We start from the raw sequence: 57671 nt of genomic DNA on the forward strand, positions 1-57671 counted from the left end.
TCGGCGGGCCTGCAGGACTATCAAAGTTGTCACCGCGCCCGCCTGGATCACCTTCACCCCAAGCGGCGCAGGTCGCACAGGTCCGCCGGACCGTGACCCGGCCCCACCCGAAAAAGCCCGGCAAGAACAAGAAAACCATCGAGATCGTCTACGTGATCACGTCGGCTGACCACCACGCCGCACCCCCGGACGTCCTCGCCGGATGGCTCCAAAACCATTGGCGCGTTGAAAATCAAGCCCACTGGGTACGTGGTGTCGATTTCGACGAGGACCGATCCCGCGTCCGTACCGGAGGCGGCCCTCAGACCATGGCCAGTCTCCGCAACACCGCCATCAGCCTCCTCAGACTGATCGGCACCACCAACATTGCCGCTGGCCTACGCCACCACGCCAACGACCAGCAACGCCCACTCAACCTGGCCTGACCTCATGAAACCGGACTTTGCCTCACCCCTGGGGCCGTGCTGGGCGTGGTCTACGGGTGCGGGTTGCAGCTTGGCGATCATGCGGAATGCCGGAATCTGCGTCTAGGTGTTCTCGGTGAGAATGATGTGGACGTCGACGCCGCGCCAGGTCTTGGGTGGCGTTCCGACTTCCTACGTAAGCCGTCTGTGTTCAACGGATGGCTTTGAGCACAGCCTCTGGTTCAGGACTTGCAGGCCAAACGAGGAGGAGGAACTCTTCCTGTATCTCATTGTCCTTCGGCGATGTCCGGGCCTCATGGCGTCCTCGTGCGTGGGCACGAACGCGGTACTGCCCTTCGGGCAAGGTGGGGAAAATGTCGTCACCGCGCGCCTCTTCGAGAGTGCCAATGCCGAAAATGTCATCGTCTTCGACGTTCAATGAAACTTCTGCAACGTCTTCCCATTCATCAAGGTCTTGATGATCTGGGGCGTGATCCCGAATGTCCACGGTCAGAGCAATCTTACTGCTCGTACCTCCCGTCAGCAGAATGGCGAAGTCGCCGGGTACGGCCGGTACCCCCGGTTCTTCAAGGGCCTCGATGAGTCCGTTCCCCTGGCCGGGGACCCAGCCTTCTGTATCGAAGTACTCGCTACCTTTGAGGTGAAACTGGCCATACGAGACGTAGGTCGATCCTGATGTAATTGTCATCAGTCCTCCAACTGCCGTGTGTAGTAGTCCGGCAAATGTAGTGCCAGCGTTAATCGCAGGGCCGGCGCCTGGCGGAATGACACCAGACGCCAGCCCCGTTGCCCGCGATTCCTAGGCGGCGACCCAGAAGGCATCTCCGCGCAGAACGCTGTTCTTGGAAAAGAACTCGCGCCACCGTACGTGCACCCTCACTGCCTCGGTTACTCCTGTGGCGCAAGAGGATGGAAAAGGCTCAGTACCTTGACCGCCGCGGCTACCGTTAGGAGTAGGTCGGTAGGAATCCACTTGTCCGGGCAAGGCAAACAATTCGCCAAACAGAGAAGATCCACATCGGCCGATCACCTGATCCGCATGCTGTCCGCTCTTTTGGGTTTAGATACGTCGACAGACTGTTGCAGTGCTGACAGTCACAGATACTGGCGTGTTGAGACGCGACCTTTTTCTACTCGTAGCCGCAGGGAGCATCAGCGTCGTTGCTGGAGTTGGCGTTGCCGCTCGGCCTGCTGTCGGCGTCGCTGTCGGTATAAGCCTTCCGCTACTGGCTTTACTCGTCATGAAGCCAGGTGCGCGCCTAGCCGCGGTCACTATCGGTGCACTGGTCGTTTTCCAATCAGATAGCTCGTCCGGAAAGTTTGGGTACGTTGCCCTCGCGGTTCTCTGCTGCGCCCTATCTCTGGTGAGCCTTGCACGGTCCAACGATCCAGTCATCCAGTGCTTTCGGCTGATGATCCCAGGGTCGATCTTAGTCCTTGCCGCTATTGGATTATCCGGCTTCGTTGCTATCAGCGGTGGAATCCCGGCGCAGACCTGGGCCAAAGAGGTCTTAAGCTATGTCCTACTGGCTACGCTACCGGCCGTCGGTATTGACGCCGGAAGAACAATTCTCCCACGTACGCTGAACCGATACATCGCCATCCTCGGCGTCGTGTGTGCCATTGGATTCGCTGTGGACTGGCTTGACCGCCGCGGCGTTTCCGGGCTCTCTTTCGGGCGGTTCATTCTCGCCACCACGGTCTTGCCAGCCCTCTGTTTCGCGTACGCTCTTGCCTCCGCCGATCGTGGTTATCGAGCCTTCTGGTGGTTGATCGTCGCCGCACTCGTCGCCGCGATCCTGCTCGTCACCGGCACTCGCTCGAATCTGGTCCTCGTCTTTGGACTTGTCGGCGTAATCGGCCTGCGAAGGGGATCGGGCATCCATCCGGTGCGTCTGGTGATGTACATAGCCGGCATGACCGTAGCCCTGGCTACCCTAGTGCCATTCTTGGCCAGTCACCTGATTAGTGATCCGGCGTTCCTGGATGGCCGGATTACCCAGGCAATGGCCGTTGCCCACGGTGAAGCCTCGTCGGACCAGAGCTATCTCGCCCGTCAGCACTCCTACGAGGTCGCTCACACTGCTTGGCAGGAGCACCCATGGCTAGGTGTCGGGCCGGGCGGAATTCTTGGATCGGATGCACCCTGGCTAGTCCTGGCCAAGTTCGGTCTAATCGGTGCCATGGCGTTGAGTATGTTCGGCGCTTGCCTGTGCGTCTCGATTCGCCGTGCACGACAGATTTCTGGGCCTCAGCCAATTTATGCTGCATCCCGTGGATGGGCTCTTATCCTTATTGCCCTAACCCCATTCGGGCCCTGGACGGAAGACAAGGGCATCAGTCTTGCCGTGGCTCTGCTCGTCACGGCGGTGGTCGCGCAAGCGACAAGCGATGATCGAGTACTACCTTCCGAACGAGCAGCTATTGCATGCCAGAACGGAAATGCAACGTGAACCGCCACAAGCAGGACGCTTCCTGCCGACGAACAACACTGTTCGGCGGCAGGAAGCGACTACTGAGCCTCGCTGTCAAACTCGCCAGCCTTCACCCCGGTAAGGAAGGCACGCCATTCAGCAGGGGAGAACAAGAGTGTTCCAGCATCGTGGTTCTTGGTGTCACGGACCTGAACCATGCTGCCCTGGCGACGGACCTCGACGCACTGTCCCTGCACATCCGATGCGCTGGCCTTATGCCACTGCGTTTCGCTCACGAGCCCACTCCTTAATAGGTACCGCCTTGGTAGTCAACAGCTTAGCGTTGCTGATGAAGCGCTGGACTACCTTGGGATCTTCGATGAACCGGCCGCCGTCGAGCGATTCGATGTAAACGATGTCCGGCGCCTCGGCTTCGCTAAACTGGAGAAGAGTGTAGGGACCCCGCATCGATGGATGGCCGCCGTCCCCGAATCTCAGACAAGAGACGCTAATGTTGGGACGCTGGTTGAGGTTCTGTAGATGGCAGATCTGCTTGCCCAACGTGGATTCGCCACCAATCTGGAAGCTGACGGCGGCCTCGCTCAGAATCAATTTCAACTGCGCGGGCTCGGGGCCACCCAGAACCGCGGCCTCACGTTCGGCGCGAAGTTTCACCGACTCCTCAAGCTCTTCATGGGTCGTGTGCTGGGTCTGTTCAATGACCGCACGATGGTAACCCTCGGTTTGGACCAAACCGTGAATCAGCTCGCCGCCGCACACCGTGATGCGGGATGCGGCCTGTTCTAGCTCGACGTACAAGCCAAACCTGAAGTCGCTCACCGTCGAGCTGAAATTTTCCCACCAGCCTGACTCGCCTGCTCTCATCGCCCAATCTACCCACTGCGAACGAGTTTTGATGTCCACCCGATAAATGTCGGCTAGTGCTTGGACCTCGGCCCATTTGAAGGGGCCTTGACCAGTCTCCAGCCTCCAAAGCTTCTGCCTACTGCCAAATATCCGGGTGTTGACGATGTCGGTCATGGTCATACCAGCCGACTTTCGTGCAGATGCAAGGGCGCGGCCCAAAGTCCGCTTCAGCATTTCGCTCATAGCCAAGAGTGTCTCAGTCCAATAGTTATAGCTCAACGGGTCGATTCCGCAACGTACGTTTTGCAGACTGGTACCTGCCGCAACCGTGACCGATCCAGGCGTTTGTTGAATCGACAATGGTTGCACGGATCGGTGCAGTGGTATAGGTCGCTGGAATCATGATCTTTCGGCGGCGTCGGCATACCGTTGGCTCACCTGGCTTGTAAAGCAAATCTTTTAACGGGTTGTCGCAATGCTTTAGTGACACAGTTGGATGAAAATCTAGTTTCGTCGAAAAGGCTGCGAACGGCCGGTCTGCTGCATAGGAACCGAGCTCCTGGCCTGCTGTGTAGCAAGCTGCCAGTCGCTAAAGCAACCGGCAGAGTTGACCTCATCATATTAGTGTTGCCACTATGGTCGTATAATGCGTTTTACAACCTTGCCCGTGCCCCCACCAAAAACAGGCGCCATATGCGAATTAATGTGCACGCCCTAACGAGCGTTATCGGATAACTTGCCAACTGCGGCATCGGCTACTTGGTGGCGTTCTTTTCCGCATTCGCATTCATCCTGGCCAGATTCTAAGCATGGAATACGAGCTTCCGCCTTGGCGGGTGACCTGGCTGCGATTGTCGGGTACGGTGCTGGCAGCGGTTTGGCCCTTGGCCTGCTGCAGTACAACCTTCGCGCAGGTATCAAGGGCGCCTGGTACTTCTTAGCTTTGTCAGTCGTGCTACATCTGCTGCTAAGCCTGGGTCAGCGACCAAAGATGAGAAGTAGACAATCCATAGGAAGATTCCGTAATCACCGGACCCGTACTCTTCGGCTTATGGGAAATCGCTACTGGCTTTCGACGTCCTGCTTTGTCAGTAAGGTGCTCAATCCCGGACAAGGTAGATCAGCGATCAGTTACGTTTCCCTGAAGAATCGCTTGTGTCAATGATTCTCGCCAGTCCCGTATAGGGGCCAGCCCTGTCTTTTCCCAGCTATCAAGTGCAAGGACTGAAAAAGCTGGGCGTGGGGCTGGCCGTTTGAACGCGGCCGATGTTGTCGGTCGTACACGTGATGAGCTGGCTCCACGAAGATCGAAAACTGCGGATGCCAGTCCGTGCCAGGTTGTTTGGTTTGAAGCGCAAGCGTGGTAAATCCCTGCGGGAGCGCCTGCCTCGACAATTTCGACGATTCGCTGAGCGACATCACGAGTCCAGGTTGGCTGACCGTGCTGATCATCGACGACATCCACGAATTCCCGTGTGGCTTCAAGCTTGGCCATCGTGCGGACGAACGACGGACCGTGCTCGCCATAGAGCCAGGCGGTCCTGAGAATCCAGTGGTGATAGGGGAGCTCGGCTCGAACGGCCCACTCACCAGCGGCCTTGGAACGTCCATACGCTGTGCGTGGGGCGGCTGGAGCGTCCGCAGCGTACGGTTCGGTGCTGTCACCGGAGAAGACGTAGTCTGTGGATATGTGAACTAGGTGGGCACCACTTGTCGCGCAGGCGCGTGCCAGATTCTGTGGGCCAACGGCGTTGACAGCAAAGGCTGTCGCCTCATCTGACTCAGCGTCGTCCACAGCGGTGTAGGCGGCGCAGTTGACCACCACGTCGCCCGCTGAAAGAGAACTGAGCGCAGCGCTGACAGCGTGGGAATCGGTAATGTCGAGCGCGTCACGGTCGAGTGGCAGAAACGGCCTGCCTTCAAGGGCCGTCTGGACGTCGCGGCCCAGCATGCCGGAAGCACCGGTTACGAACCAGGTTCGGCTTTCGGCCATGGCAGTAGCTCCTTCGTTACTTATGCAGGGCGGCATGGTCGGTGGATTCCGGCATCGTGATCACGTGCTGGGCGGGCTGGCCGAGGAGACCGCGGAGGTACCCGCCATAACCGGACTTTTCTAGAGGCTTGATCAGAAGTTTCAGTCGTTCGTCGTCGATCCAGCCGTTACGGTAGGCGACTTCTTCGATGCAGCCGATCTTCTGACCCTGCCGGGCCTCAATGACCTGGACGAACTGACCAGCGTCCATCATCGAGTCGACCGTGCCAGTGTCCAGCCAGGCGGTCCCGCGCTCGAGCACGGTGACGGTCAGCTCACCGCGTTGGAGGTAGTAGTCGTTGATCGCGGTGATCTCTAGCTCTCCGCGGGAACTCGGTTTGATACTGCCGGCGATGGAGACGACGTCGTTGTCGTAGAAGTAGAGGCCAGGGACGGCGTAGTTGCTCTTGGGTGCTTGAGGCTTCTCCTCGATGGAGAGGGCCTTGCCTTGATCATCGAATTCGACCACGCCGTAGGCGCGGGGATTGGAGACCTGGTAAGCGAAGATGTGGCCCCCGCGGACGGCGACGTTTTCGCGAAGTGCAGTCCCCAGACCGACGCCGTGGAAGATGTTGTCTCCGAGTACCAACGCGACCGGTTCGTCGCCGATGAATTCGGCACCGATCAGGAACGCCTGTGCGAGACCTTCCGGGCGAGGCTGAACGGCATACTCCAGACGCATCCCCAGTCGAATGCCATTGCCCAGCAACCGCTTGAACGGCTCGTGATCGTCCGGTGTGGTGATGATCAATACTTCCCGGATTCCTGCCATCATCAGCGTGGAGAGCGGGTAGTAGATCATCGGCTTGTCGTAGATCGGCATCAGCTGCTTGCTGATGCCCTGCGTGATCGGGTACAGCCTGGTCCCGGATCCTCCGGCGAGGATGATTCCGCGCATCGGCCTTACGACCGAACTGACGGGCGGTGGGCTGTCAGGTCAACGTGGTCGGCTGCTGCTCGTAGAGAGTCCATGTAGCGGCGGCACTCATCGTAGTCGGGAAGGAGTGCCGCCTCCTTGGCCTGCATCAGAGTCGGCGCTTCGCGGTCCTTGTCCGAAAGAAGGAGCGGAACATCCTCCGGCCAGGTGATTTCGAGTGCTGGATCGATCGGGTTGATGCCGCGTTCACCGGTCGGGTTGTAGACCGTGCTGCAGAGGTACATCACCGTGGCGTCTTCAGTCAGCGCGACGAAAGAGTGCGCGAGGCCCTCTCCGACGTAGAGAGCGGCGCGCTCGACATCATCCAAACGCATGGCGTCCCACTGGCCGAAAGTAGGGGAGCCCAAGCGGATGTCGACAACAACATCAAGAATCGCACCACGCACACAGGTCACATACTTTGCCTGGCCAGGTGGGACATTGGCGTAGTGGAGTCCGCGAAGTGTCCCGCGTCGAGATACCGAGCAGTTGGCCTGAGCGAGCTCGAACCGATGGCCGATGATGTCCGTCAGGGCTTCGTGGCGGTACCACTCCATGAAAACGCCACGAGAGTCTTCGAACTGTCGCGGATGAAGCGCGTAGGCGTCTGGGATCGCCAGTTCTGTCACCTTCATGCGACGAACTCCTGACGCCCTGCCGTGTACCGTACGTAGTAGCGCATGCGCTGAGGGTATCGAAGTGGATGCTACGTCGTTGTGGCCTCCTGAAAGATCGCACGTTGTATTGAGAGTTGCGCGCATGGCGGTCGTTGGCACGGTGGGCCGCTAGTGTCGATGGTTTCCCGGGGAGCAATGGCGATCCCACTCGACTCGTGAAAGGAAAAGCCTGGTGCGCATTCTCGTGACTGGTGGGGCGGGGTTCATTGGGTCGCACTTCGTTCGATCCGTTCTGGCCGGTGCGTATGCAGATCTGTCGGGATCGACAGTGACTGTTCTGGACAAGCTCACTTACGCCGGAAATCCGGCAAACCTGGAATCTGTCACAAGTGCACCAGGTTTCACTTTGGTCGTGGGTGACATCCTGGATCGTCGTCTGGTCGACGAGTTGATGGCATCTACCGACCTTGTCGTGCACTTCGCTGCTGAGTCCCATGTCGATCGTTCCATCACAGGAGCCGCGGACTTTGTCGTGACGAATGTCGTGGGAACCCAGACGCTGCTTGACTCGGCGCATCAGGCAGGGTCCGCCGACATCCGCTTCGTGCATGTATCGACAGATGAGGTCTACGGCTCCATCTCCTCTGGGTCCTGGAGCGAGTCTCAGCCGCTGGAACCAAATTCGCCATATAGCGCCAGCAAGGCAGGGAGCGACCTCATCGCTCGCTCGTACGCGCGGACCCATGGCCTGGATGTCCTGATCACGCGGTGCTCGAACAACTATGGCCCTTACCAGTTCCCTGAAAAGGTCATCCCACTGTTCGTCACCAACCTGATCGATGGGCAGAAAGTTCCGCTCTACGGCGACGGGCTCAATGTTCGTGATTGGCTGCATGTCGATGACCACTGTCGAGGGATCGGGATGGTCGCCGCCCGCGGGCGCACGGGTGAGATCTACAACATCGGTGGTGGCACCGAGCTGGCCAACCGAGAATTGACGCAGCTCCTCCTGAACGCCTGTGGTGCCGACTGGGATCAGGTGGAGCGGGTGCCTGATCGTAAGGGTCACGACAAGCGTTACTCCGTGGATATTTCTAAGATCACTGCAGAGCTTGGGTATCAGCCGGCCGTGAGCTTCGAGGCGGGCCTGATGGAAACGGTCCAGTGGTATCGCGATCACCGGGACTGGTGGGAGGCTTCGAAAGCTCAGTCCCTGCTGACAGCGAACTGAGGCGGCTCAATCGTGAACATTAATTCTGCAGCGGAAATTTCGATCAGCGAGTCAACATCTCGCGACTCTCTACTTCAGCAGGTGAGCAGTGACCAGGGTGGCCAGCGGGGAAAGCTCAAGAGGGCCATCGTCCTGACCGCGACACTCAAGCCCGCGGAGACGGTGTACAAGCTCAAGCGCTCTGATCTGGATGTCCGTCGATCGGACTACCTGACGTCAGTGGAGCGCTGGTGCCAGAACAGCCTCAAAGCCTGGGACGATGCCTATCTGATTGACAACTCTCCCGATCTCAGCCCGCAACAGTGGAGTGAGTTCAGCGATCAGGTCGATCAGCGGTCGAACGGTCAGATCACAGCACTGCACGTGGACGTACAGCCAGACCTCAAAGCGACTCTCCTGCAGAAGGGGAGGGAGGAAGCCAAACTCCTCGACGCCGCATCAGTCGCCCTCCGACAGCGCGGTGTCACCTACTTCGGCAAGGTGACCGGCCGCCTGTTCGTAGCTAATGTCAATCAAGCGGTCCCGCCGGACAGGAACCAGGGAATCAGCGCGGCCATCTCGAATCGGCTTCACATGAGCGACACCCGGTTCTTCGCTATGCCCGTGGAAGAGTGGCTGGCCCACTACATGGGCATGGAAGCGGACGTTGATGAGCCTAACGGCATCATGCTCGAACACGTTTTTGCAAGGCGCACCATGACGGCGATCGGTGCGGGCAGTACGTTTGTCAGTATGCCGAGGCTTCCCCGGTTTATCGGATCGTCCGGTTCGATGGATATCGACTATGGCTCGTTGGCCGGCAGAGTGAAACGCTCGATGCACGAACTGATCCGACTCCCATATATGCGCTACTCCGTGACCCTGTGACTGGACAGACAATACAGATTGTCCGTCAGATGAAGGCGGTCACGAAGTCAGGTGTTGCTGGGGATACGGTCTTCATCCTCTTGGCCTCAGTGGTTTCGCAGGCAGCTGCCGCAGGCTCCTACTTGCTATTGGCCCGGTCCGTTGGGCCTGAGGATTTCGGTAGCGCCATTGCTATCTCCGGCTTAGTCCTCAGCCTGGTGGGACTGGCGGAGTTCGGTACGAGTAACCTCGTGACACGAGAGATCGCCGCCCAGAAAATCACTCTGGCGGATGCCTTCCACGGCGTGCTTAGTCGATCCTTGGTCATGACGGGTGCTGGAGCTGGTCTGGCCATTGTTCTGGATCTCATCGAACAGGTGACCGGGGCCGAGGCTTTCATGGTTGCCATTCTCGTTGCGGGGATGAGTCTTTCGACTGGGCTACAGGGCATCATGCGGGGGCGGCGCCGCGTTCGGCTGGCCTCCTGGCTTGGTGCTTCTGACAAACTAGTCGGACTAGCCATCGTTGGTGCGACGCTTCTGACCGGACAGCGAACCGCTGTGCTCACGCTGTTAGCCGCACTCAGTGTCGGACCGTGGCTGGTGTCTGCCTACATCGGAGTAGCTCTGCTCTCGGAGTCGGGAACGCGCCGGTTGCGTTGGGTCCACCCTTATCGCGGATCACTGGGTTTCGGTCTGACCTCCTCGGTGACAAGCGTCCAGACCGTTGATGCCACGGCCATCGCCTGGCTGGCAGGACCAGCCGCAGCTGGTCAGTTCGGTGCAGTATCAAAGTGGGTTGCGCCCTTCAATCTGGTTGTTGCTGCTCTGTCACAGGCCGCACTGCCGCGGTTAGCCGCAGCACGAACGACTTCTCTTGCGTTGAGGGAACTGACTCACGGGCTATGGGCACCGGCACTGTCGTGTATCGCTGCCCTCATCACGGCAATCGCCAGCCCGTGGGTCGTCGAACTCCTCCTGGGATCTGCTTTCGCCGGCTCGGCGTCGGTCCTCAGCCTGGTGGCGCTGGCAACGATCCCGGCAGGAGCAAGTCAGATTGCACTGACGCTCTTGCAAGCGCGTGGTGCTGAAGGGCGGGCCGCCCGAAACATCGTGGCGGCGGTCGTCCTGCAACTGGCCGCGATCTGTGTAGGAAGTGTTCTTTTTGGAGCGGTCGGAAGTGGAGCAGCCATCCTCGTCACACAGACCATGCTCGCCGGGTTGCTGATCCGAGAGGTACGTACGCTCCTGCGATCCGAGCGGCAGGTTCCGCCGAGGATGCACGAGTCCGTCCGATGAGCTTAAGAGCGCGTTCCGGTAGCTCAACAAAATCTGAGGGTTCTGGGCGCCGCAAGATCTGGCGAATCCTGGAGCCGAACTCTTCTGGGCACCGGTTCTGGTATGTAGCCCTTCTGCTGGAACAGATTTCAGCTTCTGGTCCGGCGGTGGGCAGCGGCATCTTGGTGACGCGACCTCGGGCGATCCAGCAACCGGCTTGGGACGAGCACCTTGCGGGCCGTACGATCGACGGATCGTGGCGGCTTCTGACAACTGAACAGAGCCATCGCGAGATGCTGAAGGAAGCTTCTCTGGCCGGTGACGAACTGGTCATTCCTGATGCCGATGGTTGGCTACCAGCCCTAGTGGCTCTTCGTGTCTTCGATCGCCGAAAAGTCTCTGGTTCGCTCTTACTGATGCGTCCGTCACCGGATGCGAGTTGGCAATCGAAGGCCCGGCATTCATTCAAGCGTCTGCTACTCGCGCTTCTCGGCGCCTTGCATCCGGAACTGCGGGTCTACCGGCTGGTGGCGGTCAAGCAGCGGGACAACGATGTGGAAGACCCCGTGCAGTTCGACCCGGCAAACATCTCTCGTGAGGACTGGCTCACGCAGAACGGTTTGGACGTCGAGCGCAGGTGGGTCGTGGTGCTGGGGGAGGCTAGCGAACGCAAGTGTATCGACCTCCTGGCGATGGCAATGGGGCGTTCAGATGTCGGGCAGGCAGGTTGGGGGCTCGTGGTCTTGGGGAAGCCGGCCACCGAAAAGATCAGGTCTGAGCTCATGGGCTTATCCGCATCGCACCCTGAGCGGGTTGTCTTCCGGCCAGGGTTCCTGACCGACCAGGAATTCGACACATGGGTCGCCTGTGCGGATGTCGTGCCAGTGCTTCACCGTAACGAAGGTTCTAGCGGAGTTCTGCTCAAGTGCTGGGCAGCAGGGACTTTCACGATCGTCGGCGGAGCCCGAAGCGTCGTAGAGGCATCATCATCGCTCGATATGAATTGCCTGACGATTGAGAATCTCACTGTCGATGAAGTAGCAGCTCCATTCTTCGACCGTGACCTGCTGCCGGGCGGAGAATCCCGAGGAGGATGGGAAGAACGGTCGCAGAATTTTTCCCGGACATTGCTCGGAACGACGGTACAGCGTATGCATCGACATGGGTCTGAAATCCGGCCACAGCAGGGAGAACCGCGATGACCGACACTCGTGCAGGAACGGCAGCCAGAGGCTCGATCTTTCTTGTCCGAGGGGCATTTAGGCCGGGATCGGACGCAGTCTCCCGTTCCATGCTGGAACTTGCTCTGGCTATCCAGCGGGCTGGACAGGACGTCAAGATCATCTCATGGACAGGGCCTGGCCAGTTCGGCATGCTCGACCTCGCCGGTCCAGGAACGGTGGTACCTCTTGGGCCCGGGTCGGACAGCGGCCGCTACACCAGCATGGACCGGGCTACCTTCCTAGTTAAGGCTGCGCTGTATCTCTGGAACAACGCCCAGCGTGGTGACAGCGTAGTAACGCTGGAGGACCCGACAGCCCTAGGGCTTGCCGCGGTGCCCGTCCGCTGGCGCCGGAAGGTTAAGCACTACACGTATCTGATGGATCTGCAATCCATCCAGTATCTTTCGCTCCACCATGGTGGACTTCGGTCCGCCGTGATCAATCGAATCCGTCGCGAACTTGACCGGTTCACCTGGCGCAGTTCGGACGCGGTCGTCGTTCTCGGCGAGTGTATGAAAACTATTGTTCAGAGCGTTGAATCATGTGCTCGCGTCGAGGTCATCCCGATCTGGCAAGACAGCTCCCGTATCCATCCGGTGGAAGCAGGAGGGATCCGTCAAGCGCTCGGAACTGGTGACAAGCTGGTGGTCATGTACCACGGACATGCGACCTACCGACAGCCCATGAACCTGATTCTCGCCGCGGCAGAGGAGTTACGTGCCGACTCAGGGATCACCTTCAGTGTTGTAGGCAACGGGCCGTCGGTCGACTGGCTCAAGCAGTCTGCTGCGGAACGCAAGCTGACCAATATCGATGTCCAGGCGAGTGTCGATAAGTTTGACTTTTTGACAGTACTATCGTCTGCAGACGTGCATCTGGCCATCTTGGACGAACGCGCGACTGGGACGTGTGTCCCGTCCAAGACATATACGGCCATGGCCGTGGGAAAGCCGTGCCTTTACCTTGGCGCAGAATACGGTCAGGCTGCCATGGATGTCACGGCCGCACGGTCTGGCTACGTCGTCGCTACTGATGATTTGCGGGGATTCGTCGCCTGCCTCCATGAGCTGTCGAATAACGAGGCCGATCGTCTTCAGATGGGGCAGCGTGGGCTTGAGTACTTCACTAGAGAACGGGATCTGGCCGTGATTGGTGAGAAGTGGATGGATCTCCTTGTCAGCGTCTAGCTACGTAATAGAAGCGAATGTCAGCAGACGAGAGACATATTCGCCTGGCGGGGTCTTCGCCGGCGTCGGACTGTTCCTCGTCATCGGTGTGCTTGCTCCCGCCGCGATCACTTCATGGACGGATTCCTCAACCGGCCCTTGGAAATGGTTCCTTGCTCTCAGCGTGCTGGCGGCCCTTCGGTATTCTGTGCTGGTTGCGGTGGGTGCCCCGAGGCTTTACGAGCTGACTTTTTGGCTTTTCGTATATCTTTTCCTGGGGCTGGCGCCCATGGTGCAGATCAGGATGAACGCGTACCCAGAAACGACCCCGGGAATGCTGACCCAGATTGGTGGTCGGAGCGCTGCGGTCATCGTTATTGGGGTGCTGGCATTTATGGTTGGAGCGTTGGTTTCGCGGCCTTCGGGTGAAACCGGTGCTTCGCGTGTGCGTATAGTTGACGCAAACGCTGCGATGAAGCTCTCTTTCTTCTCGCTCGTGTACACGCTGTGGTACATCCACGCCGTCGGACCGGCCCTCTTTTCCGATAGAAGCACGTATTCGGTTGCGAGGAGTCTGCTGTGGCCGAATCCGGCTGTCGGGTCGATAGTTAGCGCCTTGGCAACGACTCCGCTTCTCGTGAGTACCGCTGCTCTCCTCATCGTTTATAAACGTGAGCCAAAAGGTTCGCTCAAACTTTTGATTGCTGCGCAGATCGTGACCCTCATGTTAGTCGTCAACCCTGTCAGCGGTGCGCGGATCGCCTTTGGATCGGTTTTGCTCAGTTTGATTGCGATGCTTGGCGGATTCGGCACCAGCAAACGCTTTAGAATCAGCGCGATAACAGTGCTTATCGGGATGTCTCTGATCTTTCCGTATGCTGACTACTTCAGGCACGGTGCTGAGGGGCAATCGGCCTTCGGTAAAGGAAATCCTATTGAGGCGATGACGAAGGGCGACTTCGACGGATACGCTCAGGTGACTAATAGCGTCAACTATGTGGACAATCACGGAGTGACTTATGGAAATCAAGCCCTTGGAGTTGTCCTCTTCTGGGTGCCGCGGAGCATCTGGCCAGAAAAGGCTGATGACACTGGGGTAGTCTTAGCCGCTGACCGTGGTTATGGCTTCAAGAATCTTTCTGCTCCGCTGTGGTCAGAGCTGTACATCAACGGCAAGTGGGCCGCGCTTGCTCTGGGCATGGCGCTCTTGGGGTGGGTGCTGAAGCGCCAAGATAACTTGCGTGTTCGATTGCCCGAAGTCGGGGTCGCCGGAACAATTTTGCCCTTCACCATGCTGATCATCCTGCGGGGCTCGCTACTTCAGGCTATCGCGAGTTTTGCTGCGGTGATCCTGTTCTCGTTGTTCGTCACCCGCAGCGTTCTGGACGTCCAACCTGGGGCTCGGGACCAGTCCCAGCAACTACCGTCCCCACGCTGAAGCCGTCGCGCCACTAACATTCCGTGAGGGGAGGCTGGGTGAACCAGCCTCCCCGGCAGGTGTTACTGGGCGGCGCCTCGGGTGCTGACGAGTGCCTGCGTCCGGCGGACAGCCGCTCCCGTGAGATCCCACAAAAGCCTCTTGGGATCTCTGCGTGGAATCCCGAAGTGAGCTGCTGCGGTGTCTCGCCAGGCGGGGTGTTCTGATCCCCAGAACCAGGATTGTGGGTCTCGGGAAGCCGGCAGCATCCGGGCCAGTCCCCGGTGCTTCTCGGCGGGCAGGTGCCACAGGGGGAGTGTCAGGTCGCCGGGCAGCACGGTGCGGTGCGTCGGCGCGGTCCAGATCCGCCGGATGTACGGCGATGCCTGCTCGACGCGGGTGTAGCGCAGGGCGAAGTTCATGAGTTGCTCCTCGGTGACGAACCGAGGGAGGTTCTTCGTCCACTGGTCCAGACTGAACTGCCAGGCTTCTTCGACCCGCGGTGCGATGGCATCCCAGGTCGAGGACGTAAATCCGTAGAGTTCGCCGCCGTAGTGTCGCGGTGCCTGCGTGTGCGCCAGGTCGAGTTGGCGGTGCAGTTCGCCGGCCGTGACGGCCGAGAGCCCCTGGCATACGTAGTCGAGGTCGTACTCGGTGTCGTAGGCGAGGAAGCCGTCTGTCGGAATGGCTTCGGCGACAGGCTTCAGGCTTCCGGTGCAGATGACGTCGGGATCGAGCAGGAGGATCCGGTCTTCTGCTGCCGGGTAGGCCGCGGCCAGACAGGCGAGCGCGTCGATGGAGAACAATGACGCATTGAACGAATGGAAAAAGCCGGCCGGAGGCTGGTGGTTGAACTGGGTCAGCAGGACTCGGGCATCGAGCTCGGCCAGCCGCCGTTCCATCTCTTCGCCCGGTGACGTGGTGGTTACCAGCACGACGGTGAGTTCTGGATTCCAGCGACGCAGCGAGGAGAAGCACAGATCGATCAGGCCATGAAAGGTCCTGAGGGAATCATCATTCGCTGAGCGGAGATTGGGGCTGTCCGAGGCCGGAGCCGGGGTGAACGCGATGGCTGCGACGGTGCTCATCGGACTGGAGCCACCTGTTCGACGGCCTTCATGACGACGGCGGCGAGCTCATGTGGAGTGTGGCGGGTGACCGGGTGGTCGAGCAAAGGACCGGTCCAGTCGTCTTTGCTCTGTCGCAGCGCGATCGCCAGTTGCTGCGGTTCGGGTTCGCTGGAGATCACGCCGGGCATGTGCTGGATGGAGGGAGTCACGCCGCAGGCGTTGGAGACGACGACCTGCAGGCCGGCTGCCAGCCCTTCGTTGACGACGAGGCCCCAGACCTCTTCCTTGCTGGGAAGCACGAGCGTGTTCGCTGAGGCGTAGGCCCTGACCAGGTCTCCGCCGTCCAGCGATCCGGTGAACCTGACCGCCGAGTCCAGGTCAAGGTGGCTGGCGAGCGTCTTCAAGCGGTCTTCCTCGGGGCCGTCACCGACCAGGGTGAGTGTGTCGTGCGGCTGCCGTACGGCCTCGAAGGCGTGAACCAGGCTGTCGACGTTCTTGCGGGGAATGAGCTGACCGACGTAGAGGTAGTGATGGCCGGACGTCGGGGCGAAATCGGGGCGCAGGTTGACCGCTTCTGCGAACCGGGCGACGTCGACCGTGTTGAAGCCCTCGACGATCTTTGCCCGGGGGACGCCGATCTCCTGGACGGAGCGGGTGGAGGCACTGCCGGCGGTGAGTACGAGGTCGGCACCCTGGAAGAACCATCGACGAGCCAGGGGGACCGGGCCGGTGGTGTACCGACGCGTTGCCAGGGTGCTTCGGTAGGAGGCGATGACGGGTACCCGGCGGACTCGGGCCCACCAGCGGGCCGCCATGTAGGCCGGGGACTCCCAGCCGTCGATGACGATGGCCCGTGGGCGCTCGTTGATCATCTTGAGCAGCTGGAGGGACGGTGCGTAGATGACGGAGTCACCGGACGTCGTGAGTGCCTTGGCCTGGAGGAAGACAGTGGAGTGAGGGGCCTCGGTGAGGTCGATGTCCCAGGTGCGGTTGGGTTCGCTCCGGGCCATGAGAGCAACGGTGAGGTCGTGGGACTCGGAGATGGCCGACCACAGGGGAGCGCGGTACGGCGTGGGAACGTTGCTGATCCAGAGCACGCGGCCCCGCTGACTACCCGCCACTGGCGAGACCTTCCGTTCGGAGTTCGTAGGATTCGAGCAGTTGGGTGCCGACGGTCTGCATGGAGAATCGCTTGGTGGCGGTATGCCTTGCGGTCTCGGCCATTTCGGCGCGGCGTCGGGGGTCGCTCAACAACAGCCCCAGCGCGGCGGTGAGCTGATCGGCTCCCGGCTCGATGACCAGCGCGGCGTCATCGGTAGCCAGGAGATCGGCTACGCCGCAACTGACGGTGCAGATGGACGGAACGCCCGCGGCCAGTGCTTCGAGGAGCGTCATGGGGAAGGGCTCGTCGACGGAAGGCAGAGCGAAGACCGATGCTTCGGAGAGTCTTTTGACGGCCTCAGCGTGTGAGAGAGCGCCTTCGTACACCAGGGAACCCTCTACCTCGGGGTTCGAGCGGATGAACGTGAGGAGGCGTTCGAGCTCACCGTCGTCGGGGCCGATGATGCTGAACCGGGCGTCAATGCCCTGGGCGAGCAGGGCCCGCGCTGCTTCGGCGAAGTCCATCACTCGCTTACGAGGGTGAAGGCGGGCCATGAAGAGGACGTTCAGCCGCTCGGTGGGCCGCGGCCGATGCTCGCTCAGGGCAATGCCGTTGGGCAGCTGAACCGTGACGGACTGGTTCCCCAGAAGCGCTTTGAGTGCCTTCATCTCCAGGTCGGTGAGAACGAACCGCGAGGTGGCTCGTTTGAGGACGGGCAGCGTGAGCAGGCGGTCAATGGTGCGCGCCTGAATTCGCGCATCGGGCGTGATCATGCCGTGGGTCTGCGTGGTGTACGGAACCTTGAAGCGCATCAGCACGAGGGCGGCCAGGAGAGGGACCAGATCACGCGCCAGATGCAGGTGGGCCACGTCGAAGTCACGACCGTTGCGAAGGAGCCAGCGGACCATGGCCGGCGAGACCAGCCCCGAGAAGCGCATGCCGGGGATGGCGTTGTGAACAGGGAAGAGGTGCGCGGGCACACCCTCGATGGATTCAGGGGTGACACCGTCTCCCCGCCAGCCGGCCACGATACGGGCGTCATGTCCCCGCCGGCGCAGCTCCGCACACTGGTTCACCGCGACGGTCAGTGGCCCGCCGTACGAGGAGCGGTCGTCTACCAGTGTGACGACGTGAAGGATGCGCATATCAGGAGTTGCCGGGTTCGCCACGGGCCGCCATGAGAATTCCTCCGCGCGATGTCGTCTGGGTGAGCAGATGCTCCTGCAGGTCCACACCGGGTCGGTCCATCCGCGGACGTCGTCAGTGATCGACAGCTCCGGCGACCGGCCGTCATGGGCGGTCGACGCACTCGGCGTGGCCCGGGAGCAATGTCCGGATCTCAACGCTTCGTGGTGGTGAGATTACTCGATGTGAGTGACCTCGTGGCGGTGCGATTGAGATTTGGTGGTCAGGGTGGGGCGTGGGGTGTCAGCTGTGGATGTCTGGACGATCATGAGGGTGGGTAATTCGGTGGAGTTGAACAGCCGGTGCAGGGCCCGTTCCGTCGACAGCGCTGTGCTCGACTCCAGGGAGGTCATGGAAGAAGACCGGAGCGACAGGAATGGCGGGTCAGTACCCCGAGCGGCGAGCCGAGGCCTTCGCCGGTCACTTCCTGCTACCCACCAAGGCTGTCGGTGAGGCGCTGACCGGGCTCGCAGCTAACGGCTGTCAGTCGAGCACCCCACCCACTCGCACCGCCTCGTCGAGGGCAGCCCGCCAATCCCGCATGGGTTCCAGACCGGCCTTCTCCCAGGCCGTCAGGTCCAGCACGGAGAAGGCGGGGCGTGGTGCTGGTCGCTGGAAAGCCGCTGATGTCGTGGTCCGGACGCGTGAGGGGTCGGCGTTCTTGAGTCTGAAGACTTCGGTTGCGAGACCGTGCCAGGTGGTTCGGCCCGAGGCGCAGGCGTGGTACGTGCCGGCCGGGGCGTTGCTTTCGACCGTCTCGACGATGCGCTGGGCCAGATCCTGGGTCCAGGTCGGCTGGCCGTGCTGGTCGTCTACTACGTCCACGAACTCTCGGGTGGCTTCGAGCTTCGCCATGGTGCGGACGAACGACGCACCGTGCCGGCCGTACAGCCAGGCGGTTCTCAGAATCCAGTGCCGACAAGGAAGTTCGGCCCGTACCGCCCACTCGCCGGCCGCCTTGGAGCGTCCGTAAGCGGTGCGGGGGGCCACCGGCTCGTCCGTGGTGTGCGGCTCGGTGCCGTCTCCTGAGAAGACGTAGTCGGTCGAGATGTGGACCAGGTGCGCGCCTGCCGTGGCGCAGGCCCGGGCCAGGTTCTGGGGGCCAACGGCGTTGACGGCGAAAGCGGCTGCCTCGTTGGACTCCGCGTCGTCCACAGCGGTGTGGGCGGCGCAGTTCACCACCACGTCGCCGGGGGCGAGGGAAGAAAGAGCGGCGGAGACCGCAGCCGGATCCGTGATGTCGAGCGCCTCGCGATCAAGGGGCAGCATCGGCCGGCCGGCCAGAGCGACCTGGACGTCACGACCCAGCATGCCGGAGGCCCCGGTCACCCACCACCGACGGGGGGCGCTCACGGGATCAGCTCCTTCGGCATCGTGATCACCTGCTGTGGGGACCGCCCGAGGAGGCCTCGTAGATAGTTGCCGTAGCCGGACTTCTCCAGGGGCTCGATCAGACACTCCAGTTCCCGGTCGTCGATCCAGCCATTGCCGTGAGCGACTTCTTCGATGCAGCCGATCTTTTGCCCCTGACGGGCCTCGACCACCTGGACGAACTGACCCGCGTCCATCATCGAGTCGACCGTGCCGGTGTCGAGCCAGGCGGTGCCCCGTTCGAGTACCGTCACCGCGAGCCGGCCACGCTTCAGGTAATGGTCGTTGATCGCGGTGATCTCCAGTTCGCCCCGGGCGCTCGGCTCGATGCCGCGGGCGATGGAAACGACCTCGTTGTCATAGAAGTAGAGGCCCGGCACCGCGTAATTGCTCTTGGGGACCTGCGGCTTCTCCTCGATGGAGAGCGCTGTGCCCCGCCCGTCGAACTCGACCACGCCGTAGGCACCGGGGTTGGCGACCTGATAGGCGAAGATGTGGCCCCCGCGCACGCGCACGTTCTGGCGGAGAGCGGTGCCCAGACCGACTCCGTAGAAGATGTTGTCGCCGAGTACCAGGGCGACGGGCTGGTCGCCGATGAAATCGGCGCCGATCAGGAACGCCTGGGCCAGCCCTTCGGGACGGGGCTGGACGGCGTAGTCGAGGCGCATGCCCAGCCTGCGCCCGTCCCCGAGCAGTCGCTGAAAGGGCTCATGGTCTTCCGGGGTGGTGATGACGAGAACTTCCCGGATCCCCGCCATCATCAGTGTGGAGAGCGGGTAATAGATCATCGGCTTGTCGTAGATCGGCATCAGCTGCTTGCTGATGCCCTGCGTGATCGGGTAGAGCCGGGTCCCGGAGCCACCGGCGAGAATGATGCCGCGCACGGGCCTACACCCGGACCGATGCGAGCGAGTCCAGGTGACGGCGGCATTCGGCGTAGTCCGGGAGGAGACCGGCCTCCTCCGCCTGGGCCAGGGTCGGCGCGTCGCGGTCCTTGTCCGAGAGCAGAATCGGGACATCGCTGGGCCAGGCGATGCCGAGCGCCGGGTCGACGGGGCAGACACCGCGCTCACGAGTGGGGTTGTAGACCGTGCTGGACAGGTACATCACCGTGGCCCCTTCCGTGAGCGCGACGAACGAGTGAGCGAGACCTTCCCCGACGTACACGGCCTCGTGATCGACGTCGTCGAGGCGCACGGCGTCCCACTGGCCGAATGCCGGTGATCCACAGCGAATATCGACGACCACATCGAGGACGGCGCCCCGCACGCACGTCACGTACTTGGCCTGGCCGGGTGGCACGTCCGCGTAGTGGAGCCCGCGGAGTGTGCCCCGCCGGGAAACCGAGCAGTTGGCCTGGGCGAGCTCGAAACGGTGGCCGATGACTTCGGTCAGCGCTTCATGGCGGTACCACTCCATGAACGTGCCGCGGGAATCCTGGAACTGCTGTGGGTGAAGCGCATAGGCGTCCGGGACGGCGAGTTCGTTCACCTTCATGCGAAGGGCTCCAGAGGTTTCGTCGGGCAGGCCATGCACTGAGGGTATTTTCACGGCGACGGCCACGGAGTGACGCGGTGGAAGATCCGCTATTGTACCGAGAGTTCGCGCAACTGCCCCGTAGGGCGCCGGCCCTCGCTACGGTGATCACCCCGGTTCTGGTGTCGAGAGGGTAGATGGCATGCGCATTCTCGTAACCGGTGGGGCTGGATTTATCGGTTCGCACTTCGTGCGTTCCCTGATGGCGGGTATATACCCCGAGTTCGCTGGGGCCGGTGTGACCGTCCTGGACAAACTCACGTACGCCGGGAACCTGGAGAATCTCGTCTCCGTGGCCCGTCGTCCATCATTCGACGTGGTGGTCGGCGACATCATCGACCGCGCGCTGGTCGATGGCCTGATGTCGTCCACGGACCTGGTCGTGCACTTTGCCGCGGAATCTCACGTAGACCGTTCCATCACCGGCGCCGCCGACTTCGTCACCACCAATGTCCTCGGCACGCAAACGCTCCTGGACTCCGCGCTGAGCGTGGGGCGGCCCGGCATCCGCTTCGTGCATGTCTCCACCGACGAGGTGTACGGGTCCATCGAGAGGGGTTCCTGGACCGAGGAGAGTCCTCTCGAACCCAACTCCCCCTACAGCGCGAGCAAGGCCGGCAGCGACCTGATGGCCCGCTCTTACGCCCGCACGCACGGCCTGGACGTTCTGATCACCCGGTGCTCGAACAACTACGGGCCCTATCAGTTCCCGGAGAAGGTCATCCCGCTGTTCGTCACGAATCTCATCGACAGTCGCAAGATTCCGCTGTACGGCGACGGGTCGAACGTCCGGGACTGGCTGCACGTCGACGACCACTGCCGGGGCATCGCGCTGGTGGCCGCGCGGGGCCGGGGCGGTGAGACGTACAACATCGGTGGTGGTACAGAGCTGACCAATCGTGAGCTCACCGGACTTCTTCTCGACGCCTGTGGGGCGGGCTGGGACCAGGTCGAGCGGGTGCCGGACCGGAAAGGTCATGACCTGCGCTACTCGGTGAACATCACGAAGATCAGCCGTGAGCTCGGTTACCGGCCGCTGAAGCGGTTCGATGTCGGTCTGGCCGAGACCGTCGAGTGGTATCGGGCGTCTCGCGCCTGGTGGCAGCCGCTCACGGTCAAGGCTGCCCTGAAAAAGAACTGACACCGGGTCGGCGGCCTGGTCCGCACCAGGCCGCTCATCCGGCTGGACACGATGTTCCCCCGAACGTCCACAGAAATAGCTCTCACTGCCATGGACATCGCCTACTGGCTCCAGACCTGACTCACGACAACATACTTGGGCGTAGACACGGTGGAGCCACCCTTGGATGGTTACTCGTGCCCCTCAGACAACAGGGGCAGCTCCGGGGTGGGGATAGTGCCTGTGACGCCTGTGTCTGGCCTCATCTGATCGGTCCGGGGGGTCGAACCGGCTGATTGGTTCAGACTCTTTCATGGCGGGAACAACGACGGGGATCCGCATTAGGTTCAGAACATGGGCATTGAGGCCAGCGCTGACATCGACGATTTGGCCGTGATCGGAAAGGGCTCATCGGTATGGCATCTCGCGCAGATCCGGGAGAATGCCGTGCTCGGTGAGCAGTGCGTGATCGGTCGCGGGGCTTACGTGGGGCCTGGGGTGATCCTGGGAAATCGGTGCAAGATTCAGAATTATGCACTGGTGTACGAGCCGGCCGTTGTTGAGGACGGTGTTTTCATCGGTCCGTCGGTTGTTCTCACCAATGACCAGTATCCGCGCGCGGTCACTCCCACGGGTGAGATCAAGTCCGGTGACGACTGGGAAGCGGTGGCGGTGACGGTGCGGGAGGGGGCCGCGATCGGTGCCCGATCGGTCTGCGTGGCCCCGGTGACGATCGGTCGCTGGGCCCTGGTGGCCGCCGGTTCCGTGGTGACCCGGGACGTGCCCGATCACGCGCTGGTCGCCGGTGTTCCGGCCCGTCGGATCGGGTGGGTCGGCCGGGCCGGCCGGCGCCTCGAGCAGCAGGAAGGCCGATGGGTCTGCCCCGTCACCGGAGACGCCTTCACCGAGGTGGGGGAGCGCCTGCAAAGTGTGAGCTGACGGAAGTTCGATGGGGGGAACAATAAATGTACACGACACTTCGCGAGATCCTGCCGTCCGGAAGGGCGATCACCGACGAGGAGCGGGGGGCCGGCCGGCGGCGGGTGTCCCGGATCGTGGTCACCCTCGGGGTGGTCAGCTTCTTCACCGACCTCTCCTCGGAGATGGTGCTCGCGGTGCTCCCGATGTATCTGACCCTCGAACTGGGGCTCACCGCCATGCAGTACGGGCTCGTCGACGGTGTTTACACGGGCATCACCGCGGTCGTCCGGATCGCGGGAGGGCTCCTGGCCGACGTCACGCGGAGGCCGAAGCGGGTTGCTCTGGTGGGGTACGGGGTCTCCTGCGTCACCAAGCTGCTGTTCCTGCCGGCGGGTGGATTCGCCGCCGTCACCGGACTGGTCGCGCTCGATCGCAGCGGCAAAGGACTGAGAACCGCGCCTCGGGACGCGATGATCGCCAATTCGGCCGAGACCCAGGACCTCGGGCGCGCTTTTGGCGTTCACCGGGCCATGGACACGGCCGGGGCGCTGGGTGGTCCGCTGATTGCCTTCGGTGTTCTAGCCATGCTCGTGCACGGGTATTCGTTCATTTTCGTGCTGAGCTTCTCGCTGGCTGCGATCGGTGTGGCCGTGCTGGCGTTGTTCGTTCCGGAGCGGCGCGTGCTGGACGTGCGATCGACCGGTTCGTCACGGGCACGGCGTACGCTGATCGAGGCGGGCTCCCTGGCGGCCGATCGCCGCTATCGTCGTGTTCTGGCCGCCGGAGGACTGCTGTCGCTCGCCACCGTCAGCGACGGGTTCCTCTACCTGTCGATCGAGCGGCGGGTCGATCTGGATCCGGCTGCCTTTCCTCTGCTCTACCTCGGAACCGCCGTTTCCTACTTGGTGTTCGCGATTCCCGTCGGTCGGATCGCCGACCGGGTCGGACGCCGGCAAGTTTTCGTCGGAGGGCATGTTCTGGCTGTCGCCGCATACCTGGTGCTCCTGTTCGCGGCTCCGGGCCCGGCCTTGCTCGTGGCGGTGCTGCTGCTGGTAGGCCTCTACTACGCGGCCACCGACGGCGTACTGGCAGCGCTCACGGCCGGACTCGTACCGGCCGATCTGCGCGGTACCGGGATCGCCGGGGCCCAGACCGCGACGGCCGTGGGCGCCCTGCTGTCCGCCGCACTGTTCGGCTGGCTCTGGGGGGCTTTCGGAGAGCCCTCGGCTGTCGCCGGATTCGCCGTCGGTCTCGTCGCCGCCATCGGGACGGCCACCGTCCTGCTGCGGGGCGTCGTCGCCCCGGGGCGCTGATGCGCCGCAGAGCCAGGATGATCGGTCTCGCCGTGGTGGTGCTCGCGGCCGCCGGGCTGAGTGCCGTCTCGCTGACGAAAGCGGTCGAGACCGAGCACGAGTCGCGCAGACCGACCCGGATGTCGGCGCTGGACAGAGGACTTGACCTGGGGAAGGTTCTGGACCGGCCCCACATCGTGTTCCGCAGTACGTCACCCGGCCCGACCTATGGTCTTCTGGCGGCGGTTCCGCTCGGCCGTCCCACCGGAAAACGATCGGTCTCGTCCCTGTCGTGCGACCGGGTGTACGCCTCCGCCACGACCGGGATCTGTCTCTCGGCAAACCGGGGAGCGGTCACGACCTACCGGGCCCAACTGCTCAGTGGGCGGCTGGTTCCTCGGCTGACCGTGCCGATCTCGGGCATTCCCAGCCGGGTCCGGATGTCGTCCGACGGATCCCTGGGCGCGATCACCACGTTCGTCAGCGGGCACAGCTACGCCTCGCTTGCCTTCTCCACCGAGACGACGGTGCTGGAGACGGCCGGTGCGCACCCGATCGAGGATCTGGAGAAGACCTTCCGGACAACGGTGGACGGGCGGGTGGTCACCGCGAGCGACCTGAACATCTGGGGCGTGACCTTCGGGCCGGGCCCGCGTCCCCGGACGTTCTACGCCACCGCGGCCACCGGCGGATCGACCTGGCTGGTCCGGGGAGACCTGGAACGGCGCACCCTCACGTCGGTCGGTCGCGATGCGGAGTGCCCGTCCCTGTCGCCGGACGGAACCACCCTGGTGTACAAGAAGCGGAACGGATCGCCCCGGCGCTGGCGTTACCACGTGCTCGACCTGACCGACGGATCCGAACGGGCGCTGCCCGAAACACGCAGTATCGACGATCAGGTCGCCTGGCTCGACAACGACCACGTCCTTTACGGGGTCCCTCGCGGTGACTCGGGAGAGGTCGACGTGTGGAAAGCGTCCGTGCGGAATAGCGGGTCACCGAAACTGCTGATCCGTAATGCCTCGTCCCCCGCTGTGGTTCGTGCAGCTGCGCACTGAGGGCCAGTATGTGACTGAGTGGCTGAACGATACAGGAGATAAGCATTCGGCCCGGAAATAAACTCCGCTGTTGGCATGAGCTTTCGAGATCGGGCCGCACGCGGGCATCGAATGATTGATTGTTTGAGGGCAGGGGCTTTGATGTACGTCGTGCGGAAAGAGAAGAGCTGAGTGTGAACCTCGCGGAATAGAATCGTTTTCGACTGTTGGGGGGAACGTCGATGCGTCGCCAGAGTGTTGTCATCATTGTTCAGAACCTGCCCGTGCCGCTCGACCGCAGAGTGTGGATGGAGTGCCAGGCCCTGCGCGACGCGCAGTACGAGGTCTCGGTCATCTGTCCGAAGAGCCCGGGCGACAGAAGCTTTGAAATGCTTGACGGGGTGGCTCTGTATAAGTACCGGGCGGCCCCGGCTACCACCGGGCTGCTGAGCTATATCCTCGAGTTCGTGTACTGCTGGCTGCGCACGGCGATGATCTCGGTCAAGGTGTACCGGTGTCACCGATTCACGGTGCTGCAGGCGTGCAATCCGCCGGACACGTACTGGCTGCTCGGCCGGTTGTGGCGTCTGTTCGGCGTGATCTACGTCTTCGATCACCACGATCTGAACCCGGAACTCTTCCGTTCCCGGTTCGGCGACCCGACGTCGGTCTCGGGCCGGATCCAGCTGGCGATCCTCTATTGGCTGGAGTGGATGACCTACCGGACCGCCCGGCACGTGATCACCACGAACGAGTCGTACCGGCGGATTGCGCTGGAGCGCAGCAAACTCGGTTCCGCCGACGTCACCGTGGTGCGCAGTGGGCCAGACACCTCGATCATGCGGCCCGTTCCGGAGAGCACCGAATTGCGCTGCGGTGCTGATCATCTACTGGCCTACATCGGCATCATGGGCCCGCAGGACAACGTCGACGTCCTGCTCCAGGTCATGCGTGTGCTGACGGTCGACCTGGGCCGCCGAGACGTGCACCTGGTGCTGATGGGTTTCGGTGACTGTCTGGACGGCCTGAAGGTGAAGGCCGTCGAACTCGGTGTCGCGGGGGTGGTCACCTTCACCGGCCGGGCCGATCTGAGGATGATCGCGGACTATCTCTCCACGGCGGACATCGGCGTGTCACCCGACCTGAAGACGCCTCTGAACGACATCTCCACGCACAACAAGACGATGGAGTACATGGCCTTCGGCCTGCCCATCGTCTCCTTCGACCTGGCCGAGTCACGGATCTCCGCCGGGGCGGGCTCGCTGTACGTGCCCTCGGGTGACGTCCGGGCCTTCGCCGAAGCGGTCGACGAACTGCTGAACGATGAGGAACGCCGGCTCCAGATGGGCCGGTACTCCCGTGAGCGCTGCGTCAGCGAGATGGACTGGCAGCCCCAGGCGCGCAAGTACGTCCGGGTCTTCGACCGGCTGACCGGTCACCTGCCCCGCCTTCGGTTGCAGGTCGGCGAGCGCCACCTGGACATCACTCCCCAGGCGGCCTCGACCGTCCTGAGCAGAGAGGCCGAATGATGAGACGGTTGCTGAGAGGCCTGCCTGCGGTCGTGCTGGTCATCGGTCTGGCCGGTGTGGTCATGCCGACTCTGACCGCGGCCGCCGGCTCGGCCGCAGATGCCTGCGCGGCGGGCAACGCCATCGTCTGCGAGAACGCGAAGCCGGGAAATCCCTCGTCGCAGTGGGAGATCGTCGGTAAAGGCTCGAGCACGGTCGAGGGCTTCGCCACGGACATCTCGGTGGACGCCGGGACAACGGTGAAGTTCAAGGTGCACGCCGAGTCCGACTACACCATGAAGATCTACCGGATGGGTTACTACGGCGGCGCCGGGGCCCGGGAGATCGCCACGCTCACTGCCGACGCGGCGGTCTCCAAGGCCAATCAGCCCAGCTCGTGCGCCAACAACAGTGACAGCACCGGCCTGGTCGACTGCGGCAACTGGGGGGTCTCGGCCAGCTGGGCCGTTCCGGCCACGGCCGTGTCGGGAATCTATTTCGCCCGACTCGAGCGCATCTCCACGGGAGACGACAACCACATCCCGTTCATCGTCCGTCATGACAGCAGCCACAGCGACGTGCTGTTCCAGACGTCGGACACCACCTGGCAGGCCTACAACAACTGGGGCGGCAACAGCCTCTACGCGGGCGCGCCCGCCGGCCGGGCCTACAAGGTCAGCTACAACCGTCCTTTCAACACGCGCTCCACCCCGAACGGGCGTGACTTCGTCTGGGGCAGCGAGTACCCGATGGTGCGCTTCCTGGAGGCCAACGGCTACGACGTCAGCTACTCCAGCGGGGTCGACACCGATCGCCTGGGATCATTGCTGACCAACCACAAGACGTTCCTGTCGGTCGGACACGACGAGTACTGGTCGGGAGACCAGCGGGCCAACGTCGAGCGGGCCCGCGATGCGGGGGTGAACCTGGCCTTCTTCAGCGGTAACGAGGTCTATTGGAAGACGCGCTACGAACCGGGTGTGGACGCCTCGAAGACCCCCTACCGCACGCTGGTCACCTACAAGTCGACTCACGACGACTCACAGACCGATCCCACCGGCGTCTGGACCGGCACCTGGCGCGACCCGCGATTCAGCCCACCGGCCGACGGTGGCCGTCCGGAGAACGCCCTGACCGGCACCATGACCACGGCGATCGAGGGCACCCGGGCGATCAAGGTTCCCGCCGACGAGGGCAAGCTACGTCTGTGGCGCAACACGTCGGTGGCATCACTGGGCGCCGGGCAGACTGCGACGCTTCCGGCCGGGACCTTGGGCTACGAGTGGAACTCCGACGTGGACAACGGTTTCCGGCCGCCGGGAGCGGTGCGTCTCTCGGACTCGACCTACGACGTGGAACAGCGTCTCACCGACTACGGCAGCCAGACCGCACCGGGGACGGCCCGGCACCACCTGATGCTGTACCGGGCCGGCAGCGGAGCCCTGGTCTTCGGGGCGGGCACGGTGCAGTGGTCGTGGGGGCTGGACGAGCATCACGACGGTGACGGTGAGGCCCCCGACCAGCGGATGCGCCAGGCCACCGTGAACCTGCTGGCCGACATGAGCGCCCAGCCCGGCAGCCTGCAGAGCGACCTGACCCGGGCCACGAAGTCGGCCGACACCACCCCGGCGTCCGCCGTGATCACGTCACCGGCGGCCGGGGCCGCGCTCTCCAGCGGCACCCCGATCACCGTTACCGGTACCGCGACGGACGTCGGCGGCCGGGTCGGTGGGGTGGAGGTCTCGCTGGACGGCGGGCACACCTGGCACTCCGCCGCCGGCCGCGAGTCGTGGTCGTACGACGGTATCGTCGGCCGGGTCGGGGCGACCACCGTCCAGGCCCGCGCTTCCGACGACAGCGGGAACCTGCAGAGCTCCCCGGCCCAGAGGCCGGTTTCGGTCAGCTGCCCGTGCGCGATGTTCGACGGTGAGAAGCCGGCGATCGAGTCCGGTTCCGACCGGAGGGCTCTCGAGCTGGGGGTGCGGTTCCGCCCCGAGCTGGACGGCTACATCACCGGCGTCCGGTTCTGGAAGGGGGCGGGGAACACCGGCGTGCACACCGGATCGCTGTGGACCTTCAACGGCACCCGGCGCGCCACCGGGACGTTCGTGTCCGAGACCGACAGCGGCTGGCAGACCCTGGTCTTCCCGGTGCCGGTCGCGGTGACCGCGGGCACCGAGTACGTCGCCTCCTACTTCGCACCGAACGGTGGGTACGCCAGCACCGCGTCGTACTTCCTGGGTAAGGACGCCGGCGCCTACCCCCTGACGGCCCCGCGGGCCACCACCGCCTCGCAGAACGGCGTCTTTCTGGCCGGCTCGCCGGGTTTCCCGACCTCGGGCTACCGCGGCGTCAGCTACTGGGTCTCGCCGGTCTTCGACATCGTGAAGCCCGCCGACACGGCCGCACCGACGGTGACCCAGCAACGTCCGGTGGACACCGCCAGCAGTGTGGCCATGACCGTGAAGCCCGAGATCACCTTCGACGAGCCGATCGCCGACGGCAGCCTGACGCTCCTGCTGAGGTCCGACACCGGCCTGGTGCCCGGCACGACCACCCTCAGCGACGACCGGCAGAAGGCCGTGTTCAGCCCGTCGGCCCCGCTGATCAGCGGCACGACCTACACTCTCTCGTCCACCGGGGGCACCGACGACGCCGGGAACGCCTTCACCGGCCTGACCAGCACCTTCCGCACTGCCCAGGTGACCACGCCCGGGGTCTGCCCGTGCAGCGTCTGGTGGGACACCGACGTCCCCACCACCAGAGCCACGGATGACGACCAGGACGTCGAGCTCGGGGTCCGGTTCACGGCGGGAAAGGCCGGTTACGTCACCGGGGTGCGGTTTTACAAGGGTGCCACGAACACAGGTACCCACACCGGCACCCTGTGGTCGCCCAGCGGCACGCAGCTCGCCCACGCGACCTTCACGAACGAGAGCGCGGCGGGCTGGCAGGAGGTCAGGTTCGACACCAAGGTGCCGGTCACCGCCGGCCAGGTCTACACCGCGTCGTACCACACGGCGGGTCATTACGCCCTGACGGCGGGTGGCCTGAACTCCGATGTGGTCAATGATCCTCTGACCGCGGTCTCCTCGGCCGGCAGCGGGGGCAACGGCGTCTACCGGTACGGCGCCCACGCCCTGCCGGACAACAACGGCCGGGGTGCCGACTACGGCGTCGACGTGGTCTTCGAGAACGCCGCCGACATCACGGCCCCCGCGGTCACCGAGCACACCCCGCCGCCGGGCACCGCCAACGTCCGCACCGGCACGGTGCCCCGGGTCACCTTCTCGGAGAAAGTCGTCTCCGGGCTGACCGTGACCCTGAAGGCCGACTCCACCGCGGTCGGTGTCACCGCCGGCCTGGACACCGCGGGTCTGGTCGCCACCCTCACCCCGGCCTCGCCCCTGGAGGCGGGCAGGACGTACACCGTCACGGTCAGCGGCGCCAAGGATGCGGCCGGGAACGTGATGACCCCGTACAAGTGGAGTTTCAGCACATCGGGCACGGAGACCTGCCCGTGCGGGCTGTACCCGGGCGATCAGGTGCCGTCCACGGTCGACTCCCGCGACGCATCGCCGCTGGAGCTCGGTGTGCGATTCACGCCGTCCGTGAACGGCTACGTGAACGGAGTGCGGTTCTACAAGGCGGCCGCGAACACGGGCACCCACGTGGGTTCCCTGTGGACGTCGGGCGGGGCCCTGATGACCTCGGCCACGTTCGGCGCGGAGAGTGATTCGGGCTGGCAGCAGGTGTCGTTCGGGTTCCCGGTCGCGGTGCAGGCCGGTACCACCTACATCGTCTCGTACACCGCCCCCGAGGGCCGCTACTCGGCCGATCCGGGCCAGTTCCGCTCGGCCTGGCAGAACGGGCCGCTCACCGCGCCGGCCGACCGCGCGGGCGTGAACAACGGTCTGTACTCGACCCTTCCGGGACGGTTCCCGACGCGTTCGTACAACGCGACGGGCTACGCGGTCGACCCGGTGTTCACACCCAGCGCGGGCGGCGACTCGTCACCGCCGGTGCTGCTGTCCACCGACCCGGTCGACGGTGCGGTGAGTGTGCCGGTGAACCGTTCTCTGACAGCCTGGTTCGACGAACCTCAGGCGGCCGGTTCGGTGCGGGCGGACATCACCGGTCCGGGTTCTTCCGTCGTGGCCTCCACCGTGTCGGTGGGTGCCGACAACTCGGTGACCGTGACACCGTCCTCTGCTCTGCAACCGGACACCCGCTACACGATCCGGATCAACGGCTCCGACCTCGCCGGAAACGCCCTGCGGAACCCCGTGACCTGGTCGTACCGTACGGCGAAGGCGGCGGGAACGGCCTGCCCCTGCTCACTCTGGAGCGACGGCACGGAACCGGCGGTGGCGAGTGCGGACGAACGCCGGGCGGTCGAGCTGGGCGTGAAGTTCACCCCGGAGCAGGACGGGCGGATCACCGGAGTGCGGTTCTACAAGGGACCGGACAACGTCGGGACGCACGTGGGTACGCTGTGGAGTGCGACGGGTGCGGAACTGGCACGGGCCACGTTCGGTCCGGAGTCCTCCGCGGGCTGGCAGGAAGTGACGTTCGCCCAGCCGGTCGACGTCACGGCGGGCCGGACCTACGTGGCCGGCTATCACACCGATACCGGTGGATATGCCTACACGCTCAACGGTTTCGCGGGTATGGGGGTCGCCCGGGGGCCGCTGGGGGCGCCGATCGGGACGACCACGGATCCGAACGGTGTGTACGCGTACGGGGCGCTCGCCTTCCCGTCGTCGGGCCGGTCGACGAACTACTGGGTGGACGTGCTGTTCCAGCCGAAGCCCTGACATCCGCACGCCGCCAACCAGACGGGGAAAACACATGACGACAGACGTGGGCACGGACGATCTCGCGGTCGCGGTGGACGGGCGGGACCGCCCGATCGGGCTCGCCGTGATCGGGGCCGGTTACTGGGGACCGAATCTGGCTCGCAACGCCCATCAGTCGGACGCCCTGCGGCTGATGGCCGTGGTCGACCGGGATCCGGCGGCGGCGCGGAAACTGGCCTACCGGTATGCCGGGGTCATCGCCTCGGCCGATCTGGAGGGCGTGCTGGCCGATCCCGGGATCGACGCCGTGGCGGTGGCCACGCCGGCCGCGAGTCACCACGCGGTCGCCTCGGCGGCGATCGCGGCCGGTAAGCACGTGCTGGTCGAGAAGCCGCTCGCGGCGACCTACGCCGAGGGGCTGAGCCTGGTCGAGGCCGCCGAACGGCGGGGTGTGGTGCTGATGTGCGACCACACCTACTGCTACACGCCGGTGGTGCAGCGTATCCGGGAGATCACGCACGCGGGGGAGCTGGGTGACATCCAGTTCGTCGACTCGGTACGGATCAACCTCGGGCTCGTGCAGCCCGACGTGGATGTGCTCTGGGACCTCGCGCCGCACGACCTGGCGATCCTGGATCACGTTCTGCCGCAGAGGTTAAGGCCTCTGGCGGTGAGCGCGCAGGCGGCCGACCCGATCGGTGCCGGGCAGGCCTGCGTGGGTTACCTGACCCTGCACCTGCCGGGCGGGGCGATCGCCCACGCGCACGTGAACTGGCTGAGCCCGGTGAAAGTGCGCACCACCCTGATCGGTGGATCACGGCGCACTCTGGTCTGGGACGATCTCAACCCCTCGCAGCGGCTCTCGGTCTACGACCGGGGGGTCGACCTGACCGACACGACCGACACGACCGGATCGGCCGACGCTGACGACCGGCACCGGCGTCAGGTGTCCTACCGGTCAGGAGACATGACCGCTCCGGCTCTACCGGAACGTGAGGCTCTGCAAGGGGTGATGACGGAGTTCTCCGAGTGCATCCGCACCGGCCGGGCCCCGGTCACCGACGGCCGGTCCGGATTGCGTCTGCTCGACATCCTCGAGGCGGCCACCGCCAGCCTGAACACCGGTGGTACCGCGGTGTCGCTGCGGGAGGGTGGACGATGAGCGGGGTGGTGATTCCCGGGACCGACTTCCTGGTCACCGGAGGAGCGGGCACGATCGGGTCGACCGTCGTGGACCAGCTGCTGGCGGCCGGGTGCGGCCGGGTGTTCGTGCTGGACAGCCTGGTGCGGGGCCGGGAGGCGAACCTGGGCCGGGCTCTGGCCGACGATCGGGTCGAGCTGGTGCAGGGCGACATCCGTGACGTGGAACTGGTCGGCCGGCTCACCAGGCAGGTGAACGGCGTATTCCACCTCGCGGCCCTGCGGATCACTCAGTGCGCGGCCGAACCCCGGCTGGCCAACGAGGTTCTCGTCGAAGGCACGTTCAACGTGATCGAGGCGGCGGCCGGCGCCGGGGTGCGCAAGGTGGTGGCGTCGTCGTCGGCGTCGGTCTACGGCTTGGCCGAGACGTTCCCCACCGCGGAGAACCACCATCCGTGGGCGAACGACACGCTCTACGGCGCGGCCAAGGTCTACAACGAGGGCCTGCTGCGGAGTTTCCACGCCATGACGGGGCTGGACTACGTCGTGCTGCGGTATTTCAACGTGTACGGGCCGCGGATGGACGTGCACGGTCTCTACACCGAGGTACTGATCCGGTGGATGGAGCGGATCGTGGAGGGCCAGGCCCCGCTGATCTTCGGTGACGGGCAGCAGACGATGGACTTCGTCTACACGGAGGACATCGCCCGTGCCAATCTGCTGGCCATGTCGGGGACGGTGACCGACCGGGCGTTCAACGTCGCGAGTGGCCAGGAGGTCAGCCTGCGCCGGCTGGCCGAGATGCTGCTGTCGGTGATGGGCAGCGGTCTGGACGTCGAGCACGGCCCGGAACGGGCGGTCAACGGTGTCGTGCGGCGCCTGGCCGACACCCGGGCGGCCCGTGGCGAGCTGGGTTTCGAGACCGCGGTGGACCTGGAAGAGGGGCTGCGCCGGCTGGTGGAGTGGTGGCGTGCCCAGCGATGAGCGGCCGCTGGTGATGATCAGCGCGGGCACCTACTGGTACGGCCCGCGGATGCTCGATCATCACCTGGCCCATGAACTCGCCCGTTACGCCGATGTCGTCTACGTCGAGCCGGGGACCTCGGTCGTGAGCCGCTGGCGGGGCTCGACGGCGGCCCGGGCCGCGTGTGGTCCTGAGGTCGAGAGCGTGGAGCCGGGGGTGCAGGTGCTGCGTCCGCGGGTGAACCCGATGATGGAGCGTCGTCTGGGAAAACCTCTGGCTCTCTGGCTGATCCGGCGGTCCATGCGCCGGGCCGGCCGGCGTCTGGGCCGCCCGGTGCACGCGCTGGTCCTGATGTCGCTGAACCCACTGTTCGGTTCGGTGGGGGAGCGGTACCGGGTGTTCTACGCAGGTGACGACCTGGCCGCCGGCGCCGGTCTGATGGGTATCAGTGATCCGGGCCTGGCCGGCCGGGCGGTGACGCTGCCCCGGCAGGCGGACATCGTGGTCGCGGTCAGCCCGCCGCTGGTGGACAGTCTGCGGTCGGCCGGGGTGGAGGCCCTGCTGATCCCCAACGGTGTCGACGTTCCGCACTTCTCCCGCACGGTGAAGGCCAGTCCCGACCCGGCGGCGGTCGAGCTGGGTCCCCGGCGTGTGGGTTTCGCCGGTCATCTGGGCGACCGTATCGATCCTGACCTGATCGCGGCGGTCGCCGACCGCGACTGCACCGTGCTGCTGGTGGGGCCCCGTCAGCGGGGAGCCGGTGACTGGCTGGAGGAGGTGCTTCGCCGGCCGAACGTGCACTGGCTGGGGTTGCGGTCGTACGCCGACCTGCCGTCGGTACTGGCGGCAGCCGACGTGTGGATGCTGCCCTACGACGACAGTGCCTTCAACCGGGCCAGCTTCCCTCTGAAACTGCTGGAGTACCTGGCCGCCGGACGCCGCGTGGTGGCCACCGACCTGCCCGCCGTGCGCTGGCTCGACACCGGCCTGATCGACGTGGCCCACGGGGCGGCCGGTTTCGCCGATGCCGTCACCGGAACGCTCGGCCGGCCGCTGACCGCGGCCGAGTCCGCCGACCGGATCGGATTCGCCTCCTCCCACGGATGGACCGAACGGGTGCGCCCGCTCGCCGAGCAGATGGGACTGAGCACATGAAGCAGCTGGACAGGATTCCGGTCATGCGACCGTGGTTCGGGGAGGCCGAGGCCGAGGCGGTCCGCGACGCCGTGCTCTCCGGCTGGGTGGCCCAGGGGCCGCGGGTGGCGGCCTTCGAGAAGGCACTGGCCGGGCGGCTGGAGGCCCGCGCCGGGGTGGCCCTCTCCAACTGCACCACCGCGCTGCACCTCGGCCTGGTGCTGGCCGGGGTGGGCCCGGGTGACGAGGTGGTGGTGCCCTCGCTGTCGTTCATCGCGACGGCCAACGTGGTCAGGCACCAGCAGGCGGTGCCGGTGTTCGCCGACGTCGACCTGCACACCCAGAACCTCACGGTGGAGACGGTCGAGCGGGCGCTGACACCGCGCACCCGGGCGGTGATCGCCGTGCACCAGGCCGGGACGCCCCTCGACCTGGACCCGCTGTCCGACCTGTGCCGGGACCGGGGCCTGGTGCTGATCGAAGACGCCGCCTGCGCCATCGGCTCGCAGTACCGGGGCCGCCCGGTCGGGTCGCAGGCCCGGTTCGCGGCCTTCTCGTTCCACCCCCGCAAGCTGCTCACCACGGGGGAGGGCGGCATGCTGCTCACCGACGACCCGGAACTGGCGGCCCGGGCCCGGCGGCTGCGCGAGCACGGCATGGACCTCAGCGCCGCCGAGCGACACCAGGGCGAGGAGCTGGTGCTGGAGTCGTACACCGAGGTCGGGTTCAACTACCGGATGACCGACGTGCAGGCGGCCCTCGGGCTGGTCCAGCTCGAGCGGCTCGACGCCATGGTGGCCCGACGACGGGAACTGGCCGCCCGCTACCAGAAGGCACTCCCGGGCCTGCTCACGGCCGCGGACACCGCTGACGGAACCACCAACTACCAGTCGTTCTGGGTGCTCCTGCCACCGGACTGGCCGCGCAGCCGCAACGACATGCTCCGGTTGCTGCTCGAGCACGGCATCAGTGGCCGCCGCGGCATCATGGCGGCCCACACCGAGCCCGCCTACGCCGGGCATCCGCACGCCCCGCTGCCGGTGACCGAGCGACTGGCCGCCGACTCGCTGATCCTGCCGATCTACCACGAGCTCTCCGAGGCCGACCAGGACCGGATCATCGACGTTTTCACGACCGGAGGACGAGCATGACCACTGACCTGACAGCAGATGCCCCGAGTCTAGTCGAGCCGGTCCCGCTGACCGATCTGGCCCTGATGCACGCCCCGATCGCGGCCGAGGTCGAGCAGGGGCTCGCCGGGGTGATGGCCGCGGGCGCCTTCGTCGGCGGTCCGGCGGTCGGCCGGTTCGAGGACGCCTTCGCCGCCTACAGCGGGCGGGCTCACTGCGTAGGCGTCGCCAACGGTACCGACGCGCTCGAGATGGCTCTGCGGGCTTGCGATGTCACCGCCGGCGACGAGGTGATCATCCCGGCGAACACGTTCATCGCGACCGCCGAGGCCGTCGTCCGGGCCGGAGGTGTGCCGGTCCCCGTCGACGTCACCGCCGGGGCACTGCTCATCGATCCCGAGCGAGCCGCCGCGGCGATCACCCCGCGGACCCGGGTGCTCCTGCCGGTTCATCTGTTCGGCCAGCAGGCGCCCATGGCACCGTTGCGGGATCTGGCGGCCGAACGCGGGCTGGTCCTGATCGAAGACGCCGCCCAGGCCCAGGGATCCACCCAGAACGGCCAGGGCATCGGGACGGGGGCCGTCGCGGCCGCCACCAGCTTCTACCCGGGCAAGAACCTCGGCGCCTACGGCGACGCGGGGGCGGTCGTCTGCGACGATCCGGCCGTCGCGGCCCGCCTGCGGCGGATCGGGAACCACGGCTGTGAGCGCAAGTACGTGCACTCCGAGTTCGGGTTCACCTCCCGCCTGGACACGTTCCAGGCCGTCGTCCTCGAGGCAAAGTTGCGGCACCTGGACGGGTGGAACGCCCAGAGGGCCCGGGCGGCTGCGCTCTACGACGAGTTGCTGGCGGACAGCGAGGTGGCCGTTCCCGTCACGGCTCCCGGAAACCGGCACGTATGGCACCTGTACGTGGTGCGGGTGCGTCGCCGCGAGAGCGTGCTGAGGGCCTTGAACGCGGCGGGGATCGGCGCGGCGGTGCACTACCCGATCCCCGTGCACCGGCAGCCGGCCTTCGCGGGGACGGCCCGTTCACCGTTGCCGGTCACCGAGCGGGCGAGCGAGGAGATCCTCTCGCTGCCGATGTTCCCGGGGATCACGCCGGACCAGCAGGAGCGGGTCGTGCGATCCCTGGCGAGGGCATTGTGAGGGGCGGGCGATGACGTCGTCCGTAGCCCCGGAGACGGCGCCCGAGACCGGTCTGGGTGGACGGGTTCTCAGTGCCCTGCGGTGGAGCTTTGTGGCGACCGTGGTGATCCGGTTCAGCAGCCTCGGGGTCAGCGTGGCGATGGCCCGTCTCCTGGGGCCTTCGGAATTCGGGGTGTATGCCGTCGCTTTCGTGGTGCTGGCGGCGGTGCTGAGCCTGAACGAGCTGGGGGTCTCGGTCGCGCTCGTGCGTTACCAGGGTGACGAGCGCGTGGTGGTGCCGACCGTGGCGACGCTGAGCATGCTCGGCAGCCTGGTCTGCTACGCCGTGATCTTCTCGGTGGCGCCCGGTGTCGCGGCCAGTTTCGGGGCTCCGGCGGCCGTCGGGCCGATCCGGCTCATCGGCCTGTGCGTCATCGTCGACGGGCTGGCGGCGGTTCCGGTCGCGCTGCTGCAGCGGGAGTTCCGGCAGAAGCGGCGCGCGGTCGCCGACATCACCAATTTTGGTGTCGGATCGGTGATCTCGATCGGTCTGGCAGTGGCCGGGATGGGCGCTGTGAGCCTGGCCGCGGGCCGGATCGTGGGCAGCGTCGCCTCGGTGGTGCTGCTGGTCTCGTCGGTGCGGGGGAGATGGCGGTTCGGCTGGGACCGGAACCAGGCCGGGGGGCTGCTGGCGATCGGCCTGCCGCTGGCCGGTTCCAGCCTGGTGGTGTTCGGCATCCTCAGCCTCGACCAGTTCATCGTCGGTCACCTGGGAGGTGCGACGGTGCTGGGCATCTACGTGCTCGCCTTCAACCTATCGAGCTGGCCGGTCACCGCGCTCTCGCAGCCGGTGCGCGCGGTCACGCTGCCGCTGTTCGCCCGGCTGGCCGACGATCCGGCGCGGTTCTCCCGCACGGCCGTCGACTGTCTGGGTGCCCTGCTGGCCGTGACCGTCCCGGTCGCGACCGGCCTGGGCGCGTCCGCGTACCCCCTGGTGCGGGTGGTGTACGGGCCGGACTGGGTGTCCTCGTCGCCGGTGCTGGTGTGGCTGGCCGTGCTGGGCGGCTGCCGGGTTCTGCTGGAGCTGTTCTACGACCTCCTGGTGGCGCTGGGAGCCACCCGTCAGCTGTTCGGCCTGCAGGTCGCCTGGTTGGTGGTGCTGGCGGTGGGTCTGCCGGTGGGCCAGCACCTCGGCGGCCCGGTGGGCGTAGCCGTGGCCCACAGCCTGGTCTGCCTGTTCGTCATCGTTCCGCTGAACGTCCGGGCGATGGTGATGCGCACGGGGACCCCCGTGCGGGCCCTGGTACTGGCCTCGCTGGGGCCCGCGGCCGGCGGCTGCGTGATCGTGCTGACGGCGGTTGCTCTCCAGCGCAGCGTTCCGGATCTGTTCGCGCTGGCCGGTACCGGCCTGGTCGCCGGGCTGTTCGCGCTGCGGGGGGTGCTCCGACTGCGGGGCCGGGTCGCACGATGAGCACACAGGACGTGGTTCTGCTCGGTTCCGGAGGGCTGGGCCGGGAAACGGTCCAGATCACCCGGAGCCCGGGATCACGCGCCCGGGTGATCGGTTTCCTGGACGACGACCCGCGCCTGCGCGATCGGACGGTTGCCGGGTTACCCGTGCTCGGGCCGACAGGCGATGCCGCCGGACTGGGTGGCGACGTGGCGGTCGTGGCCACGGTGGCCAGTGCCGCCGACCCGCAGCGCCGGTCGCGGCTGGTCGGACGGCTGGGACTTCCTTCCGGCCGATACACCCGGATCGTGCATCCAGCAGCGTCCTTGGCTCCGGACACGGAGCTGGGGGTGGGAACCGTGGTGATGGCCGGGGTGATCGCCACCAGCGATGTGCGGGTGGGTCGGCATGTCGTCCTGATGCCCGGGTGCGTCCTGACCCATGACGTCAAGGTCGGCGATGGCGCCACCCTGGCCGCGGGGGTGCTCCTGGCCGGTGGCGTGATTGTGGAACCGGATGCCTACCTGGGGTCCGGGGTAAGGGTGCGCGAGGGGGTCAGGATCGGGGCGGGCGCCGTGATCGGCATGGGATCTGTTGTACTGCATGATATTCCGGCGGCGCAGGTCTGGGTGGGTGTTCCGGCGAGGCCGCTCGAACGATAGATGGGTCGCCGCGTCCGGTGGGTTCCCCGGAACCCTTCGGGGAGCGGTACGGTCGATGAGCAGCTCTACCTTTTCTGGCCGACGGTGCTGATCGTGTGGTCGACCTGGTGCGCGGCCGCCGGGGCCCCTCGCCGGTGCGGTCCCCGCGTCCATCATTCTCGCTCTGGGCCGGTACCGGAGGAATGGGTAGTCACACCACCCCGAGCCGCAGCGGACCGTCCTGCGGGCCCACCGGCGGCGTAGCGCGATCACGGCCGGAACCACGTCGTCCGTCGGTGTTCGCTGAGATCCCCGACGGTGGAGGGGATCAGCCCACGCTCGAGAATGCCGTCGACGATGCCGGCCACCGCGTCCGCCCGATCGAAACTCGTCGTGGGTGCGCCCCGGGTCGGATGGGGCTCCAGTCGCTCGTGGAAGAGCAGGATCGCTCCCGGCTCGGCGCCGCGCAGGGCGTCGGTCACCACCTGGCTACCCGGCCTGTCGACCCAGTCGGCGGCATCACCGCTCCACACCACCACCTCGAGGCCCGCCTGCCGGGCCCCGAGGTAACTGCGGGGGGACTGCGCGCCGTAGGGGGGCCGGTACAGCCCGACCGGTTGCTGCACCAGGTCTTGCAACTCGTGCCGGGCCCCGGTCAGGTAACGCCGCACCGTGCGCGCGGACAGCCCGGTCATCGGGCGGTGGTCGCGGCCGTGCAGAGCCACCTCGTGCCCGGCCCCGGCGATGCGCCGGGCCAGATCCGGCCGGGCCCGGGCCTGGTCGGTCAGCAGGAAGAAGGTGCACCGGGCGTTGCGGGCGGCCAGCGCGTCGAGGACCGCAGGGGTGATGTGCGGGTCGGGGCCGTCGTCCAGGGTCAGGCACACCCGGGTCCGGTCGCGGCCCCCGTTGACCGATCCGGCCACACCGGCCAGGAGGGCGTCGGCGCCGCGGCGGGCCCGGTGCCGGAAGGACGACGGCAGGGCGGTGCGGAAGGTCCAGTACCAGGGGTATCCCTCAGTCACGGCTCTCCGTTCGGCGTCGGCGGGTGCAGCTCTGCCCGGCGAAGCCGCCGGCCCAGCCCAGGGCGGCGCCGGCGGCCAGCGCCAGGTTCCGGTGACCGTGCCGTTCGGAGGCCACCTCGGGACGGGATGCCAGGGAGACGCGGATCAGCTCGGTGACCGGTGCTCCGGAGGCGAGCTGGGCGTTCGCGAAGGACGTCCGCAGTTCCTGGACGACGCGGTCGCGACCGGCCAGGGCATCCGTGGGGGTGCGGGAGAGCACCTGGATCCGGATCAGCGGTCCCCGCCCGGTGCGGTCGGTGGCGGGCATGAGGCTGCCGGCCCCCGAGGCGACCGTGTAATCGCCTTCCAGGCCCTCGGCGTGCAGCCGAGCGACGGTGGACGGGGCGGTGACCAGTCGCTGGGCCATCTCGGAGGACAGGTCCAGGTACGGCGAGGCCGCGTAGGGATTGATGGACGTGGGGCTTCCGGGTGGTCCTTCGAGCAGCACGGCTCCGTCGGCCTGGTAGCGCGTCTGCGGGCCCCCGGCCAGAAGGATGGCGGTGACCGTGGCGACCGCCCCGGCCGCGGGCAGTCCGTGACGCACGACGAACCGGTGGGGCGGCCGCGTGGCAGTGGTCCGGCCCGGGTCCAGGCGCCACAGGGCCCCGGCCGCCCCCAGCAGCAGGAAGAAGACCCCGGCACAGATGGCGAAGGCCAGGGCGTCGAAGGTGGCGAAGTTGAAGGCCCCGGACAGCAGAGCGGCGACGAGGGCGGCGGCCAGGTCACGGGTCTTCTCGTCGTGGGACCGCATCCGCACGTGCAGGCACACCCCGACCCCGCAGGCCATCAGGCCGACCAGCGTCACCAGACCGACCAGGCCGACCTCCAGCAACCAGCCCAGGTAGGCGTTGTCCAGGGTGCGGTAGAGCTCGGGGATGAAAGTCGAGACGCCCCGGCCGAACCAGGGGTTCTGCGCGAAGTAGTAGTGCACGGCGGCGTAGTCGTCGGTGCGGCCCTGGGTGCTCGGATCGCCGGAGATGTTCACGAAGAGGTTCCGGAAGGCACCCAGCAGCCCCGGAATCATCACCTTGAGCAGGAGCACCAGGAACGGGAGTGCGAGCAGAACCTGTGCCCGCCGCCGGGGAGGCCACGCGACGAACAGGACCATCAGCACGATCATTGCGCCCGCCACCGCCGAACGGGAGACGGTCAGGGGCAGAGCCAGCGCGATCAGCACGGTGCCCGCCCGGTACAGGTTCCGGTGGCGCTGCGCGTACCAGCAGTAGTGCAGGGCCAGCGGCAGCACCATCGCCAGGACCACCCCGAACTCGATGGCGTGCGTGGCGGTGCCGGACACCCGGGTGAAGCTGTCCCGGGCGAAACTCGGCCCGAAACTGCTGTTCATGGTGAGACCCGGAATCTGGATCAGTGAGGCCGGGTTCCAGCCGGTGGCGAACTGCACGATCCCCAGCGAGGCGAGGAAGAAGCCCGCCCGCACGAGCGCCTGGAGCACACGGTCGAGGGCAGCCCGGCCGGCCAGACCGTCGGCGGTGACGAGAACGATGCCCGACCAGGCACAGACGCTGAGCACGCCTCGGGCCGAGCTGCTCGCCTCCTCCGCCGCGCTCGCGCGCAGGGCGCCGGCCAGGTAGCTGGCACCCACCGCGAACTGGAACAGATAGACGCAGAACCGGGTTGGCTGAGCCCCGCGCGAGACGCCCAGCCCGGGGACCAGTCTGGCGAGCAGCCACCAGGCGAGCAGCGCCATTCCCAGCAGGGCGGCCGGCGAACCCGCCGCACCCAGCGGCCCCAGCACCAGGCCGGAGGGAATCGCGAACAGCAACACCACGAGGAGCACCAGCGCCGAATCCGCCCCCCGGGGTGCCCGTAACGGGGGGACGAGGTGGCGGGGTGCTCGAGGTGCGTACCGGGTGGTGGCCGGTGCTGTCAGGGGGGCGGTCAAGGAAACCGTTCCGAGGGCACGGTCGCCGGCAGCACGATCGTGGCCTCCGGCCTGTCGCCCGCGTCGAGCCGTAAGGAGCGCCGACGGCGACCTTCCGAGAGGAAGAGCAGGAACAGGGCGGCCGCGAGAACGGCCGTTCCCACCGTGATGGCGGGCCGGAGCGAATCATTCATGAGGCGGACGGGACGGGGGAGACTGGAGATCGTCATGGTGTTCAGCCACGTGGATCTTGGCGCACCGGAACGGGACTGGAGATCGTCGAGAACGGACTCGAGCTCGGACACCACGGCCAGCAACGTGCGGTGAGCGGTTTCGGGACTGCTGTCCTGGGTGGTCACGAGCAGCACCGGCGCGGCGGTCGACTGGTCCAGTACCACCTCATAGGTGGACGTAGCCCCTTTCGCGGCCAGGCGCTCGCCGGTGTCGGGTGCCCCGGCCCGCAACCGGAGCACGTCAGCGGTGGCGACGAGGGCGGAGTTCATCCCGAGAAAGGGGTTGCCGGCGAATCTCTCACCGGGCTGGTGCGCCGACGTCAGGAGCAGTACCTGGGCGGAGTCCTGGTACTGGGTCGGCACGGCAGCAAAAGTGGCTGCACCCAGACAGATCGAGAGCATGAGAGCGGGAACGGACAGACGCCATCGCCGGAGAACGACGAACAGAGTTTCCAGGTAGGACATCTCCACCTCGGTCGACGTGATGTCCGGCGGTGCCGTGCAGTCGCCGGGACGTGCCAGAATCTAGCCGACACAGGCATGTCGCGGCGGCGCAATCGGGGGCTTGGTGCTCATGCATGTTCTGGTTTATCCGCACGCCATGGAGATCGGCGGATCGCAGATCAATGCCATCGAATTAGGTTCTGCCGTGCGAAATATGGGGCACGAGGTAACAGTGCTCTCCGAACCGGGGCCATTGGTGACGATGGTGCGTGACCTCGGGCTCGACCATGTGGAGATCCCACTCTCCCGCGGCCGGCCGTCGCCGGTGGTGATGCGAGCTCTCGTGGAACTGGTGCGACACAGGCGGATCGACGTGGTGCACGGGCACGAGTGGCCCCCGGTGGTAGAGGCATTCCTGGGGCCGTTCCTGCGCCTGCGCACCCCCACCGTGGCGACCGTGATGTCCATGGCGGTGGCCCCCTTTCTGCCGCGAGGTCTACCGCTGGTCGTCGGCACGGAAGATCTTCGGCGTCAGGCCCGGGCGAACGGCTACGAGGACGCTACTCTCATCGCTCCTCCGGTGGATCTTGTTGCGAATGCACCGGATTTCGATCCCGGCGACTTCCGGGTCCGGCACGGTCTGGACCCGGATCGCCTGCTTGTCGTGGTGTGTTGCCGACTGGTCAAGGAGCTCAAGCTCGAAGGACTGCTGGTGGCGTGCGAGACGATCGGTGAGCTCAGCCGGGAGGGGCACGAGGTGCAGTTGGCCGTCGTCGGCGACGGCGCGGCCCGGGAAGCGGTACGGTCTGCGGCCGAACGGGCCAATGCCGGTGCCGACCGGGCGGTGGTGGTGCTCACCGGTGAACTGCCCGACCCGCGTCCGGCCTATGCCGCGGCGGATGTGGTGCTGGGTATGGGTGGTTCGGCCCTGAGGGGAATGGCGTTCGGAAAGCCCCTGGTGGTTCAGGGGGAAGGCGGGTTTTGGCGGGTGTGCCGTCCTGACACGATCGACGGGTTTCTCTCCGCCGGCTGGTACGGGACGGAAGGCGGCGATTCCGGTCATCGCCGTCTTCGCTCCGAACTGATGCCTCTGCTGGCCGACGCCGCTGTGCGCCGGTCGCTGGGCGAGTTCTCGCGGCACGTGGTGGTCACGAACTTCGGCCTGGAGGCCGCGGCCCGGGTCCAGGCTGACGTGTACGCGCGAACGCTCCACGATTCGCCCGGTCGATACCGGTCTTCCGGGCTGTACCGGCGGGATCTGGCCCGGCTGGCAACCATGCTGACGGCGCACAAGGTGAGACGCCGGGTTCGGCGGGCCTTGGGAACTCACACGGTCGACGATTTCAACGCCGTGGGGGCAGCCGCAGCATCCAACTCGCGAAAGTGACGTAATGGTCTCCAATTCACGACGTTTTCGGCGGTCGGCTCTGGCCGTCGCCGTGTTCCTCCCCGCAGTGGGTACGCTCGCGGTAGGGCTCCGGCAGGACGCCGGCCCGTCCACGCAGCAGACCCGTCTCGTGATGCAGACCTCGGCCACGGTACAGACCACCGAGGCCAGGAGGCGGCACCGCCGGCCTCCGCCGATCCCGGCTCTGACCCCGACCGGAACTCCGGCTGAAACATCCACGCCGACCGCGTCCGTCGATCCGGCACCGGCGCCCACATCCTCACCGGAGGTCACCCCCACGAACAGCCCCACCGCGACGGGAACCCCGGCGGCGGAGGGTATCCCCGGTGCCGGGGCCCCGGACGACACCACCCTGGAAGAAATCGGCGCGCAGCACGTGACGGCGCCGGGAACGGTGATCGACGGGGCCGACATCCAGGGCCGGGTGGTGGTGGACGCCGCGAACGTGGTGATCCGTAACTCCCGGGTGACCGGCACCGACGGCGTCGGCATCCTCGTCAACACCGGCAGTGTGAGGGTGGAAGACACCACGATCTCAGGGTTTGACGACTCCATCGGTGGTGACAACTACACCGCGATCGGCGTCGAGGTGACGGATGCCAACAGCGATGGATTCAAGGTGGGCAGCAACGTGCTCATCGAGGACTCGTGGTGCCACGACCTGCGCGTCGCCCCCGGCGCCCACAGCGACTGTGCCCAGGTGCAGTCCGGCGTGGTGAACACGATCTTGCGCGGCAACTGGTTCGACGCGGGCACGGGCGCCGCGAACGCGGCTCTCTTCATCGCGCCGGACCTCGGGCCGAGTTCGCAGGGCCCGCTGCTGGTGGAGGGGAACGTGCTCGGCGGCGGCAACTACAGCCTCTACTGCGTCGACGGTTCCGACGGTGACTACTTCATCGACGACATCACCATCTCGGGGAACATTTTCATGCGGAACAGCCGCTACGGTCCGCTGCTGGTCGAGGTGGCTGCCGTCGTCGAAGGAAACATCTTCCAGGACACCGGTGAGACCGCCTCGTAGCTGACCCGGTGCTCCGCCCGGATGAACGGAGTCGCCAAATTTCCGGTGAGTTTTGCACCGGCGTAACGGATATGACGGGCGCAGCGAGAACGTCGGCTTACCGGCCTCCGGTCTCGCCAAACCTCTGCTTATGAGAACGGCCGTCGTCGGCACCCTGGGTGGGGCCGACGACGGCCGTTGCTGTGTCCGGGGTCGTCGATCGATCCGATGGATCGACCCTCGGTGACATCAGGTATCAGCCGGCCCAGTGGGCTCCTTCTGTGCGCGGATCGACGATGTCGGATTCGAGGCCAATTGCGCCTGGCGACCCGGGGTGGACGAAACGGCATACAGAGGACGCGGTTACGCCTGGAACGGCACTGATGCGGGTGTCGGTGGGGTAGTCGGGAGAGGTGTTGCCAGAGGTACTTGGCGTACCGCCTACTTCTGGTTATGACGAAGCCGACCCCGATCACCGGTGCTACTACCAAGGCCGCTGACGACTCCGCCATCAAGTCTTCCGGCAACCGGAACGGTGGCGCCCTGCGCTCCCGGGCCCGTGTGCTCACCTTTTCCCTCGCCGCCGCCGTGGCCCTCTCGACGGTCGGCGTCACCACCTTCTCGGTCGCCCGGGCCGAGACTGCCGCCGCCGCCGGCGCGACGCAGGCCAAGGTGACCAAGGCGGCTCAGGCCAAGTCCTCGCCCGGTAAGAAGCGCCGTAAGAGGGGTCCGTCCACCCCGGCGCCGACCACCCCCGCTCCGGCTCCGTCCACTCCGGCCCCGGCCACCCCCGCTCCGGCCACCCCCGCTCCGGCCACCCCGGCTCCGTCCATTCCTGCTCCCGCTCCCACCCCGCCGGCCCCGCCGGCGACCACCCCGTCCACTCCTCCGGCTGTCGGTTCTCTCCCGACCGCGCCCAGCGCGGGCACCCCGGCCGGCCTCCATCTGACGGCGAGCGGCGGGCTCACCATCACCAAGGCGGGAACGGTGATAGACGGGGCCGACATCTCCGGGAACGTGGTGGTCGCCGCCGACGGCGTGGTCATCCGGAACTCGAAGATCACCGGTACCAGCGGTCTGGGCGTGTATGTCCGCAGCGGAAGCCTGATCATGGAGGACACCACGGTCAAGGGCTTCGAGAACTCGGTCGGCGGAAGCGGCTACACGGCCACCCGGGTCGAGGTGACCGGCGCTTTCGGTGACGGCTTCAAGATCGGCGACAACGTCACGATCCAGAACTCCTGGTGCCACGACCTGGCCCCGGCCCCCGACGCTCACGCCGACTGCGGCCAGGTTCAGTCCGGGGTCAAGAACGTGCTCATCCACGGCAACTGGTTCGACATGGTCGAGGGCGGTAACGCGGCCCTCTTCATGGCGCCCGACCTGGGCCCGAGCTCGGCCGGTCCGCTGACGGTCACCAACAACGTGTTCGGCGGTGGCAACTTCAGCGTCTACTGCCTGGACGGTGCCAACGGTCAGTACTTCATCGACGGCATCACGATCGCCGGAAACAAGTTCCTGTCGAACAGCCAGTACGGCCCGATGCGGGTCAACGTGTCGGCCACGCTCACGAACAACGTCAACCAGGACGGCACGGCAGCCCAGCTCGGCTGACCCGGCCCGAATCGCCCCCACCCTCATGGGTGGCGGGCATTTCAGGCCGACATCGGCCTCCCGAGGTCGAGCAGGCCGATGAACGCCTCGGTGACGGGGGAGAAGGCGCTGCGGGAGTAGGCAGCCAGCTGACGCCGGTAGGGGTGGATCAGGTTCAGCACGCAGCCGGCCAGCTCGGGCGGGACCAGGCTGCTCGGCACCAGTACCGGGCCGAGCCCGGAGGCTGCGAACCGGACGCCGGTCTGGATCTGGGCGGTCGTGAGGGTGCTGGAGGGCGCGAAGCCGGCCGCCCGGCACACCAGTGTGGTGATCTCGGACAAACCGCTGTCGCCGTCGAACAAGACCCACGGCCGGTCGGCGAGCTGGACCACATCGACCGGATCGGGGCCGATCAGCGGGTCGTCCGGGGCGACCACCACGACGAACTCCTCGGTGCCGAGATGCATCACCGGGCCCTTCCAGTGCGCCGGGAGCGGCCCGATCGCCAGATCGGCCTTGCCGTCGCGAACCTCGTTCTCCATCTGGTGGTTGCGCCGGTACTCGATCAGGCGCAGGGCCACGGCGGGGTACTGCTGGTGCCACCGGGCCAGCGTCCGGGTCAGGTCGCCGGCCGCGATCGAGGTCAGGGTGGCGATCTCGATGTCACCCTCACCGCCGGACAGCAGGCGGCTGACGGCCCGGCTCGCCCGGTTGGCAGCCTGCAGAGCCACGCGGGCCTCAGGCAGATAGACCCGCCCGGCCTCGGTCAGCACCGCGCTGCGGGGCAGCCGGTCGATCAGCCGGGCGCCCACCTCGTCCTCCAGATGCTTGATCTGCTGGGACAGTCCGGGCTGCGTGACGTTGAGCATCAGTGCGGCCTGCGAGAAGGAGCCGTTCTCCGCCACTGCGACGAAATATTCCATCTGGCGTAAGGTCATGGCCAGATAGTGTCAGGATATTCCTGGTTTTCGGTGGCGATGGCGGGTGGTGTCGCCGATGCCAGCTCAAATTGGCTGTTCATCCAGCGTATTCGCTTCGGGGGAAGTATATGCATCAGGAGCACGAACGCTTTGGGCGACAGACCGTCGGTTTCGCCTGTTCCTGGGACAGGGACCAGCGCCGAACCTGGTCGGGAACACCGTTCCGGCTCCGCCAGGCCCTGTCTGACACCGGGCCGCTGGTGAACATGGGGGTGGAGTTGCCGACACCCGTCCGCACCGTGCTCCAACTGAGTTCGATGCGCCGGTTCGATCGGCGATGGGTTTCGATGTGGCGGCATGGCAGCGTTTTCCGTCAGCTGACCGAGCAGCGCCTGAGGTCGATGGCGAAGACCGGCAGCTGCGACGCCGTCGTCACGATCCAGGATCTGGGCCGCGTGCGGCTGCCGTACCTGGTGTTACAAGATCTGAGCTACGACGTTCTGCTGGAACAGTCCGGGCCGGAGGGGGTGCCACACTTTCCCACGCTTGACGTATCAGCTCTGAAACGCATGCGCGACCGCCAGTTGCAGGTGTATGAGCGCGCGGCCGCGCTGCTGCCGATGAGTCACTGGCTGGCTGACCGGCTGGTCGCCTCGGGCGCCGACCGCGCGAAGATCGTGCCGGTCCATCCAGGCTTGAACGTGCCGGTCGGCCCGGCCGAGCCGGTGCCCGAGCGTCGGCGCCAGGCTGTGCGGCGGTTACTGTTCGTCGGGCGAGACCCCCACACCAAGGCCCTTGACGTGGTGCTGGCGGCATTCTCCCGGCTGCGGGCGCATTTCGGGTCAGGTATCGCGTTGACCGTGGCCGGGCCCCTGGTCTGGCCTGGCGAAGGTCCGCCGCCGGAGGGCGTCGACTTTCTCGGTCCGGTCCGGCACGACCGGGTCGCGGACCTGATGAACAGCCACGATCTCTTCGTGATGCCTTCGCGACTTGAGGGTTTCGGAATAGCGTTCGCCGAGGCGCTGGCCCGGGGACTGCCCTGCATCGGTCGCCGGGCCTTTGCCATGCCCGAGATCATCCGTCCGGGGACGGGTGGGGAACTCGTCGACAGCGACGACCCGGATCAGCTGGCCGGTGTCGTGGTGTCCGCCCTGGCCGATGACGACCTCTACCGTCGTTGCGCGGCCGACACCGACCGGATACGAGCACATTTCAGCTGGCGCCGGGCTGCCGTCGACATCCGTTCGGCCGTCGACGCCGTCGTCTGAGAGGCCCCGGCGGCCCTGGGCCGGGAGGCCCGGCACAGCACAGAGAATTGCCGAAATCATGAGAGGAATGGCCTTGACGAGTGTCGACGTCTCCGTGGTGGTCGTGAGCTACAACGCGCTGGAATGGCTGAGACCGTGCCTGGCGGCAATCGGTCCTGGCGCCGACCGGAACCAGGTCGAGGTCATCGTGGTGGACAACGCCAGTGGGAACGAGGTTCGTGAGTTCCTGGCCACGGCACCTCACGGGGTCCGGGTCATACAGCTCGACGAGAATCTGGGCTTCGGCCGGGCCTGCAACCTCGCGGTGAAGAACAGCCAGGGCCGGCACGTGATGTTGCTCAATCCGGACGCGGTTCTCGAACCGCAGGCGATCGACCGCCTGGTCGAGCACTACGACGGTGATCCGGGCCGTGGACTGGTCGGTGGTCGCACACTTCGGCCTGACGGCACGCCGGATCATGGGTCGTGCTGGGGAGCGCCCAGTGTCTGGTCGTGGTTCTGCTCGGCCGTCGGTCTGAGTGTGCTGTTCCGCCGTTCGCGCTGGTTCGATCCGGAGTCGCTGGGCCCCTGGACCCGGGAGACCGAACGTGAGGTGGACATCATCACCGGTTGCCTGTTGCTCACGTCCCGGTCGGTGTGGGACCGGCTGGGCGGTTTCGATCCCGACTACTTCATGTACGGCGAAGATGCCGACCTGTGCCGCCGCGCCTGGGACACGGGTTACCGTCCCAGCATCACCCCGTCCGCCGTGGCCGTTCACGCCGGTGGTGCATCGTCGCCGCACCGCCTCGGAAAACGGCGGCTGCTACTGAGGGGCAAGGCAACGTTCGCGCGCAAGCACTGGTCGCCGTCACATCGCCGCGCCGGTCTGATCCTGCTGTCGTGCGGGGTCGGCCTCCGCGCGGTGCGGGAGACAGCGGCGGAGGTCTTCGGCGGTGCCCCCGACCAGATGATGCGCACCCTCTGGAAGGAACGGGCGACGTGGCTGGCCGGCTGGCCTCCGGCCTGACCTGTTTCAAAGACGGTCGCGGAACCAGACATCAGAGGTTCCGCGACGTCGACGCCACCAGGAGAGCACTCGGCTGGAGACCGTGACGAGCACGTACGCGGGGAGATCGGTGATGGCCGCGGGGGAATTCCGGAGCACCGTGAGAACGCCGCCGACCCCACCCCCGGCGTGAGCCGGCCGCAACCCCTCGGTCTGCACGTCGCGGTTGCCCTGATGCACCCGGGATTTCCGGCTGATGCAGCCCAGAAAGCCGCGGGAGACAGGGCGACTGATCACTGCATCGGTAACGCGCGTCTTCTCACTGTCGCTGAACAGGCCGTCGAGGAAATAGTCATCCCCGATCAGATCTGGCCAGGTACCGAAACGTTCGCGTCCGGAGCGGGTCACCGCCATGGCGTTGGTCCCGGCCAGACCCCGGCGATTGGCTGGTAGCTTCTCCCAGAAGCGCTGGTAGCTGCGCACTGTCAGGCTCGAGGACGAGGCATCGTAGAGCGGGGTGGCCGCCACGGCCACGAGGCCCGGTACGGCGTCCAGTGCTTCGAAGAGCCGCTGGACGGAAACAGCGGCGATCACGACGTCCGCATCGAGGTAGAGGCGTGGAAATGCCGTGGTGCCGGCGTCCCCGAGATTCAGTGCTGCGGGCTTCGAGCCGACGGGGATCTCCAGAATCCTGGCCCACGGGGCCACTCGCCCGGCGATCTCGGCCGTGTTGTCGGTGCAACCGTTACAGACGACTACGACATCGATCTCACCGGCCAGCGGTTCCAGCCCGGTGAGCAGGCCGCCGATGGATTCCGCCTCTTGATGGGCGGGAATGATGATGCTGGGCACCTACGTAGTCTGGCGGACCGCCCTCACCGGCGAGACGGAAACGCCGGAATCCCGTACGGTGCGAGGGCCCGGCCCACGGCTCAGTCATCCATGATCGAAGCTGTGCCCCCGCACCGGGAGAGACTCTGCCAGCGTTCAATTGGCCGTGTCCGGGCATTACGGGGGCATGGGGTGAAAGGAGGAGGGTCGCCTGCGTGTCGATCATCGCTGAGGCGACCTGGGTCGTCCGATCATTGACGGGCCGGCGCTATGTCCGTTGCCACGACATCAGCGGTGTACTCGGTGGCCTGCGCATGGACCGGCTTGGTGGAGTAGTTCGCCCAGAGGGCCGACCAGGCCAGCAAGATGATGGCGGCACGGCGGACAACCAGGGTGAGTAGGTCGCTGCGGCGGCCGGTGGAGATCTGAGCGCTCATCGTGAACCTGGCTATCGTCGTCCGGGGCCGGTGGGAGCGCGGAACCCACTGATGTCCCGAAGGAACGCCGCCGGTGGGATTACTAACAGCATCCCGACAGGCGGCGCGAGTGCCTGTAGGAGGTCAGGGCCATGGCCGAAAAGGCCCGACAGCAGGATATGGGTGTCTTTCCCCGCCGCTGAAAGCCTGTCTTCCATCGAGCGAAAAGACGAAAAGTGCCGTCGGCGCATATCCGCGTCGAGCACGTCATCCCGTGTCAGATCGGTGTGCGAAACTCATCGATGAGGCGCGTCACATGGATCAGCGGTAATGCAGCGGGTAGCAGGTGCCTACGCTGGGTGCTCCGTACGGGCAGGAGTCGGTGTGCAGTTGGACGGTGCGGTGGATCTGGATGCAGCGGCTGGACGCCTGATGAACCTTCCCCGTAGATCCCTGGGCGATGCGCCCGGCCGGGTGTTCCTGACCCTTGTCGCGGCCGACGCTGTTCTCACGCTCTGGGCGTTCACGGCGCCGGGCGTCTGGTTTCGCCCCTGGCTGGTCGCTGCGTCGGGTTGGCTGGTGCTCGGGGCGCTCTGGGCGATGCGGGCCGGGTCGGCGTTTCGGCGCAACGGTGGGGTGTCGGCCTGGTCGCGCGATGCCTGGCGCTGGTTGGCGGTGCCCCTGGTGGCGATTGCGGTGACGGCCATGGTGGAGGCCGGCTTACCGCTACGGGTAGCGCTGATCACGGCGGAGCCGGCCATGAAACGGTTCGCCGACGATCCGCAGGCCGCGGAACCCTCCCACGTGGGGGTTTACCCATTGTCGTGGGTGGATCGCCGGGCCGGTGGGGGAGCAGAGTTCCTGCTGGATGGCGCGGGCTTCTTCGACGAGTACGGAATCGTCTACAGCCCAACGTCTCTCCCGCGCTCGAACGGGTCGAACTCGCGGTACGAGCACATCACCGGCCCCTGGTACGTCATGATCGTCGGGATGTGAACGTGAGCGTCGTGGTGGCCGGGGTCCACCATCTTAGAGTTTCGCCGGACTCCTGCTTTTGTATTGACTCTTAACTTATTGAGGAACATTCTCTCCTCAGGCGCTTTGTGCCACTTTTTGTCCTGATCGAACCGGCCGTTCCCTGACCTGAAGGCTGATGATCATGAAGATTTTTCGCATGCCCAGATCCAGGTTCCGTGTGCTCGGCGCGACGTCGGCTGCCGTCGTCGCGCTCTCCGCAGCAACCGCCGCAGTCGTCGGTCTGAGCGTGGGTCCGGCGTCGGCCACGACCCTGAGCGCCTCCTGGTACGCCCAGGCGCCGTACGTGATGCCGCTGGAGAACAACCCGCCCAACCTGCCGGCCGTGATGTCCGCGACCGGTGAGAAGGCCTTCATGCTGGCCTTCATCCTCGCCAACGGAAGTTCTTGCAGCGCAGCCTGGGACGGCACCGCGCCGGTCTCGTCGGACACGGCGGTGAGCTCGGTGATCAATGGTGTGCGCAACGCCGGGGGAGACGTCTCGGTCTCGATCGGTGGCTACGGAGGCACGAAGCTGGGGCAGGTGTGCAGCAACGCCACCACCACCGCGGCGGCCTATCAAGAAGTAATTAACAAGTACAGCCTGAAGGCCATCGACTTCGACATCGAAGAGCCGGAGTACGAGAACCTCACGGCCGTGAACAATGAGCTCGGAGCGGCGCAGATCCTGCAGAGGAACAACCCCGGGATCTACATCTCGGTGACCCTGCCGGGTACGGCGACGGGTACCGGCTACTTCGGCCAGAACGCGCTGAACACGGCCAAGGGCCTCGGCTTCACGCCGGACAACTGGAGCATCATGCCGTTCGACGGCGGCTTCAACGGGGCGGCCAGTCAGCAGAGCGCGCTAACGGCGTTCAACGGTCTGCTGACCAGTACCTTCGGCTGGACGGCGGCCAATGCCTGGGCGCATGAGGGCATCTCGCAGATGAACGGGCGCAGTGACACCGGGGAGATTTTCACGGTCAGCGACTTCGCCTCGAACCTGACCTTCGCCAAGTCGAAGGGCCTGGGGCGGTTCACTTTCTGGTCGGTCAACCGGGACCGGCAGTGCGCCGGCGGGGCGAACGACACCACGAGCGGCACGTGCAGCAGTGTGGTGCAGAGCGACTGGGCCTTCACCAAGTACGGGGTGCAGTTCGCGGGTGGAGGTGGCGGTACGCCAACACCGACGGCCACCGCCACACCGACGGCCACCGCGACCACGAACCCGCCGGCCACCTGCTCCGGCGTCTCCACCTGGAGCTCGGGCACGGCGTACAACGGCGGGGCCGTGGTCAGTTACAACAGCCATAAGTGGACGGCCAAGTGGTGGACCTACGGTGACACCCCCGGTGGCGCCGCCGGGGTCTGGACCGACAGCGGGGTCTGCTGACCTCGGTCGGGTCGGGTTGGTGCCGGCGTCCATCCAGAAATGGTGGACGCCGGTCACGTCGCCTCATGGGGGGGCATCTGTGGAATCTCGGTTCCCGAGGACGAATCGAGCATCTTTGGTCACCCAGAGAAGTCGTTCCCCGGATTGTTCTGGGTTCGGGGTGATCGCCGTGGGAATACCGATCGTTTCTTCCGAGAGTCCTTGACTCACCAACTGGTTCACCGCATAGCCGTCCGCCGTGAAGTCAGTGGCTGCGGGACACCGGCAATCTGGCCAAGGCGGATTCGGGATCACCTTTCCCCGGCTGCTGAGATGGTCGTGACGTTCGGAGCGACGTGGGACCGCACCCATTGACCGGCCGACGCCAGGGAAACCATCAGGACCGCTATGCCTTGGATGGCCAGGGCCGCGGTACCCGTTCCGTGAGGCCTCATAACCGGGTGCTGACCAGCAGCCCGTCCAGAACGAATCGCAGTCGGCGCCGGTAGTCATGGCGGGGTTGCTGGTCACAGGCCCGCACCACCACGCCGCGTTCCAGGATCAGCTGGTTGATGTCTTCGGGGGTGATGTCGGCCCGTACCGCTCCGGCCTGTTGCGCGGTGCTGAGCAGGTCGGAGGCGAACTGCTGGGCTCCGGCGCACAGGTGGCTGAGGGGTTCGGAGTCGGGCGTCGTTCGCATCAGGACGTCGTTCGCGGCCGGTTCGTCGAACTGCAGGAGCCAGATGCCCAGGAGGTACTGCTCGAAGCGTTCCCGGGGGTCGTGCAAGTCTTCCACCGTCGCGATGATGCCCTGGATGCGCTCGGCCACCAGTTCGTCGACGACCGCGTCGATCAGGCCGCGGCGGCTGCCGAACCGGTGGTAGATCGTGCCTTTGCTGACCCCGGCGGCCTGGGCGACCTCTTCCAGGGGGGAGTTGAGGCCGCCGGAGCGGAAGACGTCGAGCGCGGCCCTGCGGATGCCCTCGGTGTTGCGCCGGGCATCGGCCCGCCGCGGCCGGCCCGGCGTCCCCGGAACGGTCACGCGGGCTGCGCGGCCCGGTCTTGCCAGGACAGATCCAGTGCCCGGCGGAACATTTCGACGGGCTGGGCGCCGGAGATCGCGCGCTTGCCGTCGAACACGAAGAACGGCACGCCGTTGATGCCCATCTGCTGGGCGGCGGCGACGTCGGCCTCGAAGTCGGCCTCGTACGCGTCGCTGCTCAGGGCGGCGATCGCGGCCTCCCGCGAAAAGCCCAGTTCGGCGGCCAGATCGGCGAGGACGCCGTGGTCGGAGAGGTCGAGGCCGTCGGTGAACTCGGCGCGGAACAGCCGCAGCACCATCTCGTGGTCGCGGCCCTCCGCCTTCGCGAAGTGGATCAGCCGGTGCGCGTCTCTGGTGTTGAAGATCAGCGAGTCGGCGAAGCGGTAGACCAGCCCGGCCTCGGCGCCCTGGGCGGTGAGGTGCTGGTGCGAGGCGGCCAGCTGGTCGGGCGACAGGCCTCGGTCTTTGATCAGGTACTCGGTGACCGGGCGGGTCTCGACGGCGCCGGGGTGCAGCTGGAAGCTGTGGTAGCGCACCTGAACCGAGGACGCGTGCGGGAACGCCTCGATCGCCTGCTGGAGATGGGCGTCGCCCAGGTAGCAGAACGGGCAGACGACGTCGCTCCAGACGTCGATGGTGATCGGCTCCGCGGCGGGCCCGAATGCCCCCGCCATCAGAGACACACCCCGTCGATGCCGCACACCGCGGACTCGTCGGCCGATTCCAGCATGGTCAGCACAGGTACCACCGGCGGGGCCGGCTCGGCCTCGGCGCTCACAGAAGTTGACTCCATGGTCAAGAAGCCTGACTCATGTTGACGGCACCGTCAAGATGTCCACCCGAAGGCCCGGGAGAGGTATGTCGGTAACATCCCGATGTGGGGAAGATCCAGGAAGCGGAGAGCTTTCCGGGCTGGCAGATGGTTGCGGCGGCGTCCGCGGTCGTCTGGTCGCTGCTTCTGGGCGCGCCCTTGTGGTGGATGACATTCCTGCTGGCCTGGGCCGGCGAGTCCAACGCGTCAACAATCTCCGGCGCGGTCCTGACCTATCTGTTCATGTTCGCGTTATGGCTGTTCCCGACCTGGGGCCTGGCCGCCTGTACGAGCTGTCCCGGCCTGGTCTGGTTGCTCTGTGCCCTGGGGACGCCGGGGTCGGCCATCGGGATCGCAGTCCTCGGCGGGTAGATCAGACCTTGAGCGCGGTCAGCTCGGCCACGGCCCGGGCGACCTCACCGCTCTTGTCGCCGGTGACCCGGATCTCGGTCATGCCACTGGGAGAACCGGCGTCGGGAACCATCAGCAGGAGCTCCTCCCGGGCCCGGATCGGGTCGTGGAGCATCTTGTCCTCCAGCCCTCCGACGGGGCCGGTGAGGTGGGCGGCCGACGCGACGATGACCCGGTGCCGGGGGAAGACCCGCACCTGACGCGAGGTGTCGTGGACTCCTGGCTGGACCACCAGGCGGTGCGGGAAGGAGATGATCGCCAGCTCGTGCCGTTCGGAGCAGGCGTACACGGCCGCGTGATCGGCGCCGCGCCCGGTGCCCTGGCTGTTCCCGACCAGCAGGTTCTTCCAGTTCTCGGCGCCGCTCAGCTGCTGGAGCGCGTGCAGGGCGTCCCGCAGAATCAGGTCGAGGCTGGCGGGTACGGAGTCGTTCGTCATCGATGATCCTCACAGTGACCGGCGGCGCGTCTGTGGGGCTTGTTCGGTCGGGGACTCGCAGTGGTGAAGCGCACCACCGCGGTGACAGCCGATCGGGTCAACGTTCACCCACGGCTATTCGCGGGCAGTGGCCGAGCAGGTCCGAGACCCGGCCGGCCAGTTCCTTCGCGACGGCCTCGAACCGTTCCCCGTTCACACCCATGTAGTCGGTCGTCCCGACCAGGCAGGCCGCCGCGGTGACGGCACCGCTGGAGTCCCGCACCGGCGCGCTGATCGACAGCATCCCGGTGTCGTCGAACGGCTCCATCGTGAGCACCCCGTCGCGGGCCACCTGACGCACGCGCCGCAGGAACCGGTCGAGCTCCAGCCGGGTGTAGCGCGGCGGGAACAGTTCGGCGATCTCGCGCATCCCCAGATCCATGACGAGCGCCGGGCCACCGTCGGAACCGATGATCGGGTGCGCCCGGCCGAGCCAGGGCGACATCCGCAGCCCCTCGCCCGGCATCCCGAGCTCCTCGACCAGGGTGAAGCTCCGCATCCCCTTCAGCACGGTGATGAAGGCGCAGGTACCGGTCTCGGCGGCGACCTCGGCCACCAGCGGCCGCCCCCGCTCGACGATGGTCGGGACCGTGGCCGCCCGGTACCAGCCTTGCACGACCCAGCTGAGCCGGAATCGACTCCGGTTGCCGTCGGTCGCCACGAGCCCCGCCCGCCGGCAGGACTCCAGCAGCCGCTGCGTCCGGTCGGTGCGCAGTCCCGCCCCGCGGGCCGTGCCGGCGATCGTGTCCGACTGCGAGGCCAGGTGGTGCAGGATCCGCAGCGCCGCGGTGAGCGCGGAGGGCGCTGTTGCGTCGGCCGGGGAGCCGGCCGGCCGGCTCCGGGGTTCGGTGAACCGGTCCGCGATTGCCTGCTCGATGCTCAGGCGGGCGGTCTGCACCGCGAGACGGGCCCGGGGGCCGTTCTGCTCCAGGCGGTAGACCGGGAGCCGCACGGCCAGGACACCGACGCACTCGCCGTCGGGATCGAGCACCGCGGTGGCGATCTCGATGCAGCTGCCGATCTTCGACTCGAAAATCCCGCCGTCCGGCCGGGCCCGAACCGCAGACAGCATCGCCCCCTCCGGCTGGTCGACCACTTCCCCCACCTCGGCCGGGGCGTGCAGCGTCCACAGGGACTCGACCGCTGCGACGATCCGGACTGACATCCCCGAGCGGGCTCCCAGGCAGACGGTCTCGCCCGTCTGGTGCCCGGCCAGCGTGAGTGCGTACCGCAGGGACTTCGCAAAGGGAGCCGCCGAGCGCCCGGAAAGCTGGATTGCGCCAAGTCCGAGGCGATATGAGCCGTACGCCCCACCATGTTCCAGAAGTCCCACCGCCTCCAGCTCCGAACACAGACGTGATGTGCGGCTGAGCGGTGCCCCGAGTTCCCGCGCCACCGCACCCACCGTGATCGGGAGCATGGGATCGCGCCGCCCGGCAATGATTTGAACGATTGTTAACGCGGCGGTCACGTAAGTGGTCATTGCTTCCTCATCAGCAGAACCAGCAATCCTCGGGGCTTCAGATTGCACCCCATGCCCA

General features: G+C 65.9%; 52 protein-coding genes. 29 read left to right on the forward strand and 23 right to left on the reverse strand.

Annotated elements, in window-relative coordinates; translation table 11 throughout:
• Positions 1–425, forward strand: a 425-nt coding sequence (locus LR393_RS12840) for a transposase (RefSeq protein WP_231484094.1), incomplete at its 5' end; no start/stop codon positions are given.
• A 190-nt stretch (positions 426–615) separates the two neighbouring features.
• On the opposite strand, the gene LR393_RS12845 is transcribed toward LR393_RS12840, so the two are convergent.
• Positions 616–1113: a hypothetical protein gene (locus LR393_RS12845; protein WP_231484095.1), complete on the reverse strand. Its 498-nt coding sequence runs from the start codon at positions 1111–1113 to the stop codon at positions 616–618.
• Positions 1114–1789: 676 nt separating this feature from the next.
• Between LR393_RS12845 and LR393_RS12850 the strand changes: the two genes are divergently transcribed.
• Positions 1790–2878 (forward strand): O-antigen ligase family protein, encoded by a 1089-nt coding sequence (locus LR393_RS12850; protein WP_231484096.1) that lies wholly within the window; start codon positions 1790–1792, stop codon positions 2876–2878.
• A gap of 59 nt (positions 2879–2937) precedes the next feature.
• On the opposite strand, the gene LR393_RS36365 is transcribed toward LR393_RS12850, so the two are convergent.
• The 5 genes from LR393_RS36365 to rfbC (LR393_RS12875) form a co-directional block, all read right to left on the reverse strand.
• Positions 2938–3135, reverse strand: a complete 198-nt coding sequence (locus LR393_RS36365) for a DUF397 domain-containing protein (RefSeq protein ID WP_231484097.1) — start codon at positions 3133–3135, stop codon at positions 2938–2940.
• Positions 3113–3949 (reverse strand): helix-turn-helix domain-containing protein, encoded by an 837-nt coding sequence (locus LR393_RS12860; RefSeq protein WP_231484098.1) that lies wholly within the window; start codon positions 3947–3949, stop codon positions 3113–3115. The genes LR393_RS36365 and LR393_RS12860 overlap by 23 nt, the downstream gene beginning before the upstream one ends.
• A gap of 877 nt (positions 3950–4826) precedes the next feature.
• Entirely contained in the window at positions 4827–5699 is an 873-nt protein-coding gene (rfbD, locus tag LR393_RS12865) for a dTDP-4-dehydrorhamnose reductase (protein ID WP_231484099.1), read from the reverse strand.
• 16 nt (positions 5700–5715) lie between these two features.
• Entirely contained in the window at positions 5716–6636 is a 921-nt protein-coding gene (gene rfbA, locus LR393_RS12870) for a glucose-1-phosphate thymidylyltransferase RfbA (RefSeq protein ID WP_231484100.1), read from the reverse strand.
• A 5-nt stretch (positions 6637–6641) separates the two neighbouring features.
• Complete coding sequence (rfbC, locus tag LR393_RS12875) at positions 6642–7289, reverse strand: dTDP-4-dehydrorhamnose 3,5-epimerase (RefSeq protein WP_231484101.1); 648 nt, start codon at positions 7287–7289, stop codon at positions 6642–6644.
• Positions 7290–7503: 214 nt separating this feature from the next.
• Here rfbC (LR393_RS12875) and rfbB (LR393_RS12880) point away from each other — a divergent pair, with 214 nt between their 5' ends.
• The 6 genes from rfbB (LR393_RS12880) to LR393_RS12905 all read left to right on the forward strand — a co-directional run bounded on the left by rfbB (LR393_RS12880) (position 7504) and on the right by LR393_RS12905 (position 14452).
• Complete coding sequence (gene rfbB, locus LR393_RS12880; protein WP_231484102.1) at positions 7504–8502, forward strand: dTDP-glucose 4,6-dehydratase; 999 nt, start codon at positions 7504–7506, stop codon at positions 8500–8502.
• Positions 8503–8583: 81 nt separating this feature from the next.
• On the forward strand, positions 8584–9369 hold the full coding sequence (locus LR393_RS12885; RefSeq protein WP_231484103.1) for a hypothetical protein: 786 nt from the start codon (positions 8584–8586) through the stop codon (positions 9367–9369).
• A gap of 29 nt (positions 9370–9398) precedes the next feature.
• A complete protein-coding gene (locus LR393_RS12890) occupies positions 9399–10646 on the forward strand; it encodes a lipopolysaccharide biosynthesis protein (protein ID WP_231484104.1) in 1248 nt (415 codons plus the stop codon).
• 146 nt (positions 10647–10792) lie between these two features.
• The gene (locus LR393_RS12895; RefSeq protein WP_231484105.1) at positions 10793–11827 is read left to right on the forward strand and encodes a glycosyltransferase family protein; all 1035 of its coding nucleotides are present in this window, start codon (positions 10793–10795) and stop codon (positions 11825–11827) included.
• 89 nt (positions 11828–11916) lie between these two features.
• On the forward strand, positions 11917–13035 hold the full coding sequence (locus LR393_RS12900) for a glycosyltransferase family 4 protein (protein WP_231484106.1): 1119 nt from the start codon (positions 11917–11919) through the stop codon (positions 13033–13035).
• Positions 13036–13123: 88 nt separating this feature from the next.
• Entirely contained in the window at positions 13124–14452 is a 1329-nt protein-coding gene (locus LR393_RS12905) for an O-antigen polysaccharide polymerase Wzy (protein WP_231484107.1), read from the forward strand.
• Positions 14453–14514: 62 nt separating this feature from the next.
• Here the strand turns inward: LR393_RS12905 and LR393_RS12910 are convergent, their stop codons facing one another.
• The 7 genes from LR393_RS12910 to rfbC (LR393_RS12940) all read right to left on the reverse strand — a co-directional run bounded on the left by LR393_RS12910 (position 14515) and on the right by rfbC (LR393_RS12940) (position 20656).
• Complete coding sequence (locus tag LR393_RS12910) at positions 14515–15519, reverse strand: hypothetical protein (RefSeq protein WP_231484108.1); 1005 nt, start codon at positions 15517–15519, stop codon at positions 14515–14517.
• Positions 15516–16622 (reverse strand): glycosyltransferase, encoded by a 1107-nt coding sequence (locus tag LR393_RS12915; RefSeq protein WP_231484109.1) that lies wholly within the window; start codon positions 16620–16622, stop codon positions 15516–15518. Before LR393_RS12915 ends, LR393_RS12910 begins: the two co-directional genes overlap by 4 nt.
• A complete protein-coding gene (locus tag LR393_RS12920; protein WP_231484110.1) occupies positions 16612–17772 on the reverse strand; it encodes a glycosyltransferase in 1161 nt (386 codons plus the stop codon). Before LR393_RS12920 ends, LR393_RS12915 begins: the two co-directional genes overlap by 11 nt.
• A 192-nt stretch (positions 17773–17964) precedes the next feature.
• Positions 17965–18141 (reverse strand): hypothetical protein, encoded by a 177-nt coding sequence (locus LR393_RS12925; protein ID WP_231484111.1) that lies wholly within the window; start codon positions 18139–18141, stop codon positions 17965–17967.
• A 130-nt stretch (positions 18142–18271) separates the two neighbouring features.
• On the reverse strand, positions 18272–19141 hold the full coding sequence (gene rfbD, locus LR393_RS12930; RefSeq protein WP_231484112.1) for a dTDP-4-dehydrorhamnose reductase: 870 nt from the start codon (positions 19139–19141) through the stop codon (positions 18272–18274).
• Positions 19138–20043, reverse strand: coding sequence for a glucose-1-phosphate thymidylyltransferase RfbA (gene rfbA, locus LR393_RS12935; protein WP_231484113.1), 906 nt, complete (start codon positions 20041–20043; stop codon positions 19138–19140). The genes rfbD (LR393_RS12930) and rfbA (LR393_RS12935) overlap by 4 nt, the downstream gene beginning before the upstream one ends.
• A gap of 4 nt (positions 20044–20047) precedes the next feature.
• Entirely contained in the window at positions 20048–20656 is a 609-nt protein-coding gene (rfbC, locus tag LR393_RS12940; protein WP_231484114.1) for a dTDP-4-dehydrorhamnose 3,5-epimerase, read from the reverse strand.
• A 181-nt stretch (positions 20657–20837) separates the two neighbouring features.
• On the opposite strand from rfbC (LR393_RS12940), the gene rfbB (LR393_RS12945) reads away from it, so the two are divergent.
• The 13 genes from rfbB (LR393_RS12945) to LR393_RS13005 all read left to right on the forward strand — a co-directional run bounded on the left by rfbB (LR393_RS12945) (position 20838) and on the right by LR393_RS13005 (position 38979).
• Complete coding sequence (rfbB, locus tag LR393_RS12945; RefSeq protein ID WP_231484115.1) at positions 20838–21836, forward strand: dTDP-glucose 4,6-dehydratase; 999 nt, start codon at positions 20838–20840, stop codon at positions 21834–21836.
• A 333-nt stretch (positions 21837–22169) separates the two neighbouring features.
• Entirely contained in the window at positions 22170–22754 is a 585-nt protein-coding gene (locus LR393_RS12950) for an acyltransferase (RefSeq protein WP_231484116.1), read from the forward strand.
• 26 nt (positions 22755–22780) lie between these two features.
• A complete protein-coding gene (locus LR393_RS12955; RefSeq protein ID WP_231484117.1) occupies positions 22781–24049 on the forward strand; it encodes an MFS transporter in 1269 nt (422 codons plus the stop codon).
• 17 nt (positions 24050–24066) lie between these two features.
• Positions 24067–25086 carry a TolB-like translocation protein gene (locus LR393_RS12960; protein WP_231484118.1) on the forward strand — a complete coding sequence of 340 codons (1020 nt, stop codon included), beginning with the start codon at positions 24067–24069 and terminating at the stop codon, positions 25084–25086.
• 221 nt (positions 25087–25307) lie between these two features.
• Entirely contained in the window at positions 25308–26594 is a 1287-nt protein-coding gene (locus LR393_RS12965; RefSeq protein ID WP_231484119.1) for a glycosyltransferase family 4 protein, read from the forward strand.
• An 8-nt stretch (positions 26595–26602) separates the two neighbouring features.
• On the forward strand, positions 26603–31390 hold the full coding sequence (locus LR393_RS12970; RefSeq protein ID WP_231484120.1) for a DUF4082 domain-containing protein: 4788 nt from the start codon (positions 26603–26605) through the stop codon (positions 31388–31390).
• Between the two features lie 34 nt (positions 31391–31424).
• On the forward strand, positions 31425–32534 hold the full coding sequence (locus tag LR393_RS12975) for a Gfo/Idh/MocA family protein (RefSeq protein ID WP_231484121.1): 1110 nt from the start codon (positions 31425–31427) through the stop codon (positions 32532–32534).
• Positions 32531–33496 (forward strand): NAD-dependent epimerase/dehydratase family protein, encoded by a 966-nt coding sequence (locus LR393_RS12980; RefSeq protein WP_231484122.1) that lies wholly within the window; start codon positions 32531–32533, stop codon positions 33494–33496. Before LR393_RS12975 ends, LR393_RS12980 begins: the two co-directional genes overlap by 4 nt.
• On the forward strand, positions 33483–34631 hold the full coding sequence (locus LR393_RS36370; protein ID WP_231484123.1) for a glycosyltransferase: 1149 nt from the start codon (positions 33483–33485) through the stop codon (positions 34629–34631). The genes LR393_RS12980 and LR393_RS36370 overlap by 14 nt, the downstream gene beginning before the upstream one ends.
• A 23-nt stretch (positions 34632–34654) precedes the next feature.
• Complete coding sequence (locus tag LR393_RS12990) at positions 34655–35761, forward strand: DegT/DnrJ/EryC1/StrS family aminotransferase (RefSeq protein WP_231484124.1); 1107 nt, start codon at positions 34655–34657, stop codon at positions 35759–35761.
• Positions 35758–36888, forward strand: coding sequence for a DegT/DnrJ/EryC1/StrS family aminotransferase (locus LR393_RS12995; RefSeq protein WP_231484125.1), 1131 nt, complete (start codon positions 35758–35760; stop codon positions 36886–36888). Before LR393_RS12990 ends, LR393_RS12995 begins: the two co-directional genes overlap by 4 nt.
• A gap of 10 nt (positions 36889–36898) precedes the next feature.
• Complete coding sequence (locus LR393_RS13000; RefSeq protein WP_231484126.1) at positions 36899–38338, forward strand: lipopolysaccharide biosynthesis protein; 1440 nt, start codon at positions 36899–36901, stop codon at positions 38336–38338.
• Positions 38335–38979, forward strand: a complete 645-nt coding sequence (locus LR393_RS13005) for an acetyltransferase (protein WP_231484127.1) — start codon at positions 38335–38337, stop codon at positions 38977–38979. The genes LR393_RS13000 and LR393_RS13005 overlap by 4 nt, the downstream gene beginning before the upstream one ends.
• Before the next feature lie 248 nt (positions 38980–39227).
• Here LR393_RS13005 and LR393_RS13010 read toward each other — a convergent pair whose 3' ends face one another.
• From LR393_RS13010 to LR393_RS13020, 3 genes are all read right to left on the reverse strand, one after another.
• On the reverse strand, positions 39228–39980 hold the full coding sequence (locus tag LR393_RS13010; RefSeq protein ID WP_231484128.1) for a polysaccharide deacetylase family protein: 753 nt from the start codon (positions 39978–39980) through the stop codon (positions 39228–39230).
• Positions 39973–41817, reverse strand: coding sequence for an O-antigen ligase family protein (locus LR393_RS13015; protein ID WP_231484129.1), 1845 nt, complete (start codon positions 41815–41817; stop codon positions 39973–39975). Before LR393_RS13015 ends, LR393_RS13010 begins: the two co-directional genes overlap by 8 nt.
• Before the next feature lie 101 nt (positions 41818–41918).
• On the reverse strand, positions 41919–42599 hold the full coding sequence (locus LR393_RS13020) for a hypothetical protein (protein ID WP_231484130.1): 681 nt from the start codon (positions 42597–42599) through the stop codon (positions 41919–41921).
• 136 nt (positions 42600–42735) lie between these two features.
• Between LR393_RS13020 and LR393_RS13025 the strand changes: the two genes are divergently transcribed.
• From LR393_RS13025 to LR393_RS13035, 3 genes are all read left to right on the forward strand, one after another.
• The gene (locus LR393_RS13025; RefSeq protein WP_269327179.1) at positions 42736–43965 is read left to right on the forward strand and encodes a glycosyltransferase; all 1230 of its coding nucleotides are present in this window, start codon (positions 42736–42738) and stop codon (positions 43963–43965) included.
• Between the two features lie 67 nt (positions 43966–44032).
• Positions 44033–45007, forward strand: a complete 975-nt coding sequence (locus tag LR393_RS13030; RefSeq protein ID WP_231484131.1) for a right-handed parallel beta-helix repeat-containing protein — start codon at positions 44033–44035, stop codon at positions 45005–45007.
• Positions 45008–45439: 432 nt separating this feature from the next.
• Positions 45440–46600 (forward strand): right-handed parallel beta-helix repeat-containing protein, encoded by a 1161-nt coding sequence (locus LR393_RS13035; RefSeq protein ID WP_231484132.1) that lies wholly within the window; start codon positions 45440–45442, stop codon positions 46598–46600.
• A gap of 41 nt (positions 46601–46641) precedes the next feature.
• Here the strand turns inward: LR393_RS13035 and LR393_RS13040 are convergent, their stop codons facing one another.
• Positions 46642–47517, reverse strand: coding sequence for a LysR family transcriptional regulator (locus LR393_RS13040; protein WP_231484133.1), 876 nt, complete (start codon positions 47515–47517; stop codon positions 46642–46644).
• A 383-nt stretch (positions 47518–47900) separates the two neighbouring features.
• On the opposite strand from LR393_RS13040, the gene LR393_RS13045 reads away from it, so the two are divergent.
• Together LR393_RS13045 and LR393_RS13050 are read left to right on the forward strand one after the other, a co-directional pair.
• Positions 47901–48767, forward strand: coding sequence for a glycosyltransferase family 4 protein (locus tag LR393_RS13045; protein ID WP_231484134.1), 867 nt, complete (start codon positions 47901–47903; stop codon positions 48765–48767).
• Between the two features lie 67 nt (positions 48768–48834).
• Positions 48835–49776, forward strand: a complete 942-nt coding sequence (locus tag LR393_RS13050) for a glycosyltransferase family 2 protein (RefSeq protein WP_231484135.1) — start codon at positions 48835–48837, stop codon at positions 49774–49776.
• A 6-nt stretch (positions 49777–49782) separates the two neighbouring features.
• On the opposite strand, the gene LR393_RS13055 is transcribed toward LR393_RS13050, so the two are convergent.
• Entirely contained in the window at positions 49783–50607 is an 825-nt protein-coding gene (locus LR393_RS13055; RefSeq protein WP_231484136.1) for a glycosyltransferase, read from the reverse strand.
• A gap of 230 nt (positions 50608–50837) precedes the next feature.
• Complete coding sequence (locus LR393_RS13060; protein ID WP_231484137.1) at positions 50838–51023, reverse strand: hypothetical protein; 186 nt, start codon at positions 51021–51023, stop codon at positions 50838–50840.
• Positions 51024–51386: 363 nt separating this feature from the next.
• On the opposite strand from LR393_RS13060, the gene LR393_RS13065 reads away from it, so the two are divergent.
• Together LR393_RS13065 and LR393_RS13070 are read left to right on the forward strand one after the other, a co-directional pair.
• The gene (locus tag LR393_RS13065) at positions 51387–51998 is read left to right on the forward strand and encodes a hypothetical protein (RefSeq protein WP_231484138.1); all 612 of its coding nucleotides are present in this window, start codon (positions 51387–51389) and stop codon (positions 51996–51998) included.
• Between the two features lie 178 nt (positions 51999–52176).
• Positions 52177–53412, forward strand: coding sequence for a chitinase (locus LR393_RS13070; protein ID WP_231484139.1), 1236 nt, complete (start codon positions 52177–52179; stop codon positions 53410–53412).
• Positions 53413–53842: 430 nt separating this feature from the next.
• Here LR393_RS13070 and LR393_RS13075 read toward each other — a convergent pair whose 3' ends face one another.
• Together LR393_RS13075 and LR393_RS13080 are read right to left on the reverse strand one after the other, a co-directional pair.
• Positions 53843–54433 (reverse strand): TetR/AcrR family transcriptional regulator, encoded by a 591-nt coding sequence (locus LR393_RS13075; protein ID WP_231484140.1) that lies wholly within the window; start codon positions 54431–54433, stop codon positions 53843–53845.
• The gene (locus LR393_RS13080) at positions 54430–55107 is read right to left on the reverse strand and encodes a DsbA family oxidoreductase (protein WP_231484141.1); all 678 of its coding nucleotides are present in this window, start codon (positions 55105–55107) and stop codon (positions 54430–54432) included. Before LR393_RS13080 ends, LR393_RS13075 begins: the two co-directional genes overlap by 4 nt.
• A 203-nt stretch (positions 55108–55310) precedes the next feature.
• Here LR393_RS13080 and LR393_RS13085 point away from each other — a divergent pair, with 203 nt between their 5' ends.
• On the forward strand, positions 55311–55616 hold the full coding sequence (locus LR393_RS13085) for a hypothetical protein (RefSeq protein WP_231484142.1): 306 nt from the start codon (positions 55311–55313) through the stop codon (positions 55614–55616).
• A gap of 1 nt (position 55617) precedes the next feature.
• On the opposite strand, the gene LR393_RS13090 is transcribed toward LR393_RS13085, so the two are convergent.
• Entirely contained in the window at positions 55618–56091 is a 474-nt protein-coding gene (locus LR393_RS13090; protein ID WP_231484143.1) for a hypothetical protein, read from the reverse strand.
• Between the two features lie 97 nt (positions 56092–56188).
• Positions 56189–57613 (reverse strand): IclR family transcriptional regulator domain-containing protein, encoded by a 1425-nt coding sequence (locus LR393_RS13095; RefSeq protein WP_231484144.1) that lies wholly within the window; start codon positions 57611–57613, stop codon positions 56189–56191.
• Positions 57614–57671 lie beyond the last annotated feature (58 nt).

Source organism: Kineosporia mesophila, from assembly GCF_021129235.1.
GTDB lineage: Bacteria > Actinomycetota > Actinomycetes > Actinomycetales > Kineosporiaceae > Kineosporia > Kineosporia mesophila.

Excerpts from the sequence above, each read along its gene's own strand:
- LR393_RS13090 (WP_231484143.1), bottom strand. The coding sequence starts at position 56,091 with ATGACGAACGACTCCGTACCCGCCAGCCTCGACCTGATTCTGCGGGAC.
- LR393_RS13020 (WP_231484130.1), bottom strand. The coding sequence starts at position 42,599 with ATGTCCTACCTGGAAACTCTGTTCGTCGTTCTCCGGCGATGGCGTCTG.
- LR393_RS13025 (WP_269327179.1), top strand. The coding sequence starts at position 42,736 with ATGGAGATCGGCGGATCGCAGATCAATGCCATCGAATTAGGTTCTGCC.
- LR393_RS13060 (WP_231484137.1), bottom strand. The coding sequence starts at position 51,023 with ATGAGCGCTCAGATCTCCACCGGCCGCCGCAGCGACCTACTCACCCTG.
- LR393_RS13070 (WP_231484139.1), top strand. The coding sequence starts at position 52,177 with ATGCCCAGATCCAGGTTCCGTGTGCTCGGCGCGACGTCGGCTGCCGTC.
- LR393_RS13040 (WP_231484133.1), bottom strand. The coding sequence starts at position 47,517 with ATGACCTTACGCCAGATGGAATATTTCGTCGCAGTGGCGGAGAACGGC.
- LR393_RS12965 (WP_231484119.1), top strand. The coding sequence starts at position 25,308 with ATGCGTCGCCAGAGTGTTGTCATCATTGTTCAGAACCTGCCCGTGCCG.
- LR393_RS12910 (WP_231484108.1), bottom strand. The coding sequence starts at position 15,519 with ATGAGCACCGTCGCAGCCATCGCGTTCACCCCGGCTCCGGCCTCGGAC.
- LR393_RS13000 (WP_231484126.1), top strand. The coding sequence starts at position 36,899 with ATGACGTCGTCCGTAGCCCCGGAGACGGCGCCCGAGACCGGTCTGGGT.
- LR393_RS13045 (WP_231484134.1), top strand. The coding sequence starts at position 47,901 with ATGGCGAAGACCGGCAGCTGCGACGCCGTCGTCACGATCCAGGATCTG.
- LR393_RS12955 (WP_231484117.1), top strand. The coding sequence starts at position 22,781 with ATGTACACGACACTTCGCGAGATCCTGCCGTCCGGAAGGGCGATCACC.
- rfbC (WP_231484101.1), bottom strand. The coding sequence starts at position 7,289 with ATGAAGGTGACAGAACTGGCGATCCCAGACGCCTACGCGCTTCATCCG.
- rfbA (WP_231484100.1), bottom strand. The coding sequence starts at position 6,636 with ATGCGCGGAATCATCCTCGCCGGAGGATCCGGGACCAGGCTGTACCCG.
- LR393_RS12990 (WP_231484124.1), top strand. The coding sequence starts at position 34,655 with ATGCGACCGTGGTTCGGGGAGGCCGAGGCCGAGGCGGTCCGCGACGCC.
- LR393_RS12980 (WP_231484122.1), top strand. The coding sequence starts at position 32,531 with ATGAGCGGGGTGGTGATTCCCGGGACCGACTTCCTGGTCACCGGAGGA.
- rfbD (WP_231484099.1), bottom strand. The coding sequence starts at position 5,699 with ATGGCCGAAAGCCGAACCTGGTTCGTAACCGGTGCTTCCGGCATGCTG.
- LR393_RS13005 (WP_231484127.1), top strand. The coding sequence starts at position 38,335 with ATGAGCACACAGGACGTGGTTCTGCTCGGTTCCGGAGGGCTGGGCCGG.
- LR393_RS13050 (WP_231484135.1), top strand. The coding sequence starts at position 48,835 with ATGGCCTTGACGAGTGTCGACGTCTCCGTGGTGGTCGTGAGCTACAAC.
- LR393_RS12860 (WP_231484098.1), bottom strand. The coding sequence starts at position 3,949 with ATGAGCGAAATGCTGAAGCGGACTTTGGGCCGCGCCCTTGCATCTGCA.
- LR393_RS12890 (WP_231484104.1), top strand. The coding sequence starts at position 9,399 with ATGAAGGCGGTCACGAAGTCAGGTGTTGCTGGGGATACGGTCTTCATC.
- LR393_RS12950 (WP_231484116.1), top strand. The coding sequence starts at position 22,170 with ATGGGCATTGAGGCCAGCGCTGACATCGACGATTTGGCCGTGATCGGA.
- LR393_RS13080 (WP_231484141.1), bottom strand. The coding sequence starts at position 55,107 with ATGGCGGGGGCATTCGGGCCCGCCGCGGAGCCGATCACCATCGACGTC.
- rfbC (WP_231484114.1), bottom strand. The coding sequence starts at position 20,656 with ATGAAGGTGAACGAACTCGCCGTCCCGGACGCCTATGCGCTTCACCCA.
- LR393_RS13095 (WP_231484144.1), bottom strand. The coding sequence starts at position 57,613 with ATGACCACTTACGTGACCGCCGCGTTAACAATCGTTCAAATCATTGCC.
- LR393_RS12925 (WP_231484111.1), bottom strand. The coding sequence starts at position 18,141 with ATGACCTCCCTGGAGTCGAGCACAGCGCTGTCGACGGAACGGGCCCTG.
- LR393_RS12975 (WP_231484121.1), top strand. The coding sequence starts at position 31,425 with ATGACGACAGACGTGGGCACGGACGATCTCGCGGTCGCGGTGGACGGG.
- LR393_RS12900 (WP_231484106.1), top strand. The coding sequence starts at position 11,917 with ATGCTGGAACTTGCTCTGGCTATCCAGCGGGCTGGACAGGACGTCAAG.
- LR393_RS13035 (WP_231484132.1), top strand. The coding sequence starts at position 45,440 with ATGACGAAGCCGACCCCGATCACCGGTGCTACTACCAAGGCCGCTGAC.
- rfbB (WP_231484115.1), top strand. The coding sequence starts at position 20,838 with ATGCGCATTCTCGTAACCGGTGGGGCTGGATTTATCGGTTCGCACTTC.
- LR393_RS12845 (WP_231484095.1), bottom strand. The coding sequence starts at position 1,113 with ATGACAATTACATCAGGATCGACCTACGTCTCGTATGGCCAGTTTCAC.
- LR393_RS12960 (WP_231484118.1), top strand. The coding sequence starts at position 24,067 with ATGATCGGTCTCGCCGTGGTGGTGCTCGCGGCCGCCGGGCTGAGTGCC.
- LR393_RS12995 (WP_231484125.1), top strand. The coding sequence starts at position 35,758 with ATGACCACTGACCTGACAGCAGATGCCCCGAGTCTAGTCGAGCCGGTC.